The organism is Albidovulum sediminicola (genome assembly GCF_025751575.1).
In the GTDB taxonomy this organism is placed as follows: Bacteria; Pseudomonadota; Alphaproteobacteria; order Rhodobacterales; family Rhodobacteraceae; genus Albidovulum; species Albidovulum sediminicola.
Window position 1 is genome coordinate 1 of sequence record NZ_JAOWLA010000021.1, and the last position, 49,929, is coordinate 49,929.

General features: G+C 66.4%; 44 protein-coding genes and 1 pseudogene. 23 read left to right on the forward strand and 22 right to left on the reverse strand.

Translation table 11 applies throughout. The annotated features are described in order from the left end of the window. The 3 genes from OE647_RS17750 to OE647_RS17760 form a co-directional block, all read left to right on the forward strand. On the forward strand, positions 1–140 hold a 140-nt coding region (locus OE647_RS17750), incomplete at its 5' end, for an adenylyl-sulfate kinase (RefSeq protein WP_263723144.1). Positions 141–238: 98 nt separating this feature from the next. Next, complete coding sequence (gene cysQ, locus OE647_RS17755) at positions 239–1,024, forward strand: 3'(2'),5'-bisphosphate nucleotidase CysQ (RefSeq protein WP_263723102.1); 786 nt, start codon at positions 239–241, stop codon at positions 1,022–1,024. Next, positions 1,021–2,292 (forward strand): Coenzyme F420 hydrogenase/dehydrogenase, beta subunit C-terminal domain, encoded by a 1,272-nt coding sequence (locus OE647_RS17760; protein ID WP_263723103.1) that lies wholly within the window; start codon positions 1,021–1,023, stop codon positions 2,290–2,292. The genes cysQ and OE647_RS17760 overlap by 4 nt, the downstream gene beginning before the upstream one ends. Here the strand turns inward: OE647_RS17760 and OE647_RS17765 are convergent. From OE647_RS17765 to OE647_RS17795, 7 genes are all read right to left on the reverse strand, one after another. Then, the gene (locus OE647_RS17765; protein WP_263723104.1) at positions 2,289–3,338 is read right to left on the reverse strand and encodes a quaternary amine ABC transporter ATP-binding protein; all 1,050 of its coding nucleotides are present in this window, start codon (positions 3,336–3,338) and stop codon (positions 2,289–2,291) included. The two genes, OE647_RS17760 and OE647_RS17765, sit on opposite strands and share 4 nt — an antisense overlap. Positions 3,339–3,349: 11 nt before the next feature. Next, positions 3,350–4,381, reverse strand: coding sequence for an ABC transporter permease (locus OE647_RS17770; RefSeq protein WP_263723105.1), 1,032 nt, complete (start codon positions 4,379–4,381; stop codon positions 3,350–3,352). 84 nt (positions 4,382–4,465) lie between these two features. Beyond that, positions 4,466–5,428: an ABC transporter substrate-binding protein gene (locus OE647_RS17775; RefSeq protein WP_263723106.1), complete on the reverse strand. Its 963-nt coding sequence runs from the start codon at positions 5,426–5,428 to the stop codon at positions 4,466–4,468. Positions 5,429–5,509: 81 nt separating this feature from the next. Further along, the gene (locus OE647_RS17780) at positions 5,510–5,896 is read right to left on the reverse strand and encodes a carboxymuconolactone decarboxylase family protein (RefSeq protein WP_263723107.1); all 387 of its coding nucleotides are present in this window, start codon (positions 5,894–5,896) and stop codon (positions 5,510–5,512) included. Then, a complete protein-coding gene (locus tag OE647_RS17785; protein WP_263723108.1) occupies positions 5,893–7,350 on the reverse strand; it encodes an aldehyde dehydrogenase family protein in 1,458 nt (485 codons plus the stop codon). The genes OE647_RS17780 and OE647_RS17785 overlap by 4 nt, the downstream gene beginning before the upstream one ends. Continuing rightward, the gene (locus OE647_RS17790; RefSeq protein ID WP_263723109.1) at positions 7,343–8,443 is read right to left on the reverse strand and encodes an aromatic ring-hydroxylating oxygenase subunit alpha; all 1,101 of its coding nucleotides are present in this window, start codon (positions 8,441–8,443) and stop codon (positions 7,343–7,345) included. The genes OE647_RS17785 and OE647_RS17790 overlap by 8 nt, the downstream gene beginning before the upstream one ends. Next, positions 8,440–9,351 (reverse strand): MurR/RpiR family transcriptional regulator, encoded by a 912-nt coding sequence (locus tag OE647_RS17795; protein ID WP_263723110.1) that lies wholly within the window; start codon positions 9,349–9,351, stop codon positions 8,440–8,442. The genes OE647_RS17790 and OE647_RS17795 overlap by 4 nt, the downstream gene beginning before the upstream one ends. Before the next feature lie 69 nt (positions 9,352–9,420). Between OE647_RS17795 and OE647_RS17800 the strand changes: the two genes are divergently transcribed. The 7 genes from OE647_RS17800 (at position 9,421) to OE647_RS17830 (ending at position 18,047) form a co-directional block, all read left to right on the forward strand. Continuing rightward, positions 9,421–11,868, forward strand: coding sequence for an FAD-dependent oxidoreductase (locus OE647_RS17800; RefSeq protein WP_263723111.1), 2,448 nt, complete (start codon positions 9,421–9,423; stop codon positions 11,866–11,868). Then, entirely contained in the window at positions 11,865–12,959 is a 1,095-nt protein-coding gene (locus tag OE647_RS17805) for an alcohol dehydrogenase family protein (RefSeq protein ID WP_263723112.1), read from the forward strand. The genes OE647_RS17800 and OE647_RS17805 overlap by 4 nt, the downstream gene beginning before the upstream one ends. After that, complete coding sequence (locus tag OE647_RS17810; RefSeq protein WP_263723113.1) at positions 12,956–14,062, forward strand: mandelate racemase/muconate lactonizing enzyme family protein; 1,107 nt, start codon at positions 12,956–12,958, stop codon at positions 14,060–14,062. The genes OE647_RS17805 and OE647_RS17810 overlap by 4 nt, the downstream gene beginning before the upstream one ends. Position 14,063: 1 nt before the next feature. Then, positions 14,064–15,179, forward strand: a complete 1,116-nt coding sequence (locus tag OE647_RS17815; protein WP_263723114.1) for a mandelate racemase/muconate lactonizing enzyme family protein — start codon at positions 14,064–14,066, stop codon at positions 15,177–15,179. After that, positions 15,176–16,279, forward strand: coding sequence for a mandelate racemase/muconate lactonizing enzyme family protein (locus OE647_RS17820; protein ID WP_263723115.1), 1,104 nt, complete (start codon positions 15,176–15,178; stop codon positions 16,277–16,279). Before OE647_RS17815 ends, OE647_RS17820 begins: the two co-directional genes overlap by 4 nt. Before the next feature lie 9 nt (positions 16,280–16,288). Then, a complete protein-coding gene (locus OE647_RS17825; protein ID WP_263723116.1) occupies positions 16,289–17,563 on the forward strand; it encodes an aspartate aminotransferase family protein in 1,275 nt (424 codons plus the stop codon). A gap of 160 nt (positions 17,564–17,723) precedes the next feature. Then, positions 17,724–18,047, forward strand: coding sequence for a 2Fe-2S iron-sulfur cluster-binding protein (locus OE647_RS17830; RefSeq protein WP_263723117.1), 324 nt, complete (start codon positions 17,724–17,726; stop codon positions 18,045–18,047). Between the two features lie 15 nt (positions 18,048–18,062). Here OE647_RS17830 and OE647_RS17835 read toward each other — a convergent pair whose 3' ends face one another. Next, positions 18,063–18,722, reverse strand: a complete 660-nt coding sequence (locus tag OE647_RS17835; protein WP_263723118.1) for a TetR family transcriptional regulator C-terminal domain-containing protein — start codon at positions 18,720–18,722, stop codon at positions 18,063–18,065. 135 nt (positions 18,723–18,857) lie between these two features. Between OE647_RS17835 and OE647_RS17840 the strand changes: the two genes are divergently transcribed. The 7 genes from OE647_RS17840 to OE647_RS17870 all read left to right on the forward strand — a co-directional run bounded on the left by OE647_RS17840 (position 18,858) and on the right by OE647_RS17870 (position 26,970). Next, a complete protein-coding gene (locus OE647_RS17840; RefSeq protein WP_263723119.1) occupies positions 18,858–19,718 on the forward strand; it encodes an ABC transporter permease in 861 nt (286 codons plus the stop codon). After that, entirely contained in the window at positions 19,715–20,500 is a 786-nt protein-coding gene (locus OE647_RS17845) for an ABC transporter permease (RefSeq protein ID WP_263723120.1), read from the forward strand. Before OE647_RS17840 ends, OE647_RS17845 begins: the two co-directional genes overlap by 4 nt. Positions 20,501–20,506: 6 nt before the next feature. Then, positions 20,507–21,613 carry an ABC transporter ATP-binding protein gene (locus tag OE647_RS17850; protein ID WP_263723121.1) on the forward strand — a complete coding sequence of 369 codons (1,107 nt, stop codon included), beginning with the start codon at positions 20,507–20,509 and terminating at the stop codon, positions 21,611–21,613. Positions 21,614–21,628: 15 nt separating this feature from the next. Continuing rightward, on the forward strand, positions 21,629–22,687 hold the full coding sequence (locus tag OE647_RS17855) for an ABC transporter substrate-binding protein (RefSeq protein WP_263723122.1): 1,059 nt from the start codon (positions 21,629–21,631) through the stop codon (positions 22,685–22,687). Positions 22,688–22,753: 66 nt separating this feature from the next. Further along, a complete protein-coding gene (locus tag OE647_RS17860; protein WP_263723123.1) occupies positions 22,754–24,808 on the forward strand; it encodes an oxidoreductase in 2,055 nt (684 codons plus the stop codon). Between the two features lie 13 nt (positions 24,809–24,821). Next, positions 24,822–26,390, forward strand: a complete 1,569-nt coding sequence (locus tag OE647_RS17865; RefSeq protein WP_263723124.1) for a trimethylamine methyltransferase family protein — start codon at positions 24,822–24,824, stop codon at positions 26,388–26,390. Positions 26,391–26,499: 109 nt separating this feature from the next. Then, on the forward strand, positions 26,500–26,970 hold the full coding sequence (locus tag OE647_RS17870) for a nucleoside deaminase (RefSeq protein WP_263723125.1): 471 nt from the start codon (positions 26,500–26,502) through the stop codon (positions 26,968–26,970). A gap of 31 nt (positions 26,971–27,001) precedes the next feature. Here the strand turns inward: OE647_RS17870 and OE647_RS17875 are convergent, their stop codons facing one another. Continuing rightward, a complete protein-coding gene (locus tag OE647_RS17875; RefSeq protein WP_263723126.1) occupies positions 27,002–27,454 on the reverse strand; it encodes a YybH family protein in 453 nt (150 codons plus the stop codon). Positions 27,455–27,509: 55 nt separating this feature from the next. Beyond that, a complete protein-coding gene (locus tag OE647_RS17880; protein WP_263723127.1) occupies positions 27,510–28,577 on the reverse strand; it encodes a LysR family transcriptional regulator in 1,068 nt (355 codons plus the stop codon). A 148-nt stretch (positions 28,578–28,725) separates the two neighbouring features. Here OE647_RS17880 and OE647_RS17885 point away from each other — a divergent pair, with 148 nt between their 5' ends. Then, positions 28,726–29,136: a GFA family protein gene (locus tag OE647_RS17885; RefSeq protein ID WP_263723128.1), complete on the forward strand. Its 411-nt coding sequence runs from the start codon at positions 28,726–28,728 to the stop codon at positions 29,134–29,136. Positions 29,137–29,221: 85 nt separating this feature from the next. On the opposite strand, the gene OE647_RS17890 is transcribed toward OE647_RS17885, so the two are convergent. The 9 genes and pseudogenes from OE647_RS17890 to OE647_RS17930 all read right to left on the reverse strand — a co-directional run bounded on the left by OE647_RS17890 (position 29,222) and on the right by OE647_RS17930 (position 41,708). Then, positions 29,222–30,019, reverse strand: coding sequence for a GNAT family N-acetyltransferase (locus tag OE647_RS17890; protein WP_263723129.1), 798 nt, complete (start codon positions 30,017–30,019; stop codon positions 29,222–29,224). A 102-nt stretch (positions 30,020–30,121) separates the two neighbouring features. Further along, positions 30,122–32,746 (reverse strand): nitrate reductase, encoded by a 2,625-nt coding sequence (locus tag OE647_RS17895; protein ID WP_263723130.1) that lies wholly within the window; start codon positions 32,744–32,746, stop codon positions 30,122–30,124. Continuing rightward, a complete protein-coding gene (gene nirD / locus OE647_RS17900) occupies positions 32,743–33,078 on the reverse strand; it encodes a nitrite reductase small subunit NirD (RefSeq protein ID WP_263723131.1) in 336 nt (111 codons plus the stop codon). Before nirD ends, OE647_RS17895 begins: the two co-directional genes overlap by 4 nt. Beyond that, on the reverse strand, positions 33,075–35,507 hold the full coding sequence (gene nirB / locus OE647_RS17905) for a nitrite reductase large subunit NirB (RefSeq protein WP_263723132.1): 2,433 nt from the start codon (positions 35,505–35,507) through the stop codon (positions 33,075–33,077). The genes nirD and nirB overlap by 4 nt, the downstream gene beginning before the upstream one ends. Before the next feature lie 5 nt (positions 35,508–35,512). Beyond that, a complete protein-coding gene (locus OE647_RS17910; protein WP_263723133.1) occupies positions 35,513–37,198 on the reverse strand; it encodes an ABC transporter ATP-binding protein in 1,686 nt (561 codons plus the stop codon). A gap of 5 nt (positions 37,199–37,203) precedes the next feature. Beyond that, positions 37,204–38,249 (reverse strand): annotated as a pseudogene (locus OE647_RS17915) (ABC transporter permease). A 59-nt stretch (positions 38,250–38,308) separates the two neighbouring features. Continuing rightward, on the reverse strand, positions 38,309–39,676 hold the full coding sequence (locus OE647_RS17920) for a CmpA/NrtA family ABC transporter substrate-binding protein (protein ID WP_263723134.1): 1,368 nt from the start codon (positions 39,674–39,676) through the stop codon (positions 38,309–38,311). A gap of 269 nt (positions 39,677–39,945) precedes the next feature. Further along, positions 39,946–41,127, reverse strand: a complete 1,182-nt coding sequence (locus OE647_RS17925; RefSeq protein ID WP_263723135.1) for a CmpA/NrtA family ABC transporter substrate-binding protein — start codon at positions 41,125–41,127, stop codon at positions 39,946–39,948. Continuing rightward, complete coding sequence (locus OE647_RS17930) at positions 41,124–41,708, reverse strand: ANTAR domain-containing response regulator (protein ID WP_263723136.1); 585 nt, start codon at positions 41,706–41,708, stop codon at positions 41,124–41,126. The genes OE647_RS17925 and OE647_RS17930 overlap by 4 nt, the downstream gene beginning before the upstream one ends. A 364-nt stretch (positions 41,709–42,072) precedes the next feature. Between OE647_RS17930 and OE647_RS17935 the strand changes: the two genes are divergently transcribed. Then, positions 42,073–42,687: a glutathione S-transferase family protein gene (locus tag OE647_RS17935; protein WP_263723137.1), complete on the forward strand. Its 615-nt coding sequence runs from the start codon at positions 42,073–42,075 to the stop codon at positions 42,685–42,687. A gap of 139 nt (positions 42,688–42,826) precedes the next feature. Here OE647_RS17935 and OE647_RS17940 read toward each other — a convergent pair whose 3' ends face one another. Next, positions 42,827–43,045: a GDCCVxC domain-containing (seleno)protein gene (locus tag OE647_RS17940; RefSeq protein ID WP_263723145.1), complete on the reverse strand. Its 219-nt coding sequence runs from the start codon at positions 43,043–43,045 to the stop codon at positions 42,827–42,829. A 344-nt stretch (positions 43,046–43,389) separates the two neighbouring features. Continuing rightward, positions 43,390–45,654, reverse strand: a complete 2,265-nt coding sequence (locus OE647_RS17945) for an adenosylcobalamin-dependent ribonucleoside-diphosphate reductase (protein WP_263723138.1) — start codon at positions 45,652–45,654, stop codon at positions 43,390–43,392. A gap of 133 nt (positions 45,655–45,787) precedes the next feature. On the opposite strand from OE647_RS17945, the gene OE647_RS17950 reads away from it, so the two are divergent. From OE647_RS17950 to hisG, 4 genes are all read left to right on the forward strand, one after another. Beyond that, the gene (locus OE647_RS17950) at positions 45,788–46,219 is read left to right on the forward strand and encodes a DUF1489 family protein (protein WP_263723139.1); all 432 of its coding nucleotides are present in this window, start codon (positions 45,788–45,790) and stop codon (positions 46,217–46,219) included. An 81-nt stretch (positions 46,220–46,300) separates the two neighbouring features. After that, positions 46,301–47,920: a histidine--tRNA ligase gene (gene hisS, locus OE647_RS17955; protein ID WP_263723140.1), complete on the forward strand. Its 1,620-nt coding sequence runs from the start codon at positions 46,301–46,303 to the stop codon at positions 47,918–47,920. Further along, a complete protein-coding gene (locus OE647_RS17960) occupies positions 47,920–49,008 on the forward strand; it encodes an ATP phosphoribosyltransferase regulatory subunit (RefSeq protein WP_263723141.1) in 1,089 nt (362 codons plus the stop codon). Before hisS ends, OE647_RS17960 begins: the two co-directional genes overlap by 1 nt. After that, complete coding sequence (gene hisG / locus OE647_RS17965; RefSeq protein WP_263723142.1) at positions 49,005–49,715, forward strand: ATP phosphoribosyltransferase; 711 nt, start codon at positions 49,005–49,007, stop codon at positions 49,713–49,715. Before OE647_RS17960 ends, hisG begins: the two co-directional genes overlap by 4 nt. A gap of 20 nt (positions 49,716–49,735) precedes the next feature. Here hisG and OE647_RS17970 read toward each other — a convergent pair. Next, a partial coding sequence (locus OE647_RS17970; RefSeq protein ID WP_263723143.1) for a transposase occupies positions 49,736–49,929 on the reverse strand: 194 nt, incomplete at its 5' end.

Consider the following 49,929-nt stretch of genomic DNA (forward strand, 5'->3'; position numbering starts at 1 on the left):
AGTTCACCGGGATCTCCGACCCCTACGAGGAACCCGCAAACCCCGAACTCCGCGTCGAAACCGAAAACGTCGAGGTCGACAACTGCGCACACCAGGTCCTGCTCAAACTCGAAAGCATGGGGTTGATTGGCCAACAATGACGGGCAAGCGACCGGGCGTCCCAACGACCTGTCGCCCCCCCCTTTTCCGTCGCATTGGGCGGAGATGTCGGCTAGGACGATAATCGGAAGGAAGAACGATGCGCACCGCCGTCCCGGACCTCGCCGAACTCGCGCAAGCCCTTGTTCCTGTCACGCGCGAGGCTGGCCGCGTCATCATGGATCTTTACGCCGGAACCGTCGCTACCACGCTTAAGGGCGACGGCTCGCCGGTCACCGAGGCCGACCGGCGGGCCGAGGCGATCATCCTGCCCGCGCTTTCCGCTCTGGCCCCAGCTATCCCGGTCGTCTCCGAGGAGAGCGCCGCCAGCCATGGGTGCCGTCACGGCGGCCCGTTCTTCCTGGTCGATCCGCTGGACGGGACCAAGGAGTTTCTCAAGCGCGATGGCAAGGGAAGCTTTACAGTCAACATCGCGCTGGTCGAAGGAGGGGAACCTGCCCTGGGCATCGTGCTCGCGCCGGCGCTGGGGCGCCTGTTCATCGGCATTGTCGGGCAAGGTGCGCGGGAGCTTTCTGCCGACGGAACCGTCCGCCCGCTCTCTGTCCGGCAGCCGTCTGGCGATGCCCTTGTCGCTGTGGCGAGCGCCTCTCACCGGGACGCGGAAACCGAGGCCTGGCTGAAAGTCAACCGCATCGGCGACACGGTTTCCATCGGCTCCTCGTTGAAATTCTGCCTGGTCGCGGCGGGCGAGGCGGATGTCTATCCGCGCTTTGGCCCAACGATGGAATGGGACACCGCAGCCGGTGATGCGATCCTCAGGGCCGCCGGCGGCATGACCCTGGCACCGGAGGGCACGCCCTTCGTCTATCGCAAACCCGGCTACCGGAACGGCGCCTTCGTTGCTTGGGGCGGAGGCCGACCATGACCCCGACGGCGCGTTTTCTCCGCATTGTCGAGGATGGGTTGTGCATCGGCTGCGGCCTGTGCCAGTCCCTCGGCGGCACGGCCCGCATCCGGGTGGAGAAGTCGGAAGACGGCGAACTGCGCCCCACCGTTCAGGGCGCGCTTTCCGACCGCCTGGTCGATGCGATCTATGCGACCTGCCCGGGGGTGCGGGTTGAGGGCTTGCCACCGGATGCGCAGTCGCAGGCCCCGCGGATCGATCCGGTCTGGGGACCGATGCATCGGGTCTGTCTTGGATGGGCCGCCGATCCGACTGTCCGTCACGAAGGCTCTACCGCCGGGGTTCTGACCGCGCTTGGGCAATATCTGCTTCAGTCGGGCCGCGTCGATTTCATCCTGCACGTAAAGCCATCGACGCGGGAGCCGAGTTTTGGCGAAGCGGTCCTGAGCTGGACACCTTCTGAGGTGCTGGAAGGCGCCGGCTCCCGCTACGGGCCGACTGCGGTTCTGATCGACCTTGAAGCGGTTCTGGCGCTGGACCGCCCCTTTGCGGTGATTGCAAAGCCCTGCGACCTGAACGCGCTGCGAAACCTCGCGCATATCGACGAAAGGGTGGACCGGCTGATCCGCTACTGGTTGGCACCGGTTTGCGGCGGCTACATGCCCGACCGGTCGCTGACCGAGGTTCTGGAGGCGCGCGGGATCGACCGGTCAGAGGTGACGCGCCTGCGCTATCGCGGGAAAGGCTGCCCGGGGCCGACGACGATCGGCCGCACGGATGGCAGCGAGTTGTCCCTGCACTACCTCGATTTCTGGGGCGAGGACGAAAGCAGCTGGTCGCTGCCCTTCCGATGCAAGATATGTCCCGACGGGATCGGAGAGGGCGCCGACATCGCGGCGGCCGATACCTGGCCCGGCGCGAGCCCGGACCGCGTGGCCTCGCAGAGCGACCCGGGTGTGAACTCCATCCTCCTGCGCACGCGGGCGGGGATGGAACTGGTCGAGGCCGCGGTGCGGGACGGCGCGCTGGTGCTGGGCCGGGATCTGGACACCGCCTTCCTGGATGAGACCCAGCCGCACCAGGTCACCAAGAAACGTTTCGCCCATGCGCGCCACTCGGGGCTTCGGGATGCGGGATCTCTGGCGCCGGACTCTGTGGGGCTGAGGTTGGAAGCGCTTGCGGCGTTGAACGACGAAGAGGCCAACCGTGAGCAACGGGACGGCGCGCGGCGGCGTGCAAGTGGTCAGGAACACGCGTCCGAAAAGCGAAAGCGGGACGATCGATCCTAGCCTTCGCGTTGACGGGCGTGCCGCGGAACGAGGGCCTTGAACAGCTCGGTCATCGCGAGCGTACCCACAACGCGTCCGTCTTCAGCGACGTCGAAGATGTGGTCGGCCGCCCCGTTGGCGCGTTCCAGCGCGTCTTCCAGCGTTGCGCCCGCGTCGATCCGGTCCCGCCCTGTAGCGGCGTCGGCAGGCGCCATGACCGACCGGATCCGCAGGACCCGCGCCCGGTTGATGTCGCGCACGAAGTTCTCGATGTATTCGTCGGCGGGGTTGAGGATGATCGACTGCGGTTCGCCCTGCTGAACGATCCGCCCGTCCTTGAGCACGACGAGGTGATCGGCAAGCCTGAGCGCCTCATCGAGGTCATGGGTGATGAAGACGATGGTCTTGTGAAGCTCGCGCTGAAGTTCCAGGAGCAGCGACTGCATGTCGGTCCGGATGATTGGGTCAAGCGCCGAAAACGCCTCGTCCATCAGCATGATCTCCGCCTCGGAACAGAGAGCGCGCGCGATGCCCACGCGTTGCTGCATGCCGCCGGACAGCTGGTGGGGGTAGTTTTCCTCATACCCTTTCAGGCCGACCCTTTCGAGCCAGCGGCGGGCGTTTTCCTTCACGCCCGGTCCCGGCTCGCCCCGGATCGTCGGGGCCAGCGCGGTGTTTTCCAGTACCGTGCGATGGGGTAGAAGCGCGAACTTCTGGAACACCATGGACATCCGCGTCTGTCGTAGCCGCCGGAGCGCGTCGTGCGAGAGCCTGGTGATGTCTTCGCCATCCAGCAGGATTTCACCCGACGTCGGCTCGATCAGGCGGTTGAGGTGCCGTATCAGCGTCGATTTGCCTGAGCCGGACAGGCCCATGATGACGGTGATCTGTCCGGCGTTGATCTCGACGTTGATGTCTTCCAGACCCAGGACGTGCTGGTGCCTGACAAGAAGTTCCTGCTTGCCAAGACCGGCCTTTATCCTGGGCAGCATGGCCTTCGGGTTGCTTCCGAAGATCTTGTAGAGATTGCGGATCGAAAGTTTCGGCGGCACGGGCTGGTTGTTCAAGACGGTATCCCTCAATGCTTCGCCGCGCGGTCGACGCGCACAAGCGCGGCTTTGGTCACGCGGTCGAGGATGATCGCCAGGATCACGATGCCAAGCCCCGCGACGATGCCGACGCCCAGTTCCAGCTTGGCGATCCCGCGCAGAACGAGCGCGCCCAGCCCGGGGGCGGACACCAGCGACGCGATGACCACCATCGAAAGCGACATCATGATGGTCTGGTTGACGCCGGCCATGATGTTGGGAAGCGCCAGCGGGATCTGCACACCGAACAGCTTCTGGTTCTTTGACATGCCGAAGGCGTCGGCGGCCTCCAGCACGTCCTTGTCGACCAGACGGATGCCCAGATCGGTCAACCGGATGACTGGCACCACCGCGTAGACGATGATCGCGATCCCGTAGAGCTTCGACTCGGTCACGGAAAAGAGGAAGATGAGCGGGATCAGATAGACGAAGGTTGGCAAGGTCTGCATCATGTCGAGCAGCGGCAGGATCGCCGCCCGCAATCGGTCACTTCGCGACATGGCGATGCCGACGGGAATCCCGATCAGGATGCAGATGAAGGCGCAGACGAGAATGATCGCCAGCGTCTGCATGGCGTAGACGTAGTGATCGATCAGCGACAGCGCCAGCAGCGACAGCGCCACGAGCGCGGTGACCCGTGCCGATCGTGCGACGAGCTGGACGAGGACCATGAAAACCGGGATCACGATCCACCACGGTACCGCGACAATTCCGGTCAGCGCGCCATCGATGGCCCAGCTCAGCGGCTGCGTGACCGGATCGAGGACGAGCTTCATCGGGTCCTTGATGTTGAGAAACCAGGTTTCCAGGCCTGCGGTCAGGTCGCGCGATCGGGGAATGGCGCCGCAGGACTCGTGCAGAACGTCGAGCGAGGGGAATGGCATGTCCCACACGCCCGTCTCTCCGCTCTTGCCGCTGGCTTTCGCCAGAAGCTCGGCCATCGACATCGGGCCGCCCGACTTTGCCGAGGCACACCAGTCCGTCAGGCCAAGCGCCTCAAAGAGTGTCGAATATCCTGCCATGCACCCCTCTCCGGGTTGTCGGCCAAGGCTCCGGGGCCGTGTTGATGGAATGCGGGGGCGAAGGCCGCCCCCGCACCAATGGCCTCACTGAAGAAGCGCGGCCAGCTTGTCCCGCGCGGCGTCGTTCAGCCACGCGCCCCAAGCATCCTTGTACTCGGTAAGGAAGTGGACGGCGGCCTCGTCGGCCGAGGCGTTGTTGTCTTCCTGCCAGGCCAGGACCGCGCCCATCTGTGCGTTCGTGAAGCTGAGGTTCGACATCAGCGCCACAATCTCGGGCTCGCGCTCGGCAAATGCCGGCGTGACACCGGTCACGACCTCGGCAGGAGCGTAGGCCGTCTTTTGCGGGTTGGCGCAATCCACTGTCGCGACGCAACTCATGGCTTCGGGGTCATAGGGGCCGATGTCGACCAGAACCATGGGATACTTGCCTAGGAGCGAGGTCGGCTCCCAGTAGTAGCCAAGCCAAGGCTCCTTGGCTTCGTAGGCCGAGGCAAGCGATGCTGCCAGCGTCTCGCCCGAGCCATGGTTGAAGACCTCGAGGCTATGGCCAGCGAAGTCCCACACCTTCACCAGGTTGTCGTTCTTGACCCTGGCGCCCCAGCCGTCTGGAGCGTTGTTGAAGCGGCCGCCGACGATGGCGGGGTTCGCGAGGATGCCCTCCATGGTATTGGCCTCGGGATGAGCTTCGACAAGATAGGCGGGAACATACCAGCCCTCGACCCCGCCATCCGAAAGAACATGCGTCAGCGTCTTGATCTTTCCGGCCGCTTCAAGCTCGCCGTAGGCGGGCGTGGCTGTGGCCCAGAGTTCGGTCAGGATGTCGGGCTCGCCCGTTTCGGCGACGGAGGCCACCGCGGGCACGGACGACGACGGGACCACGGTCACGGTGCAGCCGTAGCCCTGTTCCATGATGAACTTCGAAATGGCGGTGACGATCTGGGCGGAGGCCCAGTTCATCTCGGTGATGCTGACGGACCCGCAGGCCGAAGCCATGGCTGCGGGAAGTGAAAGCGCTGTCCCCAGAACAAGTGTCTTGATCGTTTTCATCCGTGAGTTCCTCCATGTTTTTGCAAAGGGATTCCGCCGGGTGACTCCCGGTTCTCGCTGTATTCGCGGTAGTTGGGCGGCTTATCCTGTCCTTTCGTTCAGGACCTTTCGTGCGACGCGGAAGCATTCGAGCGCCTGCGGGACGCCGCAGTAGATGCCGACGACGTGGATGATGGCGCGGATCTCCTCGGGGGAGACGCCGTTGTTGAGGGCGCCGCGGCAGTGCACCTCCCATTCATGCATCTTGCCGAGCGCACCGATCATGGCGAGGTTCATCATCGAACGGGTCTTGGGGGGGATCACCTCGTCGCCCCAGCCGAAGCCCCAGCACCAGGCGGTCATCGCTTCCTGGAAGGGGCGGGTGAAGTCGTCGGCGGCCGCGAGGTTCTTCTCGACATAGTCCGCGCCCAGGGTCGCCTTGCGCTGCGCCAGGCCCTTGAGGAAAAGATCCTCGTCAAACGTGCTCATGCCGCGCCTCCCAGTCTGATCGCGATGTTCTTGGTCTGGACGTAATTCCAGAGCGCCTCGCGCCCCTTTTCGCGTCCGTAACCGGATTTTCCGTAGCCGCCGAAGGGCGTCTCGACGCCGCCGGCATACCATTCGTTGACGAAGACCTGGCCCGCGCGAAGGCGGCGCGCCGCGGTGGTGGCGCGGTCGAGGTCGCGGGTGAAGACGCCGCTGACAAGGCCGTAGTCCGTCGCATTGGCGATGGCGATCGCCTCGTCGTCGGAGCGGAATTTCAGGACTGACAGGACCGGCCCGAAGACCTCGTCCCGCGCGATGGCCATGTCGGGCGTGACCTTCAGCACCGTCGGCTCCAGGAACGCGCCAGGGCGGTTGAGCTTGCGCCCGCCCGTGACAACCGCCGCGCCCTCGGCCTCGGCGGCGCGGACCATGCCTTCGGCCCGGTCGCGCTGCCCCTCGCTCACCATGGCACCCATCGTGGGCCCGAACTCCGGCTGGTCGATGCCGGGGCCGACCCCGAGCGCGCGCGCCACGCCCGCGATGCGCTCCACCAACTCGTCGTGGATGCGTTCGGAGACGATCACCCGGCTCATCGCCGAACAGACCTGGCCCGCGTTGAAGAAGATGCCCCAGCGGACGTCGGACATGAACGCATCGAGGTCGGCGTCGTCATGGACGATTGCCGCGGACTTGCCGCCAAGCTCCAGCACGCAGGGCACGACGTTGCGGGCCGCCGCCGAGGCGATGGCGATGCCGGTCGGGACCGAGCCCGTGAAGACGATCTGGTTGACCTGCGGGTGGGCGGAAAGCGCCGCCCCCGCCTCGCCCCCCAGGCCGCAGATCACGTTGACCGCACCGGCAGGAAGGCCCGCGGCCTCCGCCGCGCGGGCGATGAAGGCGTTGGTGAGCGGGGTGAGTTCCGGCGTCTTGATCACGCAGGCATTGCCCGTGGCCAGCGCCGCCGACAGCGAGCGCGCCGTCATCTCGATGGGATAGTTCCAGGGGATGATCTGTGCCGACACGCCGTAGGGTTCGTGCGTGGTGAAGTCGAAATAGCCCTTGCCGAGCGGGATCGAGCGGCCTTCGACGGTCTCCGCCTGGTTGCCGTAATATTCGAAGTAGCGTGCCGCGCCCTGCACCTCGATCCGCGATTCCCAAAGCGGCTTGCCCTGTTCGAGGGTCAGGAGCCGCGCGATCTCCTCGATATGGTCGAGAAGGTAGCGCCCCATCGCCAGCACCATGCGCCCCCGCTCCACCGGGCGGAGGTCGGACAGCGCGCCGCTGTCGTGGCAGGCGCGCGCCGCCCGGACCGCGCGGTCCACGTCGGCGGCGTCCGCCAGCGCTTGCTCTGCCAGCGCCGCGCCGGTGCCGGGGTCGGTCACGCCGATCCGCCCGGCGCCGCCATCGACCCAGGCGCCGCCGATGTAGTTCTGCCAGTAGGGCGCGACGTCAAGCATCGACCGCCTCGCGCATCCATTGCTGGAGCTTCTGGATCGAATGTTCGGAGTTGAGCCCGCAGGCAGGGTCAAGAACCAGCGGCCCCGGCTTGTAGCCGCGGCTTTTCAGCCCCTTCGAGACGCTCTCGACGAGGCGGATGTCCTCCTCGACCGTCGTCGCGCGGTCCTGGATCGCAAGCCGCCGGATGACCTCGCTGTCCACCCCGCCCGGCGTGTACCAGCCGCGCCAGACGGTGCAGCTGTCCACATCATGCGCCCGCCAGTGATAGGTGTTCAGCACATTGCCCGGATAGACCTGGAACGAGAACATCGGCCAGAGGAAGAAGGACCGGTATTCGCCCCCGTGCGGCACCGAGGTGTCGATGGGATAGGTCATCTTCGACAGGTCCTGACACTCGGTCGTGTGGCGCAGGACGTAGCCGGTGGTCATCGGTTGGATGTCGTAGGTCTCGGGCCGGATCACCCCGGTCGCGAAGGTCGGGTGGTTGATCGCGCAGTGATAGCATTCCGAATAGTTCTCGACCGAGACCTTCCAGTTGCACTTCTCCGGGATCTCCACCCATTCGAGCGGCTGAAGCTGCGCGATGTTCGGGACGTATTCGCCAAGCTCCTCGCGCACGCCCGGATACCATTCATCCATGGGCGCCGCCTCGTCGTCGAGGTTGACGAAGATGAAGCCGTGGAAAAGCTCGGTGCGGACCGGGGTCAGGCAGATCTTCGAGCGGTCGAAGCCGGGAACCGACTTGATGTTCGGCCCTGCGCGCAGTTCGCCCGTCAGCTCGTAGGTCCAGGCGTGGTAGGGGCAGACGACGACGCGGGTCGTGCCCGATCCCTCGACCATCTGGTGCGCGCGGTGCTGGCAGACGTTGTAGAAGGTGCGCAGTTCGCCGTCGCGGCCGCGGATGCAGAAAAGGCTCTCGCCCGCGATCTCGAAGGCGAAGTAGTCGCCGGGATTGCGGACCTGGCTTTCATGTCCGGCGAACTGCCAGGTGCGGGCGAGCAGGCCCGCCATTTCCTTCCCGAAGATCGCGGGGTCGGTGTAGTAGCGCGCTTCTAGCGAATGGATGAGGGCAGGGACCTCGGGGGCGCTCATTCGTGTTTGTCCTTCTCTTCGACATAGATGCCGAGCGCGTGGCGCTGGCTGTGATAGCTTTCGATCGACGACACGACGTCCTCGCCCGCCTCGGCGATGATGAACGCGATCAGGACCTCGAAGAACGCCGTCAGCGCGACGGTCGAGATGAAGAACTGGGGCGTGTCTGTCGGGATGACGAACCTGTGCTGCGCGTCCGGCATGATCGGGCTTGCGAGGCTGTCGGAAATCGCGATGACGCGAACGCCCTGCGCCCGCGCGATGGCCACGGCCTCGACGATCTCGCGGCGATAGGGGCGGAAGGTCATCGCGATGAGGATGTCGCTCTCATTGGCGCGCGCGAGCCCGTCCACGGGCTGCGTCCCGCCCTGGGGAAGGGCCCGCACGCCGTCGATTGCCATGCCGGCCAGGTAGGCGAAGTTCTGTGCGATGGCGTTGTTCACCCCGACACCAAGCGCGTAGCAGCGCCGCGCCGCGACGATCTCGCGCGCGGCTCGCTCGATCGCGCGGTGATCGGTCGAGGCGAAGAAGCCCTCGATATTGTCGATGGCCGCCTCGGCGCTGGCGGCGTAAAGCGCGCCCATCTCGTCGCGCTGCGCCAGCGATTGCAGCCAGCGCGCGCGATCCGGGTAGGTCTCCCGCCCCTGACGGATCTCATCGCGGAAGATCTCGCGGAACGATTCGTAGCTGTCCATCCCGATGGCTCGGGACAAACGTACCAAGGTGTTCGGTTTCACGTCCGCCTTGGCCGCGAGCTGCCGGATCGAGCAGACCCCGATCTCATTGGGATTGTCCAACAGGAAACCTGCGAGTTTCGCCAGTTCCGGGGTAAGATCCGCGCGCGCCACTTGAATCCTTTCCAGGATTTCGTGGGATGTCGCGGGCGTTGGTTCATTTGTTTGATTCATGATTGACGAAATTACGGATGTTCTGTAGCGCTGTCCACAGAAAACATTTGTTCGAAAAGGAAGCGCTCAATGGTTCCCTCCACTGCCCGCGTGGTGATCATCGGCGGCGGCGTCATGGGCTGCGGCCTGGCCTATCACCTCGCCCATGAAGGCTGGACCGACGTTGTCCTGCTGGAGAAGGCGGAACTGACCTCCGGCTCGACCTGGCATGCCGCAGGCCAGATCACCCACTCCACCTCCAGCTACGGGCTTGGCAAATGCGTGGGCTACAACATCGACCTTTACTCCAAGGTGCTGGAGGCCGAGACGGGGCAGTCCGTGACCTGGCATGGCTGCGGCTCGCTGCGGCTGGCCTATACGGATGACGAGCTTGACTGGCTCCACCAGACCATCTCGGTCGGCAAGGGGCTCGGCTTCCCGATGGAGATCGTAGGGCCCGAGCGCATCCGCGAATTGCACCCGTTCTACAACCTCGACGGCGTCAAGGCGGCGCTGCACACGCCCGACGACGGCCATGTGGACCCGGCGGGGGCGGCCTTCGCGCTCGCCAAGGGCGCGCGGCAACTGGGCGTGAAGATCATTCGGCGCTGTCGGGCGACGAACGTCACCCAGCAGCCCAACGGCGAATGGCTGGTCGAGACGGAGCAGGGCGCCATCACTTGCGAGCATGTCGTCAACGCGGGCGGCACCTATGCGCGGCAGGTCGCGCTCTGGTCGGGATACGACCTGCCTGCGACCTCGATGACGCATCACTATCTCATCACCGACACGGTGCCGGAGTTCCTGAACCTCGACAAGGAACTGCCGGTGGTGCGCGATGACCGGCTGGTCTCGGGCTATATCCGGATGGAGCAGAAGAAGGGCCTGATCGGGATCTATGAGAAGGCCAAACCCAATACCGTCTGGGAGGATCACTGCCCCTGGGAGGCCGAGAACGAGCTTTTCGAGCCGGACTACGACCGCATCATGCCGTGGCTTGAAAACGCGATGGACCGGATGCCGATCCTGGCCGAGCTTGGGATCACCCGAGAGGTTCATGGCGCCATCAGCCATCCGCCCGACGGCAACCCGCTGATCGGCCCGGCGCCGGGCCTGAAGAACTACTGGTGCTGCTGCGGCACCCAGATCGGGATCGGCTGGGGCCCGGGCCTGACGCGGGAACTGGCGCGCTGGATCATCTCCGGCACGCCGGAAATCAACATGCGCGAATTCGATCCGCGCCGCTTCGGCCCCTATGCAGACCAGAAATACCAGATCACCAAGGCGAAGGAGGACTACCTGCTGCGTCACGAGATCCCGTTCCCGCATTTCAACCGCCTCGAAGGCCGGCCGGTCAAACCCTCCGCGCTTTATGAGGAGTGCAAGGCCGATGGCGCGGTCTTCGAAGAGGTCTACGGCCACGAGCGCCCGCGCTGGTTCGCGCCGGAAGGGATGGCGGCGCAGGACATCTACGGCTTCCGCCGCACGGGGCTTCACGACATCGTCGGCGCCGAGGTGCGCGGGGTGCGCGAGCGTGCCGGGATCATGGATATCTCGGCCTTCACCAAGGTCGAGGTTTCGGGCCCGCAGGCGCGCGCCTTCCTGGACGGGCTGGTCGCGAACCGGTTGCCCGCGCCGGGCCGTATCGCGCTGACCCATATCCTCAACGAAGCCGGTCGGATCGAGCTGGAAACCACGGTTGTCGGCCTTGCCGACGACCGCTTCTACCTCGTCTGCGCGGCCTTCTTCGAACAGCGGCTGGTCGATAACCTCACCTTCGCGCTGAAGGGGGAGGATGTGGCGATCACCAACCGGTCGTCCGACTGGGGCGCCTTCGCACTGAACGGCCCCAAGGCGCGCGACATCCTGGCCGCGACGACGACTGCCGAGCTGTCCAACGCGACCTTCAAATGGATGACCGCGCAGGAGATCGCCGTCGGTGGCCAGAAGCTTTGGGCCTTCCGCATGTCCTATGCCGGCGAGTTGGGATGGGAGTTCCACGGCCCCCGCGATGCCATCCTGGCCGCTTTCCGCGCCGTCAAGGCGGCGGGCAAGCCCCATGGCCTGGTCAACTACGGCTCCTTCGCGATGAACGCGATGCGGATGGAAAAGGCCTTCAAGGGTGCGGGCGAACTGACGAACGAGGTCACGCTGCCTGAGGCCGATGTCATGCGCTTCGTCCGGATGGACAAGGGCTTTCGTGGCCGGGCGGCGACCGAGGCGACGGCGGCCAAACCCCTGCGCTTCGTCTGCGTCTACCTGGAGGTCGCCGATGACGGCAAATCCGACGGCAACGGCGGCGAGGCGGTGCTTGCGGGCGGAAAACAGATCGGCACCGTCAGCTCGATCGCCTTCGGGCATGGCGTCGGAAAGCTTCTGGCCTTCGCCTATGTGAAGCCTGAACACGCCCTGCCGGGCACCGCGCTGGAGGTCGTCATCATGGGGGTGCCGCGCGCGGCGAGGGTCCTGGCCGAACCCGCCTACGATCCCGATAGCCTCAAGCCGCGCACCGATGCGCGCGAGGTGGCACAGGCATGAGCACGATGAAGGCGATGGTCCTTATGGGCCATGGCGACTTCGACCAACTTGTCTGGCGCGAGGACTGGCCGAAACCCGTCCCCGCCGCCGGCGAGGTGCTGATCCGCGTCGGGGCCTGTGGGCTCAACAACACCGATATCAACACCCGCACCGCCTGGTATGCGACCGAGGTGCGGGAGGGGATCTCAGAAAAGGGCGGCACCTCGGGGTTTGATGTGCAGGACGCCTCGGACGGGACCTGGGGCGGGCAACCCCTGACGTTCCCGCGCATTCAGGGTGCGGACACGGTAGGGCGCATCGAGGCCGTGGGGCCGGGCGTGGACCCTGCGCGGGTGGGCGAACGGGTGATCGTCGATCCCTGGCTGCTCGGGCCGGGGGACTGGATGGAGCCCGGCAACGCCCCTTACTACGGTTCCGAATGCGACGGCGGCTTCGCCGAATACACGACGATCCGCGCCAGCAACGCGCACCGGATCGAGTGCGACCTGAGCGATGCCGAAATCGCGACCTTCCCCTGCGCGCTGACGACGGCGGAAACGCTGGTTCTGCGCAGCGAGCCGCGACCGGGCGAGACGGTGGTCATCTCGGGCGCCTCCGGCGGTGTGGGCAGCACGGCGCTGCAACTGTGCAAGCTGCGCGGCGCGCGGGTCATCGGCATCGCCTCGGCCGCCAAACACGACCAGCTGCGGGCGGCGGGCTGCGACCTGGTGATCGACCGCGCCGTGCCGGATCTGGAAGCCGCGATCCGCGAAACCGCGGGCGGCCCGGTCGAGGTCGTTCTGGACGTGGTCGGCGGCCCGATGTTCATGCCGGTCGTCAGCGCGCTTCGGCCGGGGGGGCGCTACGCTTCCTGCGGGGCGATCTCGGGACCGATGGTGGAGTTCGACCTGCGCCGGCTGATCTACCGCGACCTGAAACTTTGTGGCGCGACGATCACGCCGCCGGGGACGATGGCGCGGCTCGTCAAGCTGATCGAGCGCGGCCAGATCAAGCCGCAGCTTGCCGCGACCTACCCGCTGCGGGACCTGCACGACGCGCAGCGCGCCTTCCTCGCCAAGAACCATGTCGGCAACATCGTGGTGACACCGTGAAGATTACCCGCATCCGGATCTTCAAGACCGGCCTTCCCTATGTGGGCGGTGCTTACGCCTGGGGGGCGGGTAATGCGATCACGGTCTCGCAGGCCTCGGTCGTGGTGATCGACACCGACGCGGGCCTGCAGGGCTGCGGGGAGTTCAGCCCCTGCGGCGAAAACTACATGGTGGCCCATTCCGAAGGCGTGGAGGCGCTGGCGCGCCTGGTCGCGCCCCGGCTCCTGGGCGAGGACCCGCGCCAGGTCGCGCGGATCGAGCAGATCCTGGACCACGCGGTGCAGGGACATGGCTATGCCAAGGCCCCCTTCGACGCGGCCTGCTGGGACATTCTGGGCCAGGCGCTTTCGGCCCCGGTCTGGATGCTTCTGGGCGGCAAGCTGACCGATGGCGCGCCGATGTACCGGGTCGCACCACAGAAGGCGACGGAGGAGACCCTGGCCGAGATGGAGCGCTACCGCGCCGACGGCTACCGGCAGTTCCAGATCAAGGTCGGCGGCGACTGGGCGGCGGATATCGACCGCATCCGCGACACCGTTCCGCTACTGAAACCCGGCGAGAAGGCCATGGCCGACGCCAATCAGGGCTGGCGGGTCGACAACGCGATCCGGGTTGCGCGCGCGACGCGCGATCTCGATTTCATCCTCGAACAGCCCTGCCGCAGTTACGAGGAATGCCAGCAGGTCCGCCGCGTCGCCGAGCAGCCGATGAAGCTCGACGAATGCGTGACTGGCATCCACGCCGCGCAGCGCATCGTCGCGGATCGCGGCGCCGAGATCTGCTGCCTCAAGATCTCCAACCTCGGCGGGCTCACCAAGGCACGGCGGGTCCGCGACTACCTGGTTGAAAACCGCATCCCGGTGGTCAGCGAGGACACCTGGGGGGGCGAGATCACGAGTGCCGTCGTCGCGCATTTCGCGGCCTCGACCCCGCCGGAATACCTGCAGAACACGACCGACCTGATGAACTACAACACCCGGTCCACCGGCATCGGCGGGCCGGTCGCGAAGGACGGCAAGCTTTACGCGACAGACACGCCGGGGCTTGGCGTGTCGGCGGATTTCGAAAGCCTTGGCGACCCGGTCGCCGTCTACGGGGCATGAGATGAAGATCACGCGCATCACGGTCTGGGCGATCGACCTGCCGCTGTCGAAGCCCTACTGGCTTTCGGGCGGGCGGCTGAAGTTCGAGCGGCTCGACAGTACCTTCGTTCGGCTCGACACCGACGCGGGCATCAGCGGCTGGGGCGAGGGCTGCCCCTGGGGGACGACCTACCTGCCAGCCCACGGGACCGGCATCCGCGCCGGGATCGCGACGCTTGCCCCGGCGGTCCTCGGCCGCGATCCGAGGTCGCTGCGCGCGCTCAACGACGCGATGGACGTTCAGTTGCCCGGTCACCTCTACGTCAAGTCGGCGATCGACATGGCGGCCTGGGACATTCTGGGGCAAAGCGCCGGACTGCCGCTCTGGCAGCTTTTCGGGGGAACCGAGGCGGTGCCGGTCGCGGTGAATTCCTCGATCTCGACCGGCACGCCGGAGGAGATGATCGCCCTGATCCGCGAGGCGAGTGCAAAGGGGTACCGCACCCATTCCGCCAAGCTTGGCGGGCACGATATCGCGGCCGACATCGCCCGGATCGAGGCGATCAGCGCGGCCCTGCCCGCCGACGAAAAGGTCACCTACGACATCAACCGCGCCTGGACGCCGGGCGTTGCGGTGCAGGTTCTGAACTCGGTGGCCGCGCGCGACTGGGTGGAACAGCCCTGCGAAACGCTGGACCAATGCGCGCATGTGGCGCGCCGCGTCCGGAACCCGATCATGCTCGACGAGTGCCTGCACAGCTTCCAGGACCATCTGGACGCCTGGCGCCTTGGCGCCTGCGAAGGCGTCAAGGTCAAGCCGAACCGCGTGGGCGGCTTGACCAGGGCGCTGCAGATCCGCGACTTCGGCGTCTCGGTCGGCTGGCAGATGCATATCGAGGATCTGGGCGGCTCCGCGCTTGCCGATACAGCCGCGATCCACCTGGCCTCCGCCACGCCGACGGCCAACCGGCTGGCCAGTTGGCTCTGCCACTACCATCTGGCCGTTGACCCCGTGCCTGGGCAAGGCGCGCGCAACAATGGCGGCTTCGCGACGCCCCCCTCGGCGCCGGGGCTCGGCGTCATCCCCGAGGTCGCCCGGCTTGGCGATCCGGTCGCGGTCTATGAGGTCGAAGCATGAAGATCACCCGTCTCACGCTCTGGGAAGTGCCGCTGACGAGCCATGTCGCCTATCACATGGCGGGCGGCAAGACCTGCGATACGGTGACGTCGGTCCTCTTGCGGATTGACACCGATGCCGGCATTTCTGGCTGGGGGGAGGTCTGCCCGATCCCGCATTACCTGCCCGCCTATCCCGAAGGCGTGCGCCCGGCGATGGAATACCTAGCGCCGGTCCTGATCGGCGCCGATCCCGTCGGACCGGAGGTTCTGATGAGCCGTGCCGATGCCTGGCTTCAGGGCCACCCCTACGCCAAGTCGGCGCTTGACCTCGCGCTTTGGGACATCACCGGACAGGTCGCGGGCCTGCCGCTTCACGCGCTGCTGGGCGGGCGGCAGATGGCGGACATGCCGCTTTACCACTCGATCACCTGCATCGCCCCCGAAGAGATGGCGCGCATCGCGCGCGAGGCTCAGGCCGAGGGGATCGCGCAGTTCCAGGTCAAGCTGGGGGCGGATAACGACTGGCAGGCGGACGTGGCGCGCCTGCGTCTGGTGCGGGAGGCGGTGGGCGAGGGCCCGTTGGTCTACGGCGACTGGAACTGTGGCGCGACGCGGCTGGACGCGACGCGGGTGGGCAAGGCCCTCGCCGGGCGCGATATCATGCTGGAACAGCCCTGCGCGACGCTGGAGGAATGCGCCGCCGTCCGCGCCGCCACCGGCCTGCCGATGAAGATCGATGAAAACGGGCATGACACGGCCTCGCTCCTGAGGGCCTATGAGCTTGGCTGCATGGACGCGGTCGCGCTGAAACTGTCGAAGTTCGGCGGGCTGTCGCCGATGCGGCGGGCGCGCGACCTGTGCCTTCACCTCGGCGCGAAGATGTGCGTCGAGGACACCTGGGGATCGGACGTGACGACCGCCGCGCTCTTGCATCTGGCGGCCGCCACGCCGGAGCGGATGCTCCTGAACACCTGTGACCTTTCGGGCTATGTCGCGCCCCGTCTTGACCCGGGTGCGCCCGCGCGCAAGGCGGGCCGCATCGCACCGCCCGAGGGGCCGGGGCTGGGCGTGACGCCCGATCCGGCGACCCTCGGCCAACCCATCGCCATCATCGACTAGGAGACCAAGATGCTCGACAAGACCCCGATGCAGGCGCTCGCCGAACGGGCCCGCGCCGTCCTTCCCGCAGGCGGTTTCGGGAACTTCGACCCCTCGGTCTTCATCCGCGCGGGCAAGGGCTCGCGCGTGTGGGACGAGGATGGGCGCGAATATGTCGATTACCTGATCGGCTCGGGGCCGATGCTGCTGGGCCATGGCCATCCGGAGGTCCTTGACGCGGTGGCCGAACAACTGCCGAAGGGCATGACCTTCTTCGCCAACAACGCCCCCGGCATCGAACTGGCCGAGGAGATCTGCCGCGCCGTTCCCTGCGCCGAGCAATTGCGCTTCCTGACCTCGGGCGGCGAGGCCGACATGTACGCGATGCGCCTGGCCCGCGCCTTCACCGGCCGCGACAAGATCCTGAAGTTCGAGGGCGGCTATCACGGCATGTCCGCCGAGGCGCAGATGAGCCTTGCGCCGACGCGGCTGGTGAACTTCCCGCAAGCCGTGCCCGACAGCGCCGGCATCCCCGAGGCCGTGCGCGCCGAGATGCTGATCGCCCCTTTCAACGACCCGGACTACCTCGAAGACCTGCTGCGGGAACATGGCGACCAGATCGCCGGGATCATCGTGGAGCCCCTGCAGCGCATCATCCCGCCGGCGCCGGGCTTCCTTCAGGCGGTGCGCGATCTTTGCGACCGTTACGGCATCGTGCTGATCTTCGATGAGGTCGTGACCGGCTTCCGCTTCGCCTATGGCGGCGCGCAGGAGGCTTATGGCGTGACGCCCGACCTTTGCACGTTGGGCAAGATCATCGGCGGTGGCTTTCCGCTGGCGGCGGTCGCGGGCCGCAAGGCCATCCTGGACCATTTCGACAAGGCCATCGTCGGCGCCGACCGCTGGCTGATGATGCTCGGCACGCTGTCGGGCAACCCGGTCGCCGCCGTGGCGGGCCTCAAGACGATGGAGGTGCTGCGCCGCGATGGCGCCTATGACCGGCTCAACGCCAATGGCGCGCGGCTGATGGCGATGTTTGAAGGGCATCTTTCGGCGGCAGGCGTGGCGCACCGCATCATCGGGCACCCGACGCTTTTCGACGTCGTCTTCACCGAGCGGGAGGTGCGCAACTACCGCGACGTTCAGGCCGCGGACGCGGGCAAGAACGCGAAGTTCAACGCGGTCCTGCGAGAGAATGGCGTCTTCAAGTCGCCCGGCAAGGTCTATCCGAGCCTCGCCCTTACTGAAGCCGACTTCGTCCTGACCGAGGCCGCCATCGCCCGGGCCGCCGAGGCGATCGCCTGAAGGGGGCGTGAACCCCGGATGCGATGAGATCGATGAAATGAAGGCTCCGGCATCCGTTACGCGGGTGACTGACAGCGCCGGGGCAATTCGGAACCGCGTCGGCTCGGTCCGCTCGGGCCGCCGCTCTCCCTGACCACACCGACAAAGGCTGAGACTAACGATGGCGAAAATCACCTATATCGAGCACTGCGGCAAATCCCATGTCGTGGAGGTTGCAACCGGCCAGACGGTCATGGAAGGCGCGCGCGACAACGGCATTCCGGGGATCGAGGCCGATTGCGGCGGTGCCTGCGCCTGTTCCACCTGCCATGTCTACGTCGATGGCGCCTGGTTGGACCGGCTGCCCGCCAAGGCGATGCTGGAGGAGGACATGCTCGACTTCGCCCATGAGCCCGATCCGGAGCGGTCCCGGCTCACCTGCCAGATCACGGTGACGGAAGCCCTTGATGGCCTTGTCGTACGGATGCCGGAAAGGCAGATCTGAGGGGCAGGGCGCGGATCAGGCCGCGAAGTGGTCGGGAAAGAGCGCGGCCAGGAAGCGGCAGACGATGCGGACCGCGGTTTCGCGGGAAAAGGCGTTGGGATGGGCCATGTAGTCGATCCACATGCCCTCCAGCAGCGCCAAGGTGCCGAGCGTGATTTCGTTGGCGACCATCGTGCTTTCACTTCTGTGGCCGCCGGTCATGAGCAACGCGCTGAAAGCGTTGAAGATGAGCGCGCGCAGGCGCGCGTCGCGCGTGTTGGAATAGCCCGCGATGGCGGCGTTTGTGCGCGCCTCGCCGCGCAGGGCGTGCCAGATCGCCGAGGATCGGGTGGTCAGGATCTGTTCTGAAAGGTCGGCACGGATGACGGCTAGGATGGTGGCGCGCGGATCGCCTGCCGCCGTGGCGATCTGGCGTTCCATCTCGGCATAGTAGACATCCGAAAAGGCCGCCGCAGCCGCCGTCAGCAGATTGTCCTTGCCGCCGAAATGCAGGTGGATCATCCCGCGCGACACGCCGGCGCGCTCGATGATCCGGCTGACGGTCGTTTCGGCAATGCCATCCTCGGCAATCGAATCGAGCGTGGCGTCGATCAGCGCCTTCCTGCTGCGCTCGGCGTCGCGGGTCGCGGAGGCGGCGGGCCGGCTGCCGGGATCATTTTCACCTTTGGGCGTCAATGCGTTGAGCTTTCTGCGCAGATTGGCGTTGGCGTGGCTGTAAAGCAGATATTGACACGCGAGGCGCGCTCGAACAATGCTAAATGGACGATCGTCCATTAAACGAACCGCAAAGAGACGCGGCAGGGAGGGGCATTGATCCGCTTGCGAAGCGAGACCGCAAAAGGCGTGGCGCTGAGCGCGCCCGCGACGCTTTATGTGGGTTTCCTTGTCGCGGCGCCTCTGGTCATCCTCGTCACCTATTCGATGTGGACGCAGAGCTATGTCACCATCGACAAGACGCTGACGCTGGCCAACTACCGCGAGGCGCTGACCGACCCGTTGGTCCGGCTCCTGATGCTCCGCTCGATCCTGATCGCGGCGGCGGTGACGGTCGCGACGGTGGCCTTGGCCTATCCCATCGCCTACTTCATCGCGATGAAGGCGCAGCGCAAGACGCTGTGGCTTTTGCTGATCACCATCCCCTTCTGGTCGAGCTATCTTCTGCGCGTCTTCGCGTGGAAACTGATCCTGGGGTTCAACGGGGTCATGAACTCCGCGCTGCTGGCGGTGGGGGTGATCCAGGAACCGCTGACCTTCCTGCTTTACAACGAGTTCGCGGTGGTGCTGACGCTGGCGCATGCCTGGGCGCCCTTCGCGATCCTGCCGATCTATGTTTCGCTTCAGAAGATCGACCCACAGCTTCTGGAGGCCGCGACCGATCTCGGCAACGGCGGGCTTGAGCGGTTCCTGCGCGTGACCCTGCCGCTGACGGTGCCGGGGATCGTCGCGGCCTGCCTGATCATCTTCATTCCGACCGTGGGGGACTATGTGACGCCATCGCTGGTGGGCGGGTCCGACGGGAAGATGATTGCCAACCTGATCCAGGTGCAGTTCGGGGCCGCCAACAACTGGCCGCTGGGGGCGACGCTTTCGTTGCTGGCCATGCTCGCCGTCGGGTTCGCGGCCATCGTCTTCGTGCTCTCCGCCACCGGGTTGGGGAGGCGGATCAGATGACGCGGCCAAGCGGGTTGACGATCTATGCCATGCTCTATCTGGCATTCCTGTACCTGCCGGTGCTGGTCCTGCCGCTCTTTTCGTTCAACGACGGCACAATCGTGGCCTTCCCGATCAAGGGCTGGACGCTCGACTGGTACCGCCAGCTTGGCGCGCAGGAGACGCTGCTGAGCGCGCTTGGGAACAGCCTGATCGTGGGGCTGATCTCGGCGATGCTGGCAACCTCGATGGGGCTTTTCGCGGCACGCGCCTATGTGCGCTACCGGTTTCGCGGCAAGGAAGCCTCGGAAGGGCTGGTGATGTTGCCGCTGGTGGTGCCGGGGATCATCGTGGCGTCCTCGATGCTGGTACTGTTCATCTCTCTGGGGCTGAAGCCGTCGCTGACGGCGGTGATCCTGGGGCACACCTTTCTGGCGCTGCCGTTTTCGGTTTCGATCATGAAATCGGCCTTCGACGATTTCGACGTGTCGCTCGAAGAGGCGGCGTTCGATCTCGGCTCAAGCGCGGTGGAGGCCTTCCGTCGGGTGACGCTGCCCATCGTGGCGCCGGGGATCGTGTCCAGCCTGCTGGTGACGTTTACGGTCAGCTTCGACGAATTCGTGCTGGCGTTCTTCCTTTCGGGCAACGACCCGACGCTGCCCGTCTATATCTGGAGCCAGATCCGCTTCCCGGCGAAGCTGCCCAATACGCTGGCGCTGGGATCGCTGCTGCTGCTTGCGTCGATCCTGCTTCTGGTGGTGGCCGAATACTTCCGGCGCCGCTCTTCGAAATCGACGATGTGAGGCCCAATGTCAGACGTGAACATCATCCAGCTCGTCGATGTCGAGAAAAGTTTCGGGAGCTTCACCGCCGTCTCGAACCTGTCGCTGGACCTGAAACAGGGTGAGTTCTTTTCGCTGCTGGGGCCGTCAGGCTGCGGCAAGACGACGGCGCTGAGGATGATCGCCGGGTTTCAGGACCCGACCCGCGGCCGCATCCTGATCGACGGCCAGAACATGGAGGACGTGCCGGCGAACCGGCGGCCGACCAACATGGTGTTCCAGTCCTACGCGATCTTTCCGCATCTGAACGTGGGCGACAACGTCAGCTACGGGCTGCGCCATCGCGGTATCGCCCGGGCCGAGATCGACGCCCGCGTGTCCGAGGCGCTGGCGATGGTCGAACTGGGCGGGCTTCAGAAGCGCCGCGCGACCGAACTGTCGGGCGGTCAGCGCCAACGCGTGGCTTTGGCGCGGGCGCTGGTGATGCGCCCGAAGGTTCTGTTGCTGGATGAGCCGCTCTCGGCGCTGGACAAGAAGCTGCGCGAACAGATGCAGTTCGAGATGCGGCACCTGCAGCGCAGTCTGGGCATCACCTTCGTGATGGTGACGCATGACCAGTACGAAGCGATGACGATGTCGGACCGGATCGGGGTCATGTTCAAAGGGCGGCTGGTGCAGGTCGATGCGCCGGCGGTGCTTTACGCCCGGCCGCGCAACCGCGAGGTCGCCTCCTTCATCGGAGAGATGAATTTCCTGGCCGCCGAGGTGATCGGGGAGGATGCCGGAACCTTGACGGTCAAGACACCCTGTTTCGCGCCGCTGAAAATCGCGCGCAACCCCAATGCAGTTGGCTACGGCAACCACATTCTGACCGGCATCCGGCCAGAGCAGCTGGCGATCGGGCGGGCCGCGCCCGAGGGCTACGACGCCACCGTCGAAGGCCAGGTCGGCGACGTCGCCTTTTACGGGGAAAATGTTCATTACCACGTCCGGGTGCCGGGTGTGGACCGGCCGATGGCGGTGTCGGTGCCGAACTATTTCCACACCGTCGATTACGCGCGCGGCGATAAGGTCTGGCTGGGGGTGCAGGGCGCCTCGGTGATCGATCTGGGAAGCGAAGACACTGAAATCTGACGAGGGAGAAGCGATATGAAACGATACAAACTGGGTGCCGCGACGCTTGCGGCGACACTTGCAGCAGGGGCGGCGCTGGCCGGGGGGGCAGACCTCCAGGTCTTCGACTGGTCGGGCTATGAGGACCAGGGGTTCTTTGCCGACTACATGTCGAAATACAGCGAGGCGCCGTCCTATACCTTCTTCGGCAGCCAGGAGGAGGCCTATACCAAGCTGCAATCGGGCTTCACCGCCGATCTGGCGCATCCCTGCTCGGACGCGGTGCGCAAATGGGTTGCCGCGGACCTGCTGGTGCCGCTCGACCCCGCGAAGCTGACGAACTGGGATGCGATGTTGCCCGAGATCAAGGAGGTCGATGGCATCCAGATCGACGGTCAGCTCTGGATGATGCCGTTCGAATGGGGCAACACCGGGTTGATCTACCGCACCGACAAGATCGGCGACGACGAGATCACGTTGCAACTGCTGGCCGACCCGCGCTTCGAGGGCAAGGTGGCAATCCCCGATGCGGCCTCCTCGGCCTATGCGCTGGCCTCGCTCGCCACCGGAAACGCTGCCGATTACACCCATCTCAGCGACGAACAGTTCCAGGCCGCCTCGGATTACCTGCGCCAGGTGCATCCGAACGTGCGCTTCTACTGGTCGGATGCCGGGCAGCTGGATCAGGCCATGGCGTCGGGCGAGCTGGAGATGGGCTGGGCCTGGAACCAGTCCGAGTTGAACCTGATCTGGAACGACACGCCCGCCAAGATGATGCGCGATATCGACAAGGGCATCGCCACCTGGGTCTGCGGCTACGTGCGGTTGAAAAGCTCGACCGCGTCGGATGAACAGGTCTATGACCTCCTGAACGCGCTCTCCCAGCCCGACAGCGGCAAGTACATCATCGAAAGCTGGGGCTATCCGCATGCCAACGCCGAAGCGTTCAAGATCGCGGACCAGGACCTGATCAAGCAATACGGCTTCGATGATCCCAAGAGCTTCTTCGAAGGCTCGCTGTTCTTCGACGCCGTCGATCCGCCGCTGGAAGCCAAGATGCTGAAGGAATTCGAACGCATCAAGGCCGGTTTCTGACCGGACCACGGGCCGCGCCCCGGGCGCGGCCCATCAATATCCCCCTGAAGTCACAAAGGCGCACGCATGGTCGAGGCGGGCAGGTATTCTTTGCTTTTCGAACCGGTGAGGATCGGGCCGGTGACGGCGCGCAACCGGTTCTATCAGGTGCCCCACTGCAATGGGCTGGGCCACGCGCGCCCACAGGCCGAAGCGGCCATGCGCGCGATGAAGGCCGAGGGCGGTTGGGCGGTGGTCTCGAACCAGGAGACCGAGATTCACCCGACATCGGACCTGTCGCCCTATGCGGAGGGGCGGCTTTGGGACGCGCGCGACATCCCGGCGCTGCGATTGATGACGGAGGCGGTGCATGACAAGGGGGCACTCGCCGCGATCGAGCTGGCGCATAACGGCCCCCATGCACTCAACCAGATGAGCCGGGCGCCGATCCTGGCGCCCTCGGACATGGCCGCCGAGAACCTGATCCCGCGGCAAGCGCGGGCGATGGACAAGGCCGATATCCGCGATCTGCGCCGCTGGCACCGGGCGGCGGCGTTGCGGGCACGCGATGCCGGGTTCGACATCGTCTATGTCTTTGCCGGGCACTACATGACCTTGCCACATCAGTTCCTGCTGCCGCACTTGAATGACCGGACCGACGAATATGGCGGCAGCCTGGAAAACCGCCTGCGCCTGACGCGGGAACTGCTGGAAGAGACGAAGGCGGCGGTGGGCGACCGCTGCGCGGTGGCGCTGCGCTTCGCGGTTGATGAGATGCTTGGCGCGGACGGCATGCAGGCCGCCGAAGAGGGCCGCGCCGTGATCGAGATGCTGGCCGATCTGCCCGACCTTTGGGACGTGAACGTCGCGGGCTGGCCAAACGACAGCGCGACGACGCGGTTTCGGCCCGAGGACGGGTACCAGACCGACTACATCTCCTTCGTGAAGCAGGTGACGCGAAAGCCGGTAGTTGGGGTTGGGCGGTTCACCTCGCCCGACATGATGGTGTCCCTGGTGAAGAAGGGTGTTCTTGACTTCATCGGCGCGGCGCGGCCCTCGATCGCCGACCCGTTCCTGCCGAAGAAGATCGAGGAAGGCCGGATCGAGGAAATCCGCGAGTGCATCGGCTGCAATATCTGTGTCAGCGCCGACACCCAGGGGGTGCCGATTCGCTGCACGCAGAACCCGACGATGGGCGAGGAATGGCGGCGCGGCTGGCACCCGGAGGTGATCCCGCCCGCATCGAGCAGGTCCGAAGTGCTGGTGATCGGCGCCGGACCCGCAGGACTGGAATCCGCGCTGCAACTGGCCCGGCGGGGCCATGACGTTACACTGGCCGAGGCGGAGGAAGCGCCGGGGGGGCGCGTGCTGCGCGAAAGCCGCCTGCCGGGGCTTGGCGCCTGGCGCAGGGTCGCAGACCACCGGATCCATCACCTGCGGCAGATGGGCAATGTGCAGATGTTCATGCAGAGCCCGATGACGGCGCAGAGCGTGGCCGAGCTGGGGATTTCCCACGTCTTCGTGGCCTCCGGGGCGCGCTGGCGGTCGGATGGCGTGGGCCGGACGACACGGCGCAAGCCGCCTGCGATTTCTGCGCGTGCGCGGGTGTTCACACCCGATGACATCATGGACGGGCGTCTGCCGCAGGGGCGTGTCGCGGTTTATGACGATGACCAGATCTACCTAGCGGGCGTATTGGCGGAGGCCCTGGCGCTTTCGGGATGCGCGGTGACCTTCGTGACCCCGGCCAGCGTGGTCTCCCCCTTCACGCAGCTGACGCTCGAACAGGCGCGGGTGCAGGCCCGGCTGATCGACCTCGGGGTCGATATCCGCTGCAACCGGCAGCTGGCCGGGCTTGAGGAGGACGCGCTGCGGCTGGCATGCGTCTATTCCGGGCGTGAAGAAGAACACGCCTGCGACGCGGCCGTGCTGGTGACCGAGCGCCAGCGCAACGTCGCGCTCCACGAGGCGCTCAAGGCCCAGGGCCTGGAGACACTCGAACTGATCGGCGATGCGGCGGGGCCGGGGCTTATCGCCGATGCGGTTTACGCCGGGCACATGGCGGCGCGAAATTTCGGGCGCGACGCCGACAAGATCGAGCTGGAATGGTTCCGGCGCGAGATCACTTCCCTGGCCTTGTGAGAGGGTGATGCGGATGAGCGAGAACATGGATCGGAGATCAAACCGTGGCGGGCGCGCCGCACGTCTGGCGGCCCGCGCGTCGTCGACCGGAAACGAGGCGATCCGCGCGGGCCTTGCCGGCGGGCGCTACAAGCCGTTGACCGACGCGGACATGGCACGCATCCACGATGCGGCGTTGACCATTCTTGCCCGCACCGGGCTGTCCGATCACACGCAGGAGCTTTGCGATCTGGTTCTGCCGAAGGGGGCGGAGCTGAACGAATTCGGGAGGCTGTGCTTTCCCCGCGCGCTGATGGAGGATCTGCTCTCGGGCACGGCCAGCGAATATTACGTCCACGCCCGTGGCGACCGGGCGGGCCGGGATGACATGCACTGCACCGCGCAGAACGTCTACTTCGTCAATTCCGGTACTGCGGTCACGACTTATGAGGCCGAAAGCCAAAGCTATCGCCCCTCGACGCTGCGCGACATTTACGACTTCACCCGGCTGGTCGACCGGCTGGACAACATCCACATGCTGGGCGACACCGTGCTGGCGACGGACGTGACCGACGACTACCGGCACGACATGAACATGGTCTACGCGCTTCTTGCGGGCAGCCAGAAGCCCGCCTGCCTGACCTTTCGTCACCGCAGCCACATCCCCCATGCAATCCGCATGTTCGACCTTGCCTCGGGGGGCGAGGGCAGCTTCATGAAGGCGCCCTCGGTGGTGTTCGGCGGCTGCCCGGTGGTCTCGCCGCTGAGGTTCGGGCGTGAGAACCTCGAACTGATGATCGACACCGCCAAGCTGGGGCTGGTGATCGATCTGGCCGTGCCGCCCCAGGCTGGTGCCACGGCGCCGGCAACACTGGCCGGGACGCTGGCACAGGCGGTGGCCGAGACGCTTGCCTGCGTCGCGATTTCGAACCTGATCACGCCCGGCGTGCCGGTGACCTTTGCCGCCTGGCCCTTCATCACCGACCTGCGCACCGGGTCCTTTACCGGCGGCTCGGGCGAACAGGCGCTGATCGGGGCGGCGTCGATCCAGATGGGGAAGTTCTACAACCTGCCCACGTCGGTGGGCTGCGGGATGACCGACGCCAAGCTGCCGGACGCGCAGTACGGGTTGGAAAAGGCGTTGACGATCGCGCTGGCGGCGCATGCCGGGGGCAACCGTTTGTGCGAGGTCGGCGGCATGCTCGGCAGCCTGATGGGGTGCAGTTTCGAAAGCATGGTGATCGACGACGAGGCCTGCGGGATGGTGGCGCGGACGCTGCGCGGGATCGAGGTCTCCGACGAGACGCTGGCGGTGGACGTGATCCACGAAAGCGCGACAGGGCCCGGCCACTTCCTCGGCAACGCGCATACCTTGGACCATATGAATACAGAGTTCGTCTATCCTGACCTCATGGACCGCGAACGCACCGATACCTGGGAGCGCGAGGGCAAGACCGACCTGATGGCACGCGCGCGGGAAAAGTCGCAGGCAATCCTTGGCGCGCATTTCCCCAACTATTTCGGCGCCGCCGACGCGCAGGTCCGCGCCGACTTCCCGATCCTGCTGGATGCCGACGCGATGAAGCGGCCGGCCGGGGCGTGATCGGGCACGCGCGCCGAAACAGGGGATAGACACATTGGCCGCGCTAGGGGACACTCGGCGCCGGGCTTAGGAGTGTGCGACGACATAGGCCCATCCAGCGGAGGCGGCGATGAGGAGCGATACCGAATACCTGCGCCGCGCCATCGCGGTGGCTGCCGAAAGCCGCGCCGCTGGCAATCATCCCTTCGGCGCGCTCCTCGTCGGGCCGGGGGGCGAGGTTCTTCTGTCCTCGGGCAACACCTATGCGCGCGACCGCGGCGTCGGACATGCGGAGGCAAACGTGGCCCGCGCGGCGGCGCAGCAGTATGACCCGGCCTTTCTGGAGCGCTGCACGCTCGTGACCTCGGTCGAGCCCTGCTGCATGTGCGCCGGGGCCTGCTACTGGGCCGGCATCGGCACCGTCGTCTATGGGCTCAGCGAAAAGCGGCTGGCCGAACTGACCGGCGACAACCCGGAAAACCTGACCCTCGATCTGAGCTGCCACCAGGTCTTCGCCGCCGGGCGGCGCCCGGTGGCGGTACGTGGCCCTTTCCCGGAACTGGAAGACGAGATCGCGGAAGGTCACAGGGATTTCTGGTAACGCGGCCCGGTTAGGCCGGGGGCGAGGGCGCTCAGCCCGGTGGGTCGTCGTTCCAGATGTCCCGATGCAGCTCCCACACGCCGTCCGCATTGCGCTTCCAGATGATGAGGTACTTGCCCGTGGGCATCATGGTTCCCCCGTTTCCGTCCGGCACCGAAACCCGCCAGTTGCCGACGTCGATCGCGGTATCGCCCAGCACGTCAAGGTCGGTGGACACGACGGTCAGATTCGATACGCCAGCTTCGAACGCGCCGCCCCAATACCCGGCAATACCCTCGCGGCCGTCGATGCGCGGCGCGTTCGGCGGCAGAAGGATGGCGTTTTCCGAATAGTGCGAAGCCGCAGCCGCCCCGTCGCCAGAGTTGAACCCCGCCAGAAATGCCTCCCCCGCGGCAGCCAGTTCCGGGTGGCTATCGGCCTGCGCCGCGACCCCGGCCAGGATTGATCCCATGATTGCGGCAGCTCCGACTGTCCAATGTCTCATACCACTCTCCCTTGATGGTGCGCCCCTTCCGGGGCCAACAGATCGCGCCCGGCGGTCAGGAACCCGCGTCAGAAACGGCAGTGAAGGGCCCGAAAACCACTTCGGCGCGGCCACGCGCCGGTTTCCCGGGCGCTGATGATGCTACCACATCGCGCGCGATCGAGAAACTTCGGGACACTGACCTCGGGTCGGGGCCGCCCGAACCGCACCCCGGCGCTTGGCCTTTCTGACCGGCCGGACGAGCCGCCGATACGGTTTGCGCCTTTGAGCGCAGCCATCTCACAAAGGCTCTGACATCGGGCCGCTGGTCCCTCGCTTGCAGGTCCAGGTGGTAGACGCCGAACAACGGCTCCGAGGCCAGTTCGACCACCTGCCCTTGTGCCAGATCGTCCAGGAAAAAGGCCCGCGCCGTATAGGTGATGCCATCGCCGCGCCGGACCGCCGACATGATGAGATTGCCGGGCATGTGGTTGACGGTCGGGGGCTGTTCGGGGACCACGCCGTGACGGGCGAGCCAGTCCGCGACCTCGTTCGTTCCCAGTTCCTGCAACCACGGCAGGTCCACCAGGCGCGCCGGATCGGGCAGGTCCCGGCCTCCGACGACCGACGGCGCGCCGATCACGATCATGTCCGTGATCAGGACCGCGTCGATCTCCGGCCCCGACCTGCGGCTGTCACAATAGCGGATCGCCACGTCGATGCCGCCGGGGCGCAGTTCCATCACCTCCGAGGTCGGGTTGATCATCAATGTGACCTCGGGATGCGCCTCTTGAAACTCGGAAAGCCTCGGCAGCAGCCATTCCACCGCGAAGGCGGGGGAGGTGGTGATCTGCACCGGACGATGCGCGGCCGCTTCGGCCAGCCGCTCGACGCCCGCGCGCATGATGTCGAAGCCGGTGGCAAGATCCCGCGCCAGGCGGGCGCCCGCATCCGTCAGTTCGATGCCCCGCCCCAACCGAGAAACCAGCGCAACGCCAAGCCGCTTCTCCAGCGCCCTGACCTGCTGGCTGACGGCGGCCTGGGTCACGTTCAGACGCCCCGCGGCCAGCGTGTAGCTGCGCGTCTCGGCGACGGCAGTAAACGCTCTCAGGCTGTTCAAGGGCGGCAGGCTTGTCCAGTCCATATGATAGAATTTCTAATGTATCCTCAGGATAAATGAGTCGCATGGGAAGGGCGTTCTGGCAATAGTGATGGCGCAGCAACTTGCATCTATGGCCGGTTCCAGCCGCAAATTGGGATCACTTTCACCAGCAAACGAGGTGGCGCAAAAAATGGAAAAACATAACGGCGGATGCTATTGCGGCGCGGTCCGCTTCCAGATCACCGGCCTGCCGCTCTGGTCCGGGCATTGCCACTGCCGATCTTGCCAGCAGGCGCTTGGCGGCGCTTTCGTCACCTGGGCCAAGGTCGCGGCGAAGGACTTTGACGTCACCAAGGGCGTGATCAAGACAATCCGGAAAACGCCGGGCATCGCGCGGGGATTCTGCGGGGATTGCGGCACGACCCTGACCTATTCCGCCGAAACCGAGGTCGCCGGACAGGACTGGAGCGCCGACGCCTGGTTCGCCGCCGCCACGCTGGATGATCCCTCGATCGTCGAACCGAAGGCGCATGTCTTCGTTTCGCATCAGCAGCCCTGGATCAAGCTTGCGGACGGGCTTCCGGCGTCTGAGGAGTTCTGATCCGTCCAAACGCGAGAGCCGACCGAGAGGGCGCGCTGCACGCCGCCATCCTTGTCCCCGGGAAAGGTGGAACTGGCGCGCTCGCTCAAACCGCCTCGTTCTGAAGGAAAAGCTCGTACGCATGGACCTTCGAGAATCCGAGGCGCTCGTAGACCGGACGCCCCATGTCGGTCGCTTGCAAGACGGCATGCCTTGCGCCCCGCCGTCTCCCTTCGGCCATTGCGTGATGCGTCATGACCGTGCCGATCCCGCGTCGTCTTGCCTCGGGCAAGGTGGCAACCGCGTAGATGCCCGCGAGACCGGCGGCCATCACGAGCGAACTGACCGCCACCGGCTCCCCGTCGAGATATCCCACATAGCGCGGCTGGCTTTCGAACCGGTCCTCGGGGATCGCTGCTTCGCAGCGGCTCATCGCCTCCCGGACATCGTCTGCGAGCTCGAAGGCGTTGCAGGTCAGCCAGGCCCAGCCATGAAGCCCGGTCCGGCCCTCGGCCTCCCGAACCGTCAGCCCCTCGACCTTCGGCGCGTCGGGCAATGCCGAGAGGTCCATGAGCAGTGCCGGGTCGCGTCCTTCCCGCTCAAGGCCGGCGGCGGTCAGGCGGTCCCTGACAGCATCGGATGCGGCAACCGCGCTTAGCCGCCAGAGGACGGGCGTCCCGCGTTCCTCGATACTCTTTCCGGCGCTTTCCAAGGCACGATCGACGGTGCCCGGTGCATCCGTCGTCAGGTTGACCGAGTTGAACAGGCAATGTGGAATGGGTGTGTAGAGGCAGACCGCGCCGGGAAAGCGTTCGTACCGCGATCCATCGGCCAAGGCGTATGCGCCCCAGTAGGCCACAAGGTTCTCGTCCATCCTTGCGAGAAGCTCTGCATCCGGTTGCATGTCTGACCCCCATCCATCGGTCACGCCCGGTCGTCCTCTGCAATCCTACATCAAGCCCGTCCGAGTCCGGAGATCTTTCCCGGGAAGGGGGGAGCGCACCGGCTATTCTGCCGCGATCCTCGGCGTGCAGCGCATGAGAAGTGTCGCGAGCTCTGGTCGGCAGGAGCCGCAGTTGGTCCCGGCGCCTAGGGCCGAACCGATGGCCTCCACCGACAGCAGGCCCTGCGACGCGATCGCCTGGGCAATCGTGTTCACGCCGATCCCGAAGCAGGAACAAAGCGTCGCACCCGGATCGGGCCGGTTCGCGTTCGGCCGGCCTGACAGAATCTCCGGCCTGGCGCCCTCAAGCTGGCTGGCCACATGTTCGCGCGAGACGGCCACGGGCCCGGGCCCAGCGAAGAGCGCGGCCTGCACCCGCCCGTCCCGGACCAGCGCCACGCGCGCCGTGCCGCGGGCGGCGTCCGCGACGATGACCGCCTCCGCATCCGGCAGGCCGAAGGCTTCGCGCGCGAAGGCTTCCCAATCCCGGGGCGGCTCGGCCCCGGCCAGTTCCATGCGCCACCCCCCCGCGATCCGTGCGCGCGCGACGTAGTCCGTGGCGGGCAACGCCCCGGTCGTCGTGACCGCGAAGCCGAACCAGGTGGCGGCGTAGGGCCGGAGGGCGACGGGGCAGGCCTTGCTTTCGGGCTGGCCGGAAATCGGATCGGTGAAGGGCGCGACAAGCGCGTCGATGCGGCCCGTGGGCGCGTGTTCGGCCGTCCAGTGCATCGGCGCGAAGACCTGGCCGGGGCTGACACGGTCGGTCACCATCGCGCGCAGGATCGCCCTGCCGTGCCTGCTTTCGACCTCGACCAGATGCGCGGCGCGGATGCCAAGCCGGTCCGCATCGTCGGGGTGAATCTCCAAGAACGGCTCGGCGAGGTGCCGGTTGAGGCGCGGGGCGCGGCCCGAGCGCGTCATGGTGTGCCATTGGTCGCGGATGCGACCGGTGTTCAGGACGAATGGCGCCTCCACATCAACGTGCCCCGACGCCGCGCGCGAGGTGACGGGCAGCATCCGCGCCTTTCCCGCTGGCGTGAAGAACGCCCCGTCCGCGAAGAACCGCCCGCCGCGCCGGGTGGCCGTGACCGGCCAGCGGACGGGTGCCAGCGCGTCGTAGCCGGACCGGTCGAGCCCGCAAAGCGCCGAGATGTCGAAGTCGCGCCCCTGCGCGGCCGCATGGCCCGACAACGCGGCGTATTCCAGGAAGATCTCCGCGGGCGAGGCGTAGTCGAACGCCGCCTTCCACCCCATGCGACGGCCAACTTCCGCCAGGATCGCCCAGTCGGGCCGCGCGGAACCGGGCAAGGGCAGGAAGCCGCGTTGTCGGCTGATCGTGCGGTCCGAATTGGTGACCGTGCCGTCCTTCTCGCCCCATCCCGCCGCGGGCAGCAGGACATCGGCCAGGCGCGCGGTGTCCGTCGTGGCGAAAAGATCGCTGACCACCACGAAGTCGCAGGCCGCGATGGCGCCGCGAACGGCATCGGCGTCGGGCAGGGTCGCGGCGGGGTTGCTGCCCATGATCCAGAGCGCCTTGATCCGCCCTTCGGCAACCGCGCGAAACATCTCCACCGCCTTCAGCCCGGGCTTCTCGGGCATCGTGGGCGCGTCCCAGAAGCTGCGTACCAGGCTGCGATGCGCCGGATCCTCGATATCCAGGTGGCAGGCGAGCATATTGGCCAACCCGCCGACCTCGCGCCCGCCCATCGCGTTTGGCTGACCGGTGATGCTGAAGGGCCCCATGCCGGGCCGGCCGATCCGGCCGGTGGACAGGTGGCAATTCAGGATCGCGTTGACCTTGTCGGTGCCGGAGGTGGATTGGTTCACCCCCTGGCTGTAGACCGTCACCACCTTTTCGGTGCGGATCCACAGATCCAGGAAGGTCGCGATCTCGGCCTCGCCCAGGCCTGTCCGGCCCTGATCCGCGCGCGCGGCGGCAAGGCTCTCTTCCAGGCCCTCGACATGCGCCGAGAACTCGGCGCTGAGCGCCCCGGCATCGGCGATCCTCGCCAGAAGCCGGTTGAAGAGCGCGACATCCGCGCCCGGGTCGATCGCCAGATGCAGATCGGCGAGGTCACAGGTCGCCGTCCGGCGCGGGTCGATGTTCACGACGCGCATCGCGGGGCGGGCCTGCTTCGCCGCCGCGATCCGCTGGTAAAGCACCGGGTGGCACCATGCGAGGTTCGATCCGACCAGAACGACAAGATCGGCCTCCTCCAGGTCCTCATAGACGCCTGGCACCGTGTCGGTTCCAAAGGCGCGGCGATGGCCCGCGACGGTGGACGCCATGCAAAGCCGCGAATTGCTGTCGATGTTGGCCGAGCCGATGAAGCCCTTCATCAGCTTGTTGGCGACGTAATAGTCCTCGCTCAGCAACTGGCCCGAGACGTAGAAGGCGACCGCGTCCGGGCCATGTTCCGCGATGGTCTTCCTGAACCGGGCCGCGACGAGGTCGAGCGCCTCGTCCCAGCCCGCGTCGCGGCCGTTGATCCTGGGCGAGAGGAGCCTGCCCTCAAGCCCGAGTGTTTCCCCCAGCGCCAGGCCTTTCGAACAAAGCCGACCGCGATTGGCCGGGTGGTCGGTGTCGCCCTTGATTGCCGCCCCGCCCTTGCCGTCGGGTGTCGCGATGACACCGCAGCCGACGCCGCAATAGGCGCAAGTCGTCCGAACCTCGGTTCCGGCCCTCATGCTGCGCTCCGTCGCGCAAGCTGCGTGGCGTCAAGAAGGATCCGGCTCCCCTCGACCCGCGCCGGGTAGGTCGGCACCAGCCCCTCGTCGGCGCCCTGCGCTTGCCCCGTTTCAAGGCTGAAGACCCAGTTGTGGAGCGGGCAGGTGACGCTCTTGCCGTGCACGATGCCTTCGGAGAGCGGCCCGCCCTTGTGCGGACAACGGTCGGAAAGCGCGAAGACCTCGTCGCGGGCGGTGCGGAAGACCGCCACGCAACCCATCGCGGTCTTGACCACGCGCGCGCCCCGCTGGGGGATATCCTCAAGCGACCCGATGTCGATCCAGGTGGTCATTCGGCGGCCTCCAGCATGAGATTGGCAAGGGGGACGTAGCGCGCGCGCTCGGTTTCGACGTGCTCCGCCCAGGGGTCTTTCTGGTAAACGGATTGGCTGAGTTGGAAGCGCTCGATCAGCGCCGCGCGGTTCGCAACGTCATCGACCACCCGGGCCTTGACCCAGTCGAGCCCGACCTTGGCGATGAACTTGTAGGGCCGGTCGAGGTATTTCGCGTTCTCGCGGTAAAGCTGGACGAAGGCGATGGTCAGCGCGATGGCCTCCTCCTCGGTCTTCACGTCGGCAAGCCGCTCGGTCTCCTTCACGTCCATGCCGGCCGCGCCGCCCACGCCGATCTGATAGCCGCTGTCCACGCAGACGATCCCCACATCCTTGCAGGTCGCCTCGGCGCAGTTGCGCGGGCATCCGGAGACGGCGAGCTTCACCTTGTGCGGCGTCCAGGAGCCCCAAAGCGCCTTTTCGAGCTTCACCCCCAAGCCGGTCGAATCCTGCGTGCCGAAGCGGCAGTGATCGGTGCCGACGCAGGTCTTTACCGTGCGCAGGCCCTTGGAATAGGCGTGGCCCGAGACGAGGCCCGCGCGGTTCAGATCGGCCCAGATCGCCGGCAGGTCCTCTCCCCTCACGCCGAGAAGATCGATCCGCTGGCCGCCGGTCACCTTGACCGTCGGGACGTTGTATTTCTCGGCGGCATCGGCGATCGCCCGCAACTCGCGCGGGTTGGTCAGCCCGCCCCACATGCGCGGCACAACGCTGAAGGTGCCGTCCTTCTGGATATTGGCGTGCTTGCGCTCGTTCACGAAACGGCTTTGCGGGTCGTCCTGGTAGTCGAGCGGCCAGTCGGCGAGGAGGTAGAAGTTCAGCGCCGGGCGGCAGACATGGCAGCCGCAGGAGGTCTTCCATCCAAGCTCCTGCATCACCGCGGCCATGGACTTCAACTCTTGTGACTTGATCATCCGGCGCACGTCCTCATGCGTGAGCTCGGTGCAGGCGCAAACCGGCTTCGCGGCCGGCATCACGAAGTCGTCGCCGAGCGTCACCGCCAGCACCTGCTCGACAAGCCCGGTGCAGGTGCCGCAGGAACCCGACGCCTTGGTCTGGGCGCGGACCGCGTCCAGCGTCGTCGCGCCCCCGGTGATCGCCTCCACGATCCGGCCCTTGCAGACGCCGTTGCAGCCGCAGATCTCTGCGTCAGCCGGTAAGGCTGCAACGGCCGCCGTAGGGTCCATGGCGGCCCCCCCTTGATAGGCGGGCCCGAAGATCAGCGTCTCGCGCATCGCCTCGATCTCGGTGCCGTCCTTGATCAGGCCGAAGAACCAGTTGCCGTCGGCGGTGTCGCCATACATCACCGCCCCGATCAGCCGGTCGCGCTCGATCACCAGGCGCTTGTAGAGACCGCGCGCGGGGTCGCGGAAAACGATGTCCTCGCGTCCCTCGGCCTCCGCGAAGTCCCCGGCGCTGAACAGATCGCAGCCGGTGACCTTGAGCTTCGTGGCCGTCTGGACGGGGCGGAAGGCGGCGGGTTCCGCCTGCAAGGTCCGCGCCACGACCTTCGCCTGGTCGTAAAGCGGGGCGACGAGGCCGAAGAGCTGGCCGTCATGTTCCACGCATTCGCCGACGGCGAGGACGTCGGGGTCCGACGTCACCATCTGGTCGCTGACGACGATGCCGCGCGCGACCTCAAGATGGGCATCGACGGCCAGGCGCGTCTCGGGGCGGATGCCGACCGCCATCACCACCAGGTCGGCCGGATAGACGGTGCCATCCTCCAGCAGAACCGCCTCCGCCCGGTCATGGCCGAGGATGGCCTTGGTGGCGCCCTTGCAGTGCACCTTGATCCCGCGCTGCTCCAGCTCGCGCTGGAGAAGGTAGCCCGCCGAGGGGTCAAGCTGCCGCTCCATCAGGTGGCCCATGAGGTGGATCACCGTCACGTCCATGCCCCGGTTCTTCAGCCCCGCCGCGGCCTCAAGGCCCAGAAGGCCGCCGCCGATCACCACGGCGCTCCCGCCCATCGCCGCCGCGCCGATCATCGCGTTGGCGTCGTCAAGATCGCGGTAGGAGATCACGCCAGGCAGATCCTTGCCCGCGACGGGGATGATGAACGGGGCCGAGCCGGTCGCGATGAGGAGCTTGTCATAGGCGACCTCGCCGTTCTCGCCGACGACGATCTTGCGGTCGCGGTCGATCTTGACGACATGCTCGCTGAACCGGCAGGCGACGCCGTGCGCCGCGTACCAGGCGTGGTCATGGGTCACGATCTCTTCGTAGGTCTTGTCGCCAGAGAGCACGGGCGAAAGCATGATGCGGTTGTAGTTGCCGCGCGGCTCGGCGTTGAAAAGCGTGACGTCATAGTCCGCGCCTGCCTCGAACAGATGCTCAAGGACGCGGCCCGAGGCCATGCCGGCGCCGATGACGACGAGTTTCTGGGTCATGGATTCTACTCCGCTGCGATGGCGCTGGCCGCCGGTTGTGCGGGCCGCGGGCGCGCGCCGTGTTCGTATTCCTGAAGAAAATCCAGCACGTCCTGCCGGTAGGCGTAGTAGTCCGGATGTTCGAGCAGCGCCTTGCGCGTGCGCGGGCGGGGCAGCTTGACCTCGGCGATCCGGCCGATCGTTGCCTGCGGCCCGTTCGTCATCATCACCACCCGGTCGGCGAGCAGGATCGCCTCGTCCACGTCATGGGTGACACAGATCGCTGTGACCTTGGTGCGGTCCCAGACCTCCATCAGCACTTCCTGGAGTTCCCACCGCGTGAGGCTGTCGAGCATCCCGAAGGGCTCGTCCAGGAGCAGGAGCTTGGGCGACAACGCGAAGGCGCGCGCGATGCCCACGCGCTGTCGCATGCCGTTCGACATCGAATGCGCCGCCCGGTCCATCGCGTCGGCAAGGCCCACGCGTTCGAGGTAATATTCGACCACCTCCTGCCGTTCCGCCTGCGTGGCCTTGGGATAGACCTTGTCGACGCCGATCGCGACGTTCTCCTTGGCGGTGAGCCAGGGAAAGAGGTTCGGGGACTGAAAGACCACGGCCCGCTCCGGGTCCGCGCCGACCACCTCGGTTCCGTCGAGGATGATGCCCCCCCTCGACACGGGATTGAGGCCCGCCGCCATGGTCAGGACGGTGGACTTGCCGCAGCCCGAATGGCCGATCAGGCTGATGAATTCGCCCTTCTCGACCTTCAGGTTGAAGTTCTCGACCACCGTGAGCGGCCCCTTCGGCGTCGGGTAGATCTTGTGCAGCGCGCTGAACTCCAAATAACGCTCGTCGATGGGCCTGCCCTGCGCCGCCCGCACCGCCGCTGGAAAGCCGTGGATCGGCACCACGTTCGGAAGCCGGCGGCTGCCCTCGACCTTCGCCTCGATCCCGGCCTCCATCAGGTAGCCGGTCACCTTCGCCCGAAGCGCCTTGAAGGCGTCGTCATGGTTGATCGCGGCGCGGTCGCGGGGGCGGGGCAGCGTCACCGCGAAGGGCGCGCCGAGCGTCCCGTCGGGATTGAGTGGCACGATGCGGTCGGCCAGCAGGATCGCCTCATCCACGTCGTTGGTGATCAGGATGCAGGTCTTGCGGTCCTGTTCCCAGATGTCGAGGATTTCGTCGGCAAGATTGGCGCGGGTCAGCGCGTCGAGCGCCGACAGCGGTTCGTCCAGAAGCAGGACCTCCGGGTCCATGGCCAGGGCCCGCGCGACCGAGACGCGCTGGCGCATGCCGCCCGACAACTCCGCCGGATGCCGGGCTGCGGCGTGGCTGAGGCCGACCATGGCGATGAAGCGATCGGCCTTCGCGCTCCGCTCGGCCCTGGATAGGTCGGGGAAGACCGCGTCGACCGCCAGCATCACGTTGCCTTTCACGGTCAGCCAGGGCATCAGGCTGTAGCTCTGGAACACCAGTCCACGTTCCGGCCCCGGCCCGTGGATGGGCTTGCCCCGGAAGGTCACCTGGCCCGCGTCCGGCATCTCCAGCCCGGCGACAAGGTTCATCAGCGTCGACTTGCCGCTGCCTGAGAAGCCCAGGATCGCGATGAATTCCCCTTCGCGGACATTCAGGGTGATGTCCTTGAGGACCTCGTGCCGCCCGGCGCCCTCGCCGAACCCCTTCGATACGTTCTGAAAGCTCAGGATATCCATGGCGCTCACCGGTTGGCGGAAAAGGTGAAGAGGGGCTGGATCGCGTACATCACCCGGTCGAGCAGGAAGCCGATGATGCCGATGGTGAAGACCGCGACCATGATCCGCGCGAGCGAGGAGGAGGAGCCGTTCTGGAACTCGTCCCAGACGAACTTGCCCAGACCGGGGTTCTGCGCCAGCATCTCGGCCGCGATCAGGACCATCCAGCCGACGCCGAGCGAAAGCCTGAGCCCGGTGAAGATCAGCGGTAGCGCCGAGGGCAGAACAAGCTTGGTGATCTTCGCCCAGGTCCCCATCTTCAGGACCTTCGACACGTTCACCAGTTCCTTGTCGATCGAGGCCACGCCCAGGGCGGTGTTGATCAGCGTCGGCCAGAGCGAACAAAGCGTCACGGTGATCGCCGAGACGAGGAACGACTTGGCGAAGAAGCCTTCGTTGGAGGCCATCGCGGCGGAAATGATCATCGTCACGATCGGCAGCCATGCAAGCGGCGAGACCGGCTTGAAGATCTGCACGATCGGGTTGATCGCCGCGTTCGCCGTGGGCGAGAGGCCAGGAGAAAGCCGAAGAAGACGGTCCGGATCGAGGTGCCGATCTGATCGTAGTAGGACGGCGCGCCGGTATAGGCCATCTCCTTGACCTCACCGGTGCGGCCCGCGGCGATCAGCTTGGCGTTGCGCTCGTCCAGGCGTTCCTGGAACTGCGCCTCTTTCGCGGCCTTTTCGACGGCGTCGCCATGCAGGTTCACCGCCTCCGACCAGACTTGCGCCGGGCCGGGGATCGCGCCGAGCGAGGTCTGAACCTGCGGCGCGAGTGCCCCCCAAAGCGCGAGGAACCCCAGGATCGCGAGCATGGGCGCGCCCAGAAGCCTCCAGATTTCCTTGGCTTGCGCGCGCGGGCTGTCCCCAGCCGCGGCCTTGAGGATCGGGGTGATCCAGCCGAGCCCCAGCACGCGGAACCAGGCGTCGGCCCTGTTGATCCGGGTGAAGAGCCGGGCCCGGCGGGCTTCTCTCTCGGCGCTTCTGGCGAAGTCGGCATCGGCGATGGTCATGTCTCGGTCCTCGTTCAATTCGGGACCGGGGCGCGGCGGGCGCCCCGGCGCGGTTCCGCTCAGCCCTGGATGTCGTTGCCGACGACCGTCTGATCGCCCTTCAGGCCGATCGGAAGGCTGTCGATATAGGCGTTGGGCGCACGGCCATCGAAGGCGATGCCGTCGATCACGTCGCCGGCGGGCGTGGGTTCCCGGTAGCCGTCGCTGGTCCAGGGGAAGTCGGCCTCATCCGCAAGCCCTTCCGCGACCAGCATCCGCGCGGCTTCGAGATAGATTTCCGGCTTGTAGACCGATCGGGCGATCTCATCGTACCAGCCGTCCGTCTTGGCCTCGGCGATCTGGCCCCAGCGGCGCATCTGGGTCAGGTACCAGACGGCGTCCGAGTAGTAGGGATAGTTTGCGTAGTAGCGGAAGAAGACGTTGAAGTCGGGCACGTCGCGGACATCGCCGGGCTCATACTCGAAGGTCCCGGTCATCGAGTTGTCGATGACATCGGCATCGGCGCCGACATATTCGGGCTTCGACAGGATCTCGACGGCCGCCACGCGGTTGGCGTTGTCGTTCTCATCCAGCCAGATGGCCGCCCGGATCAGCGCCTTGGTGATGGCGAGCGTGGTGTTGGGGTTCTGCTCGACGAAGTCGGCGGTCAGGCCGAAGACCTTCTCGGGGTTGTTCTTCCAGATCTCGTAATCGGTGATGACGGGAACGCCGATCCCCTTGATCACGGCCTGCTGGTTCCAGGGTTCGCCCACGCAATAGCCGTTGATCGTCCCGGCCTCGAGTGTCGCGGGCATCTGCGGCGGCGGCGTCACCGACAGGAACACGTCGGCGTCGATCTGCCCCGAGACATCGCCCGGCGAATAATAGCCGGGGTTGAGCCCGCCTGCGGCCAGCCAGTAGCGCAGCTCGTAATTGTGGGTCGAGACCGGGAAGACCATGCCCATGTTGAAGGGCTTGCCCTCGGACCTGAACTGCTCGACCACCGGCGCCAGCGCGGCGGCCGAGATCGGATGCTGCGGCTTGCCGTCGGCGCCCTGGGGCACGGCCGGCTTCATCATCTCCCACACCTCGTCCGAGACGGTGATGCCGTTGCCGTTGAGGTCCATCGAGAACGGCGTGACGATGTGCGCCTCGGTCCCGTAGCCGATCGTCGCTGCCAGCGGTTGACCGGCAAGCATATGCGCCCCGTCAAGCGTTCCGTCGATCACGCCGTCCAGAAGCACCTTCCAGTTGGCCTGTGCTTCAAGCGTGACGAAGAGCCCTTCGTCGAGGAAATAACCCCGTTCGTAGGCGACCGCGAGCGGCGCCATATCGGTGAGCTTGATGAAGCCGAAGGTCAGTTCGTCCTTCTCCAGTTCAAGCGGTTCGGCAAGCGCGGGCGCGACGAAGAGCGTCGTCGCCATCAGGACTGCGGGGAAAGCCTTCATCTCTACTTCCTTCCGTGGGCTCCGGCAGAGCGGAGGCAAGAACGACAAAAAAGCCGCTGACTCACCCTGCCTGTGGCAGAGGGTCGAGCGGCTTTGCTCAAGTCCCAATCCTTGGGAGAATTCAGTCCATCCGGACGCCATTGCCCGGCTGCAATCTCAGTTGTGCCCCATCATGCTCGCAATGCAAGGCGTCCATCGGTCTCCGGCGCATTTTCGCTGCGTTGCAGCGAAAATTTGGGCGGGCGATGCTGCGGCAGCCCAAAAACTGATCAGTCTGCGAACGAAGGATCGAAGACGGTGCCGTCGAAAAAGCCGTCGGGGCATAGGACCAGCGCCCCCGATTCCGACGCGACAGAAGTTTCGCGGGTGACCGCGCCTTCGACCTTTTCCGACGCGCCGGGAAGCAGGGCGCCCGTGCCGGCCATTGCCCGGCGGTAGATGTCGGAGCGAAACGCCGCCTTCGCGGCCTCGGTCGCGGGACCGACCGGGAGGCTGGTGCGCCTGGCGAGCCCTTGTCCGATCCAGGCCGCCTGCGAGCGCCAGGGAAACGTCGCCGCCCCCTCATGGAACTCGACGAACCCCGGCACAGACCGCACCTCGCCGCGGTTGGAGATCGTCAGGCGGCCGGAAAGGGCGCGGTCGACGACATCGGCGGGAAGGTCGAGGTATCGGGCGCGCGCAAGGATCTCGCTCGCCGCCGTGTGGTTGGAGGGATTGGCCAGCCACCGCCCGGCGCGCCACAGGGCCCGCACGGCGCGACCGACCCGATCCGGGTGGTCGGTGGCCCAGTCCTCGCGCACCGACAGGACCTTTTCGGGCGCGAAAGACCAGATCGCGCAGCCGGGCAGCAAAAGTTCGCCCGTCCCGTTTTCCACGGTGATTGATCCCCAAGGCTCTCCGACGCAGAACATGTCGATTTCACCCGCCGAGATCGCTTCCGACATGCGCGGCGGCGGCACGGTCTTGACAAGATGGCGCCCGCTGGCCCCCGGTGCGATGGCCTCAAGCCAGAAGCGGACCAGCTCCGCGTGCATCGAGAACGGAAATGGCACGCCGATCCTGAGCGGCCTCTCCGCCACGGCAAGCAGCGCCTGGCCCGCCGCGCGGGCATCGGCAAAATCGAACGGATGGCCTACCGCGCGCAGCCGCCCGGCCAAGGCGTTCGAAAGGCCGATCACCGTTCCGTTCACGCTCATGACCATGACGGCGCAAAGCGGCACGGCGTTGCCGCCAAGGCGCAGCTGGCTTGCAACGGGTATGGGCGCCAGAAGATGCGCGAGTTCCACCTGCCTCAGGGCGATCAGATCGCGCGCGACCGACCAGGAGGGCGCCTTCTGCAGTTCCAGCTCGATGCCTTCCTCGGCCGCGAAACCAAGCTCGGCCGCGATGATCAGCGGCGCGGCATCGACGAGCGGCAGGAACACCGCGCGCAATGTCTCCCCGCCGCTCACGAGAGAAGCTCCGAGGCGGTGACGAGCGCTTCGGCGACCTGGATGACCTTCTTCCCCTGATCCATGGCGGCCTTGCGCAGAAGGGCATAGGCGCCTTCCTCGTCGAGCCCGCGCGCCTTCATCAGGATGCCCTTCGCCCGGTCGATGGTCTTGCGCTCCTCCAGCGCGCGCTTGGTTGCGGCAAGCTCCGTGCGCATCCGGTGGAACATGTGAAACCGCGTGATCGCGGCGTCGAGTATGGGGTGGAGCCGTTCGGGTTGCAGGCCGCCCACGACATAGGCGGACACGCCGGCCTCGATCGCGGCACGGGTAAGCTGGCGATCGCTGCGGTCCACGAAGATGGCGACGGGTCGCTCCAGCGGGCTTGTCGCGATGGCAAGCTCCTCAAGCGTGTCGCGGGACGGGTTGGTCAAGTCGATGAGGACGATGTCGGGCTTGCGTTCCGCGACATTGCGCGCAAGGGCTGTCTCTTCCGAGATGATGTGGATCTTGTGGTCGCCAAGCTCCAGCAGACCGTCCACGATCATGCGGGCCCGGTCCGGGTCCTTCTCCACCACGACAATGTTCAGCCGCTCGCTCATGCCGCAATGCAGCGCAAACGCGGCCCCGCGGGGAAGTTCCAAGTTGCGGCGGCGGGCCGATCAGGCGCGCGTTGACGTCGGGGAGGGCAGTTTTCCGGATGTTGCCTGTTATTTGGGCGATCTTCGGATCTCGGGGCAGCGCCTTGTTGGACCTCGGGCCGATCACGCGATGACACTGGCGCCGGATCACGCAAATGGGGCGCATCCGACTCACGGGGCGGGGCCGAAGCCTCGGCGGGCTTCCTGCCGGCAAGATCGGGGATCTTGGGCACCCCATGGAAACCCTCCTCGACCTGCGGCTGTCCGTGGTATCTATTGACGATGCAGCACGCATGACCTGCGGCGCAGATCGGAGCACGACGCGATGTCCAAACCCACAGTTCGATATTTCGATTTCGCCGGGAGCCGCGGCGAGGAAGTCCGGCTTGCGCTTGTCATCAGCGGCGTCGACTTTGACGATGTGCGCATCAGCCGCGACGAGTTCGTCCGAATGAAGCCAAACCTGCCCTTCGGATCCCTTCCGGTTTTCGAGGTTCCGGGAAGCGGTGTCTTTGCGCAGACCAACGCCATCCTTCGGCTGATCGGACGCATGCATGACCTTCATCCGGACGACCCGCGCGAGGCCGCCCGGCACGATGCCGTTCTGGAGGCCTGCGAGGACTTGCGGCAGCGCATCTCGGCGACCTCTCGCATAGCCGACGCGGCGGCCAAGAAGGCCGCGCGGCAAGACCTCGCGCAAACGCTCATTCCGCATTGGGCGCGGGGTATCGAGGCCCTGATCGGCGACGGACCCTTCGTCGGCGGGGCGCGGCCCGCCGTGGCAGATATCAAGGTTCACGTCATCTCACGGGCACTGAGCAACGGCAGTTTCGACGATATTCCGACGACGATTCTTGACGGGTTCGAGCGGATCGGAGCAGTCGTGAACGGGGTGGCGAACCACCCGGCCGTCGCGAACTGGTATGCATCGAGGTCCTGATAAGCAGCGATTGGCAAGGCCATAGTCGCAGGGGGGGCGAGGGACTCGGTCGGCAGACCAGTGTTGTAGATGCGCCGTGTCGCCCTATCGGCGGGGGGGCTTGTGGCATTTCCCTCGGTCGATCTCGGGGCCGCTGGTGCTACCCGCAACAGCGCCCGGTAGTCTGGACCGGAGGGCAGGGGATGGACCCGTAAGAGCAGTAGACGCAGCAATCCCCGGGTTTTGGCCTTAGAACCGCCTTGCAGCGCTTGCACTCGTAGAACCACTGGCACGCATCGAGCGGCATCGTCTCGGTCTCTTGATGACCGCAATCCGGACAGGTGATCGTGCTGTGCAATTGCGGCGATGCGTTGGCCATAAGATCACACCAAGCCGCCGTGATGCCGCAGGGGCCAATGCCTCCCGGCGACGGATCGCCTTGGCGATTTCCCCGGTTGGCCGGGCGCGGCGCACGAAATCTGGCGGCCACCTCCAGTTTCCGGGCGGTGAGGCCCGCCCGCACCCATGGTGTGACGTTCTGCGCCGAAAGTCCACATCCGCATCGCTGTCATGAACCGCTGCTGTGCCTTCGGCCGCGGCGCGATCGTCCGTATGGCATGGTGTCAACGGGGGAGGGGGCAACCACGGCTCAAGGCACCGTTCTGTAACGATGCCCTTTGGTTCTCGGACGAATGTGGTGTCATCCGGTGTTGCTCCGGCTCCTTACGAACACTTGGAGTGTCCGCAGTTCGGGCAGGTCATGCAGCCTTCGCGTTTTTGCATGCCGAACTGGCCACAGGCGGGGCAGGCGGGGCCGCGCGGGGCCTCGCCGACGGCCATGACCTGGGCGGTGGGATCGGACTTGAGGCCCATGCCCTCGCCCTGAAGGAAGCCGATGGCGACCATGTGGCGCTCAATCACCCCGCCGATCGCGGCGAGGATCGAGGGGATGTAGCGCCCCTCCATCCAGGCGCCGCCGCGCGGGTCGAAGACGGCCTTCAACTCCTCGACCACGAAGGACACGTCGCCGCCCCGCCGGAACACCGCCGAGATCATCCGCGTCAGCGCCACGGTCCAGGCGAAATGCTCCATGTTCTTGGAGTTGATGAAGACCTCGAAGGGCCGCCGGTGCCCGCCGTGCACGATGTCGTTGATCGTGATGTAGATCGCATGCTCGCTGTCGGGCCACTTGAGCTTGTAGGTCGCCCCTTCCAGCGCCTGCGGCCGGTCGAGCGGTTCGGAAAGATAGACAACTTCGGCCCCGGTGTCGGCCTCGGGCGCCTTTTCGGAGCTTTCCGAAACCGTCAGGACCGAGCCCGTCACCGCGTTCGGCCGGTAGGTTGTGCACCCCTTGCAGCCTTGGTCCCAGGCGGCCATGTAGACGTCCTTGAAGGCGTCGAAGCCGATTTCCTCGGGGCAGTTGATGGTCTTGGAGATCGAGCTGTCCACCCATTTCTGCGCCGCCGCCTGCATGCGGACATGGTCCATCGGCGGCAGCGTCTGGGCGTTGACGAAATGGTCGGGCAGGGGCTTGTCGCCGAAGCGTTCGCGCCAGAGCTGGACCGCGTAGTCCACGACCTCTTCCTCGGTCCGGCTGCCGTCCTTTTGCAGGACCTTGCGCTTGTAGGCATAGGCAAATACCGGCTCGATCCCCGAGGATACGTTGCCGGCGTAAAGGCTGATCGTGCCGGTCGGCGCGATCGAGGTCAGGAGCGCGTTGCGGATGCCGTGCTTGGCGATCGCCTTGCGCACGTCGCCGTCCATCTGCCGCATCGTGCCGGAGGCCAGATATTTCTCGGCGTCAAACAGCGGGAAGGCGCCCTTTTCCTTCGCGAGCTCCACCGAGGCCATGTAAGCCGCCCGCGCAATGGCGTGCATCCAGGCCTCGGTCTGTTGCGCGGCCTTCTCGGATCCGTAACGCAGCCCGACCATCAAGAGCGCATCGGCCAGGCCGGTGACGCCCAGGCCGATGCGGCGCTTGGCCTCAGCCTCGGCCTGCTGCTGGGGCAGGGCAAAGCGGGAGGCATCGACGGTGTTGTCCATCATCCGCACCGCCACGCGCACCAAGTCGTCGAGCGCGCCTTCGTCAATTCGCGCGCCGGGGCCAAACGGGTCCTCGACCAGCCGCGCCATGTTGATCGAGCCCAGCAGGCAGGCGCCGTAGGGCGGCAGGGGCTGTTCGCCGCAGGGGTTGGTGGCCGCGATCGTCTCCACATAGGAGAGGTTGTTCATCTGGTTGATGCGGTCGATGAAGATCACGCCCGGCTCGGCGTAGTCATAGGTCGCCCGCATGATCTTGTTCCACAGGTCACGCGCCCCGAGCGTGTGGTAGACCTTGCCGTCAAAGGTCAGCTCCCAGGGGCCATCGGCCTTCACCGCCTCCATGAACGGGTCGGTGACGAGGACGGAAAGGTTGAACATCCGCAGCCGCGCCGAATCCTGCTTGGCCTCGATGAAGGCCTCGATATCGGGGTGGTCGCAGCGCATCGTCGCCATCATCGCGCCGCGGCGCGAGCCCGCCGACATGATCGTGCGGCACATCGCGTCCCAGACATCCATGAAGCTGAGCGGACCAGAGGCGTCGGCGGCGACGCCATGGACCGCCGCGCCGCGTGGCCGGATGGTGGAGAAATCGTAGCCGATGCCGCCGCCCTGCTGCATCGTCAGCGCGGCTTCCTTCAGCCCGTCGAAGATGCCCGCCATGCTGTCGGGGATCGTGCCCATGACGAAGCAGTTGAACAGCGTCACCGCCCGGCCCGTGCCGGCGCCCGCCGTGATCCGGCCCGCGGGCAGGTACTTGAAACCGGCCAAGGCGCCGTAGAAGCGGTCTTCCCATTCCGCCGGGCGCTTCTCGACCGCCGCCAGCGCGCGGGCGATGCGGCGCCAGGTGTCTTCGACCGTCGCGTCCACGGGGGTGCCGTCCGCCTCTTTCAGCCGGTACTTCATGTCCCAGATCTGCTCGGCGATAGGGGCGGCGAAAGCGGTCATCGGCATCCTCGGGGTCTTGGGAAGGGTGCCCAAGTTACGCCCGTCACGCGGCCGGGTCAATGAAATCCGAACGCGGGGCGGCAACTTGATCTTGGACCCGGGCGGGCTAGAATGGCTAGCTCTTGGGGGTGCCATGGCCGGATTCGTCCACATTCTGAAACTTTGCGTCGGCGCCGAAAGCGTGGAGGATCTGGCCGACTGGTATCGCGCTAATCCCTCACCCTATCCCAGCGGCGAGCGGCGCCATGTCACCCGCATGTGGCCCAAGCGCGAGGCCGAGATTCTGGCGGGCGGTTCGCTCTACTGGGTCATCAAGGGCGTGATCCTTGCCCGCCAGCGCATCGTCCGGCTTGAGCAGATCGATCGCGGCGACGGGATCACCCGCTGCGGCATCGTCATGGACCCGGAGATCATCCGCACCGAGGCCGCGCCACGGCGTCCCTTCCAGGGCTGGCGCTACCTCGACCCCAAGGACGCGCCGCGCGACCTGCCCAAGGGCCGGGCGGGCGACAGCGCCCTGCCCGAAGAGCTTGCGCTGGCGCTGTCCGAAATCGGCCTCAGATAGCGCCCGGCCGCCGCCGGGCCGCTTGTCCCGCGCGGCCCCTTCCGCTACACCCGCGCGCGACAGCAAGCGAAAGACCGGATCATGGCCAAGGACAAGGGACCGAGACGACCGCGCGCCGAGACCCCCAAGGGGTTCCGCGACTATTTCGGCGCCGAGGTGAGCGAGCGCAAGGCGATGCTCGACACCATCGCCGAGGTCTATCACCGGTATGGCTTCGATGCGCTGGAAACCTCGGCCGTGGAGACGGTCGAGGCGCTGGGCAAGTTCCTGCCCGATGTCGACCGCCCGAACGAGGGCGTATTCGCCTGGCAGGACGAGGATCAGGATTGGCTGGCGCTGCGCTACGACCTGACCGCGCCGCTGGCGCGGGTGGCCGCGCAGTATCGCAACGACCTGCCGACCCCCTACCGGCGCTACGCCATGGGCCCGGTCTGGCGCAACGAAAAGCCGGGGCCGGGGCGGTTCCGGCAGTTCTACCAATGCGATGCGGATACCGTGGGCTCCGCCTCCGTCGCGGCGGACGCGGAGATCTGCGCCATGCTCTCGGACGTGTTCGAGACGCTGGGGCTGGGCGGCGACTACGTGGTGCGGGTCAACAATCGCAAGGTCCTCAATGGGGTGATGGAGGTCGCGGGCGTCCTCGACCCCGCCGACCCCGAGAAATTCGCCCACGAACGCGGCATCGTTCTGCGCGCCATCGACAAGTTCGACAAGTTCGGCGAGGCGGGCGTGCGCGCGCTCATCGGCAAGGGTCGGATGGACGAAAGCGGCGATTTCACCAAAGGCGCGGGCCTGTCGGACGAACAGGCCGCTGTGATAATGCGCTTTGTAAACGCGAATGATGCGATCAACCAAAACTTGAAATCGCAGTCGGCGGTCTCGTCCAAACTAGGCAGCGATTTCATAGAAACGCTGTCTAACGCTTATGACGGTGGCTTCACAGAATTGTTCGGGCGATCTGCCGCAAGTGCTTTGGCGCGCAATTCGGCCACTCTGGCCCATTTGAGAGAAATCGTTGGTGAGTCGGGCGTTGGCGCGGAGGGCGTTCAGGAACTCGAAACGATTGCTGAACTCCTCGCTGCCCAGGGCTACGGCCCCGACCGCATCGTCATCGACCCCTCGGTCGTGCGCGGCCTTGGCTATTACACCGGCCCGGTGTTCGAGGCCGAACTGACCTTCGAGATCCTCGACGAAAAGGGCCGCAAGCGGCAGTTCGGATCGGTCGCGGGCGGCGGGCGCTACGACGACCTGGTGAAGCGTTTCACCGGGCAATCGGTCCCGGCGACGGGCGTGTCGATCGGCGTGGACCGGCTTCTGGCGGCGCTGCGCGCCAAGGGCCGGGTGCAGGGCGACGGGCGCGGCCCGGTCGTCGTGACCGTCATGGACCGCGACCGCATGGCCGACTATCAGGCGATGGCGACCGAGTTGCGCCGCGCGGGCATCCGGGCGGAGGTCTACCTCGGCAATCCCAAGAACTTCGGCAACCAGTTGAAATACGCCGACAAGCGCAACTCTCCCGCCGCGATCATCCAGGGCGGTGACGAGGCCGCGCGCGGCGTCGTGCAGGTCAAGGACCTTTACCTGGGCGCGAAGATCGCCGCCGAGGCCAGCCACGAGGAGTGGAAAGCCCAGCCCGCCCAGACCGAAGTGGCCCGCGCCGATCTGGTGGCCGAGGTGCGCCGCATCCTGGGGCAGGGCTGATGGCGGAAAAGGCGGCGGCACGGGCCGAGGCGGCGCGCCTCGTGGCGGCCTTCCGCGCGGCGGGCGCGGTCGAGGTCGAGGCCGATATCCTTCAGCCTGCCGAGGTGCTTCTGGACCTCTACGGCGAGGACATCCGCGCGCGCGCCTATGTCACGGCCGACCCGCTGCGCGGCGAGATGATGCTGCGCCCCGACTTCACCGTGCCGGTCGTGCAGATGCATATGGCCGAGGGCGCGGAGCCCGCGCGCTACTGCTACTCGGGCGAGGTCTTCCGCAAGCAGGAACACCCCACGGCCCGGCGCGCGGAATACGTCCAGGTCGGCTATGAGGTCTTCGAGCGCGATAACCCCGTGGCGGCGGATGCGGAGGTCTTTGCACTTTTCGCCCGGCTCCTGGCACCCCTGGGCCTGCGCGCCGCGACCGGCGATATCGCGATCCTGACGGCGGCGGTGCGCGGGCTGAAGACGCTCGAAACGCGCAAGGCCGCGCTCTTGCGCCATATCTGGCGGCCGCGCCGCTTCACCGAGCTTCTCGAACGCTTCGGCGGGCAGGCCCCGGTGCCGCCCAGCCGCGCGGCGCTGCTGGCGATGCTGGCCGCCGGTGATCGGCCCGAAACGGGCCCGCACCTTGGGCTGCGGTCCGAGGCCGAGATTTCCACCCGCCTCGCTGCGCTGGTCGAGGATGCGAAGGCCCCGCCGATCTCGGCGGAGGAGGTCGGCCGCCTCGAAGACCTGCTGAATCTCGAAGCGCCGAGCCCGGCTGCATTGGCCCATCTGCGCGATCTGGCCCGTGACTTGCCCGCCATCGCCCCGGCGGTGGACCGGATGGAGGCGCGGCTTGACGCCCTGGCCCGCGCCGGGATCGATGTGGGCAAGCTCGCCTTCGAGGCCAGCCATGGCCGCACCACGCTCGAATACTACGACGGGTTCGTGTTCTCCTTCCACGCTGCGGACCCCGAGCTTCCCCCTGTCGCCTCGGGCGGGCGCTACGACGCACTGACCGAGGTCCTGGGCCAGGGCCGGTCCATCCCCGCCGTGGGCGGCATCATCCGCCCCGGCCTTGTCGCCGATCTCGGAGGGCTCGCGTGATGCTGAAGCTTGGCGTGCCCTCCAAGGGCCGGCTGATGGAGCAGACCTTCGACTGGTTCGGACGGCATGGCGTGACCCTCAGCCGCACCGGCTCCGACCGCGAATACGCGGGCGCCGTCGAAGGTGTGGACGGGCTTGAACTCGTGCTCTTGTCGGCGGGGGAGATCCCGCGCGAACTGGCGGCGGGCCGTATCCACCTGGGCGTCACAGGGTCCGACCTGGTGCGCGAAAAACTGGCCGACTGGCCCGCGCAGGTGGTCGAACTTGCGCCCATGGGCTTCGGCCATGCCGACCTCATCATCGCCGTGCCCGCCTGCTGGCCCGATGTCGACACGCTCGACGATCTGGACGCCGCGGCTGCGGCGTTCCGCCGGGCGCACGGATTCCGCCTGCGGATCGCGACGAAATACCACCGCCTGGTGCGCGATTTCCTGACCCGCCACGGGGTGGCGGACTACCAGTTGGTGGACAGCCAAGGCGCGACGGAAGGTACGGTCAAGAACCTGACCGCCGAGGCGGTGGCCGACATCACCTCGACGGGGGAGACGCTGCGCGCGAACCACCTGAAGATCCTAGCCGACGCGCTGGTCCATCAAAGCCAGGCCACGCTTTACGGCGCGCGCGGAGCAGACTGGCAGGGCGCCCGCCGGAGCGCTCTGGCTCAACTTTGCGCACGTCTCGGGATATCGCCCGGGGATCTGGCCTAGGTGTTCAGTCTCATTGATCTTCAAAGCCAGAACATGACGGTGGCCGCGAGTGCGATGGCGGATGGGAAGGTCTTGGCGCATCTGTCATAGCGGGTTGCGACCCTGCGCCAGTCTTTCAGGCGACCGAACATGATCTCGATGCGGTTGCGGCGGCGATGGCGCGGCTTGTCGTATCGGACAGCTTTGCCGCGCGACTTCCGACCGGGGATGCAGG

Bases quoted from the DNA above. Each gene is read 5' to 3' on its own strand.
- cysQ (WP_263723102.1), top strand. From the start codon at position 239: ATGCGCACCGCCGTCCCGGACCTCGCCGAACTCGCGCAAGCCCTTGTT.
- OE647_RS17760 (WP_263723103.1), top strand. From the start codon at position 1,021: ATGACCCCGACGGCGCGTTTTCTCCGCATTGTCGAGGATGGGTTGTGC.
- OE647_RS17770 (WP_263723105.1), bottom strand. From the start codon at position 4,381: ATGGCAGGATATTCGACACTCTTTGAGGCGCTTGGCCTGACGGACTGG.
- OE647_RS17775 (WP_263723106.1), bottom strand. From the start codon at position 5,428: ATGAAAACGATCAAGACACTTGTTCTGGGGACAGCGCTTTCACTTCCC.
- OE647_RS17780 (WP_263723107.1), bottom strand. From the start codon at position 5,896: ATGAGCACGTTTGACGAGGATCTTTTCCTCAAGGGCCTGGCGCAGCGC.
- OE647_RS17785 (WP_263723108.1), bottom strand. From the start codon at position 7,350: ATGCTTGACGTCGCGCCCTACTGGCAGAACTACATCGGCGGCGCCTGG.
- OE647_RS17790 (WP_263723109.1), bottom strand. From the start codon at position 8,443: ATGAGCGCCCCCGAGGTCCCTGCCCTCATCCATTCGCTAGAAGCGCGC.
- OE647_RS17795 (WP_263723110.1), bottom strand. From the start codon at position 9,351: ATGAATCAAACAAATGAACCAACGCCCGCGACATCCCACGAAATCCTG.
- OE647_RS17800 (WP_263723111.1), top strand. From the start codon at position 9,421: ATGGTTCCCTCCACTGCCCGCGTGGTGATCATCGGCGGCGGCGTCATG.
- OE647_RS17805 (WP_263723112.1), top strand. From the start codon at position 11,865: ATGAGCACGATGAAGGCGATGGTCCTTATGGGCCATGGCGACTTCGAC.
- OE647_RS17815 (WP_263723114.1), top strand. From the start codon at position 14,064: ATGAAGATCACGCGCATCACGGTCTGGGCGATCGACCTGCCGCTGTCG.
- OE647_RS17820 (WP_263723115.1), top strand. From the start codon at position 15,176: ATGAAGATCACCCGTCTCACGCTCTGGGAAGTGCCGCTGACGAGCCAT.
- OE647_RS17825 (WP_263723116.1), top strand. From the start codon at position 16,289: ATGCTCGACAAGACCCCGATGCAGGCGCTCGCCGAACGGGCCCGCGCC.
- OE647_RS17830 (WP_263723117.1), top strand. From the start codon at position 17,724: ATGGCGAAAATCACCTATATCGAGCACTGCGGCAAATCCCATGTCGTG.
- OE647_RS17845 (WP_263723120.1), top strand. From the start codon at position 19,715: ATGACGCGGCCAAGCGGGTTGACGATCTATGCCATGCTCTATCTGGCA.
- OE647_RS17850 (WP_263723121.1), top strand. From the start codon at position 20,507: ATGTCAGACGTGAACATCATCCAGCTCGTCGATGTCGAGAAAAGTTTC.
- OE647_RS17855 (WP_263723122.1), top strand. From the start codon at position 21,629: ATGAAACGATACAAACTGGGTGCCGCGACGCTTGCGGCGACACTTGCA.
- OE647_RS17860 (WP_263723123.1), top strand. From the start codon at position 22,754: ATGGTCGAGGCGGGCAGGTATTCTTTGCTTTTCGAACCGGTGAGGATC.
- OE647_RS17865 (WP_263723124.1), top strand. From the start codon at position 24,822: ATGAGCGAGAACATGGATCGGAGATCAAACCGTGGCGGGCGCGCCGCA.
- OE647_RS17870 (WP_263723125.1), top strand. From the start codon at position 26,500: ATGAGGAGCGATACCGAATACCTGCGCCGCGCCATCGCGGTGGCTGCC.
- OE647_RS17875 (WP_263723126.1), bottom strand. From the start codon at position 27,454: ATGAGACATTGGACAGTCGGAGCTGCCGCAATCATGGGATCAATCCTG.
- OE647_RS17880 (WP_263723127.1), bottom strand. From the start codon at position 28,577: ATGGACTGGACAAGCCTGCCGCCCTTGAACAGCCTGAGAGCGTTTACT.
- OE647_RS17885 (WP_263723128.1), top strand. From the start codon at position 28,726: ATGGAAAAACATAACGGCGGATGCTATTGCGGCGCGGTCCGCTTCCAG.
- OE647_RS17890 (WP_263723129.1), bottom strand. From the start codon at position 30,019: ATGCAACCGGATGCAGAGCTTCTCGCAAGGATGGACGAGAACCTTGTG.
- OE647_RS17895 (WP_263723130.1), bottom strand. From the start codon at position 32,746: ATGAGGGCCGGAACCGAGGTTCGGACGACTTGCGCCTATTGCGGCGTC.
- nirD (WP_263723131.1), bottom strand. From the start codon at position 33,078: ATGACCACCTGGATCGACATCGGGTCGCTTGAGGATATCCCCCAGCGG.
- nirB (WP_263723132.1), bottom strand. From the start codon at position 35,507: ATGACCCAGAAACTCGTCGTCATCGGCGCCGGCATGGCCTCGGGCCGC.
- OE647_RS17910 (WP_263723133.1), bottom strand. From the start codon at position 37,198: ATGGATATCCTGAGCTTTCAGAACGTATCGAAGGGGTTCGGCGAGGGC.
- OE647_RS17920 (WP_263723134.1), bottom strand. From the start codon at position 39,676: ATGAAGGCTTTCCCCGCAGTCCTGATGGCGACGACGCTCTTCGTCGCG.
- OE647_RS17930 (WP_263723136.1), bottom strand. From the start codon at position 41,708: ATGAGCGAGCGGCTGAACATTGTCGTGGTGGAGAAGGACCCGGACCGG.
- OE647_RS17935 (WP_263723137.1), top strand. From the start codon at position 42,073: ATGTCCAAACCCACAGTTCGATATTTCGATTTCGCCGGGAGCCGCGGC.
- OE647_RS17940 (WP_263723145.1), bottom strand. From the start codon at position 43,045: ATGGCCAACGCATCGCCGCAATTGCACAGCACGATCACCTGTCCGGAT.
- OE647_RS17945 (WP_263723138.1), bottom strand. From the start codon at position 45,654: ATGACCGCTTTCGCCGCCCCTATCGCCGAGCAGATCTGGGACATGAAG.
- OE647_RS17950 (WP_263723139.1), top strand. From the start codon at position 45,788: ATGGCCGGATTCGTCCACATTCTGAAACTTTGCGTCGGCGCCGAAAGC.
- hisS (WP_263723140.1), top strand. From the start codon at position 46,301: ATGGCCAAGGACAAGGGACCGAGACGACCGCGCGCCGAGACCCCCAAG.
- OE647_RS17960 (WP_263723141.1), top strand. From the start codon at position 47,920: ATGGCGGAAAAGGCGGCGGCACGGGCCGAGGCGGCGCGCCTCGTGGCG.